At 67.5% G+C, this 54,600-nt stretch carries 58 protein-coding genes, 1 tRNA gene and 1 riboswitch (2 of these 60 running past the window's edge); of the genes, 22 read left to right on the top strand and 37 right to left on the bottom strand.

Annotation, left to right across the window (positions count from 1 at the left end; all coding sequences use genetic code 11):
* Both ROA7023_RS04630 and ROA7023_RS04635 read left to right on the top strand, forming a co-directional pair.
* Positions 1-9, top strand: partial view of an alpha/beta hydrolase family protein gene (locus ROA7023_RS04630; protein ID WP_085877849.1) — the final stretch only. 864 nt of this gene lie to the left of the window's left edge; only the last 9 of its 873 coding nucleotides appear in the window; its start codon lies beyond the left edge, outside the window; the stop codon is at positions 7-9.
* Positions 10-72: 63 nt separating this feature from the next.
* Entirely contained in the window at positions 73-558 is a 486-nt protein-coding gene (locus ROA7023_RS04635) for a DUF2127 domain-containing protein (RefSeq protein ID WP_085877850.1), read from the top strand.
* Between the two features lie 88 nt (positions 559-646).
* On the opposite strand, the gene ROA7023_RS04640 is transcribed toward ROA7023_RS04635, so the two are convergent.
* The 4 genes from ROA7023_RS04640 to ROA7023_RS04655 form a co-directional block, all read right to left on the bottom strand.
* Positions 647-1,207, bottom strand: coding sequence for a fasciclin domain-containing protein (locus tag ROA7023_RS04640; protein WP_370739194.1), 561 nt, complete (start codon positions 1,205-1,207; stop codon positions 647-649).
* Between the two features lie 179 nt (positions 1,208-1,386).
* Positions 1,387-2,964 carry a trimethylamine methyltransferase family protein gene (locus tag ROA7023_RS04645; protein WP_085877852.1) on the bottom strand — a complete coding sequence of 526 codons (1,578 nt, stop codon included), beginning with the start codon at positions 2,962-2,964 and terminating at the stop codon, positions 1,387-1,389.
* A 113-nt stretch (positions 2,965-3,077) separates the two neighbouring features.
* Positions 3,078-3,830, bottom strand: coding sequence for an HAD family hydrolase (locus ROA7023_RS04650; RefSeq protein ID WP_085877853.1), 753 nt, complete (start codon positions 3,828-3,830; stop codon positions 3,078-3,080).
* On the bottom strand, positions 3,814-4,092 hold the full coding sequence (locus ROA7023_RS04655) for a DUF3572 domain-containing protein (RefSeq protein WP_085877854.1): 279 nt from the start codon (positions 4,090-4,092) through the stop codon (positions 3,814-3,816). The genes ROA7023_RS04650 and ROA7023_RS04655 overlap by 17 nt, the downstream gene beginning before the upstream one ends.
* Before the next feature lie 90 nt (positions 4,093-4,182).
* Here ROA7023_RS04655 and ROA7023_RS04660 point away from each other — a divergent pair, with 90 nt between their 5' ends.
* Positions 4,183-5,574 carry a diguanylate cyclase gene (locus ROA7023_RS04660; protein ID WP_085877855.1) on the top strand — a complete coding sequence of 464 codons (1,392 nt, stop codon included), beginning with the start codon at positions 4,183-4,185 and terminating at the stop codon, positions 5,572-5,574.
* 124 nt (positions 5,575-5,698) lie between these two features.
* On the opposite strand, the gene ROA7023_RS04665 is transcribed toward ROA7023_RS04660, so the two are convergent.
* From ROA7023_RS04665 to ROA7023_RS04680, 4 genes are all read right to left on the bottom strand, one after another.
* A complete protein-coding gene (locus tag ROA7023_RS04665) occupies positions 5,699-6,184 on the bottom strand; it encodes a periplasmic heavy metal sensor (protein WP_085877856.1) in 486 nt (161 codons plus the stop codon).
* A gap of 3 nt (positions 6,185-6,187) precedes the next feature.
* Positions 6,188-6,550, bottom strand: coding sequence for a hypothetical protein (locus tag ROA7023_RS04670; RefSeq protein ID WP_085877857.1), 363 nt, complete (start codon positions 6,548-6,550; stop codon positions 6,188-6,190).
* Positions 6,543-7,133: an RNA polymerase sigma factor gene (locus ROA7023_RS04675; protein WP_143535439.1), complete on the bottom strand. Its 591-nt coding sequence runs from the start codon at positions 7,131-7,133 to the stop codon at positions 6,543-6,545. The genes ROA7023_RS04670 and ROA7023_RS04675 overlap by 8 nt, the downstream gene beginning before the upstream one ends.
* A 76-nt stretch (positions 7,134-7,209) precedes the next feature.
* A complete protein-coding gene (locus ROA7023_RS04680; RefSeq protein WP_200812457.1) occupies positions 7,210-7,743 on the bottom strand; it encodes an EF-hand domain-containing protein in 534 nt (177 codons plus the stop codon).
* Between the two features lie 289 nt (positions 7,744-8,032).
* Between ROA7023_RS04680 and ROA7023_RS04685 the strand changes: the two genes are divergently transcribed.
* Positions 8,033-8,371, top strand: coding sequence for a DUF983 domain-containing protein (locus tag ROA7023_RS04685; RefSeq protein WP_085877859.1), 339 nt, complete (start codon positions 8,033-8,035; stop codon positions 8,369-8,371).
* A 64-nt stretch (positions 8,372-8,435) separates the two neighbouring features.
* Entirely contained in the window at positions 8,436-9,077 is a 642-nt protein-coding gene (locus tag ROA7023_RS04690; protein ID WP_370739195.1) for an NUDIX hydrolase, read from the top strand.
* Between the two features lie 54 nt (positions 9,078-9,131).
* Here ROA7023_RS04690 and ROA7023_RS04695 read toward each other — a convergent pair whose 3' ends face one another.
* Genes ROA7023_RS04695 through ROA7023_RS04705 form a run of 3 tightly spaced genes read right to left on the bottom strand, consistent with a single transcriptional unit; the run spans position 9,132 to position 11,165 of the window.
* Positions 9,132-10,031 carry an EamA family transporter gene (locus ROA7023_RS04695; RefSeq protein ID WP_085877860.1) on the bottom strand — a complete coding sequence of 300 codons (900 nt, stop codon included), beginning with the start codon at positions 10,029-10,031 and terminating at the stop codon, positions 9,132-9,134.
* 23 nt (positions 10,032-10,054) lie between these two features.
* On the bottom strand, positions 10,055-10,939 hold the full coding sequence (locus ROA7023_RS04700; RefSeq protein ID WP_085877861.1) for a fatty acid desaturase: 885 nt from the start codon (positions 10,937-10,939) through the stop codon (positions 10,055-10,057).
* Positions 10,932-11,165, bottom strand: a complete 234-nt coding sequence (locus ROA7023_RS04705; protein WP_085877862.1) for a DUF2061 domain-containing protein — start codon at positions 11,163-11,165, stop codon at positions 10,932-10,934. Before ROA7023_RS04705 ends, ROA7023_RS04700 begins: the two co-directional genes overlap by 8 nt.
* Before the next feature lie 110 nt (positions 11,166-11,275).
* Here ROA7023_RS04705 and ROA7023_RS04710 point away from each other — a divergent pair, with 110 nt between their 5' ends.
* A complete protein-coding gene (locus ROA7023_RS04710) occupies positions 11,276-12,136 on the top strand; it encodes a helix-turn-helix domain-containing protein (protein WP_085877863.1) in 861 nt (286 codons plus the stop codon).
* Between the two features lie 4 nt (positions 12,137-12,140).
* Here the strand turns inward: ROA7023_RS04710 and ROA7023_RS04715 are convergent, their stop codons facing one another.
* The 3 genes from ROA7023_RS04715 to ROA7023_RS04725 all read right to left on the bottom strand — a co-directional run bounded on the left by ROA7023_RS04715 (position 12,141) and on the right by ROA7023_RS04725 (position 14,067).
* Complete coding sequence (locus ROA7023_RS04715) at positions 12,141-12,458, bottom strand: hypothetical protein (RefSeq protein WP_085877864.1); 318 nt, start codon at positions 12,456-12,458, stop codon at positions 12,141-12,143.
* Positions 12,459-12,534: 76 nt separating this feature from the next.
* Positions 12,535-13,578, bottom strand: coding sequence for an aldo/keto reductase (locus tag ROA7023_RS04720; protein WP_085877865.1), 1,044 nt, complete (start codon positions 13,576-13,578; stop codon positions 12,535-12,537).
* A gap of 63 nt (positions 13,579-13,641) precedes the next feature.
* Positions 13,642-14,067 carry a hypothetical protein gene (locus ROA7023_RS04725; protein WP_085877866.1) on the bottom strand — a complete coding sequence of 142 codons (426 nt, stop codon included), beginning with the start codon at positions 14,065-14,067 and terminating at the stop codon, positions 13,642-13,644.
* A gap of 139 nt (positions 14,068-14,206) precedes the next feature.
* On the opposite strand from ROA7023_RS04725, the gene ROA7023_RS04730 reads away from it, so the two are divergent.
* The 3 genes from ROA7023_RS04730 to metG all read left to right on the top strand — a co-directional run bounded on the left by ROA7023_RS04730 (position 14,207) and on the right by metG (position 17,968).
* The gene (locus ROA7023_RS04730) at positions 14,207-14,860 is read left to right on the top strand and encodes a hypothetical protein (protein ID WP_085877867.1); all 654 of its coding nucleotides are present in this window, start codon (positions 14,207-14,209) and stop codon (positions 14,858-14,860) included.
* Between the two features lie 90 nt (positions 14,861-14,950).
* The gene (locus tag ROA7023_RS04735; RefSeq protein WP_085877868.1) at positions 14,951-16,198 is read left to right on the top strand and encodes an MFS transporter; all 1,248 of its coding nucleotides are present in this window, start codon (positions 14,951-14,953) and stop codon (positions 16,196-16,198) included.
* Positions 16,199-16,255: 57 nt separating this feature from the next.
* Complete coding sequence (gene metG, locus ROA7023_RS04740) at positions 16,256-17,968, top strand: methionine--tRNA ligase (RefSeq protein WP_085877869.1); 1,713 nt, start codon at positions 16,256-16,258, stop codon at positions 17,966-17,968.
* Here the strand turns inward: metG and ROA7023_RS04745 are convergent.
* Positions 17,923-18,159 (bottom strand): hypothetical protein, encoded by a 237-nt coding sequence (locus tag ROA7023_RS04745; RefSeq protein WP_085877870.1) that lies wholly within the window; start codon positions 18,157-18,159, stop codon positions 17,923-17,925. The two genes, metG and ROA7023_RS04745, sit on opposite strands and share 46 nt — an antisense overlap.
* Before the next feature lie 93 nt (positions 18,160-18,252).
* Between ROA7023_RS04745 and ROA7023_RS04750 the strand changes: the two genes are divergently transcribed.
* The gene (locus ROA7023_RS04750) at positions 18,253-19,080 is read left to right on the top strand and encodes a LysR family transcriptional regulator (protein ID WP_085877871.1); all 828 of its coding nucleotides are present in this window, start codon (positions 18,253-18,255) and stop codon (positions 19,078-19,080) included.
* A gap of 133 nt (positions 19,081-19,213) precedes the next feature.
* Positions 19,214-20,008 carry a lytic murein transglycosylase gene (locus ROA7023_RS04755; protein WP_085877872.1) on the top strand — a complete coding sequence of 265 codons (795 nt, stop codon included), beginning with the start codon at positions 19,214-19,216 and terminating at the stop codon, positions 20,006-20,008.
* A 48-nt stretch (positions 20,009-20,056) separates the two neighbouring features.
* On the opposite strand, the gene ROA7023_RS24350 is transcribed toward ROA7023_RS04755, so the two are convergent.
* The 6 genes from ROA7023_RS24350 to ROA7023_RS04780 form a co-directional block, all read right to left on the bottom strand.
* A complete protein-coding gene (locus tag ROA7023_RS24350) occupies positions 20,057-20,200 on the bottom strand; it encodes a hypothetical protein (protein WP_159458440.1) in 144 nt (47 codons plus the stop codon).
* Positions 20,197-20,340, bottom strand: a complete 144-nt coding sequence (locus ROA7023_RS24355) for a hypothetical protein (RefSeq protein WP_159458441.1) — start codon at positions 20,338-20,340, stop codon at positions 20,197-20,199. The genes ROA7023_RS24350 and ROA7023_RS24355 overlap by 4 nt, the downstream gene beginning before the upstream one ends.
* Positions 20,337-20,579, bottom strand: coding sequence for a hypothetical protein (locus tag ROA7023_RS04765; RefSeq protein ID WP_159458442.1), 243 nt, complete (start codon positions 20,577-20,579; stop codon positions 20,337-20,339). The genes ROA7023_RS24355 and ROA7023_RS04765 overlap by 4 nt, the downstream gene beginning before the upstream one ends.
* A 262-nt stretch (positions 20,580-20,841) precedes the next feature.
* Positions 20,842-20,927: transfer RNA gene (locus ROA7023_RS04770), tRNA-Leu, on the bottom strand.
* 143 nt (positions 20,928-21,070) lie between these two features.
* The gene (locus ROA7023_RS04775) at positions 21,071-21,622 is read right to left on the bottom strand and encodes a tetratricopeptide repeat protein (protein WP_085877875.1); all 552 of its coding nucleotides are present in this window, start codon (positions 21,620-21,622) and stop codon (positions 21,071-21,073) included.
* Between the two features lie 35 nt (positions 21,623-21,657).
* Positions 21,658-22,128 (bottom strand): Lrp/AsnC family transcriptional regulator, encoded by a 471-nt coding sequence (locus ROA7023_RS04780; protein WP_085877876.1) that lies wholly within the window; start codon positions 22,126-22,128, stop codon positions 21,658-21,660.
* Between the two features lie 108 nt (positions 22,129-22,236).
* Between ROA7023_RS04780 and putA the strand changes: the two genes are divergently transcribed.
* The 3 genes from putA to ROA7023_RS04795 all read left to right on the top strand — a co-directional run bounded on the left by putA (position 22,237) and on the right by ROA7023_RS04795 (position 26,966).
* Positions 22,237-25,683 (top strand): bifunctional proline dehydrogenase/L-glutamate gamma-semialdehyde dehydrogenase PutA, encoded by a 3,447-nt coding sequence (putA, locus tag ROA7023_RS04785; protein ID WP_085877877.1) that lies wholly within the window; start codon positions 22,237-22,239, stop codon positions 25,681-25,683.
* A 153-nt stretch (positions 25,684-25,836) separates the two neighbouring features.
* Complete coding sequence (locus tag ROA7023_RS04790; RefSeq protein ID WP_085877878.1) at positions 25,837-26,583, top strand: rhomboid family intramembrane serine protease; 747 nt, start codon at positions 25,837-25,839, stop codon at positions 26,581-26,583.
* Positions 26,580-26,966 carry a VOC family protein gene (locus ROA7023_RS04795; protein WP_085877879.1) on the top strand — a complete coding sequence of 129 codons (387 nt, stop codon included), beginning with the start codon at positions 26,580-26,582 and terminating at the stop codon, positions 26,964-26,966. Before ROA7023_RS04790 ends, ROA7023_RS04795 begins: the two co-directional genes overlap by 4 nt.
* A 14-nt stretch (positions 26,967-26,980) precedes the next feature.
* Here the strand turns inward: ROA7023_RS04795 and ROA7023_RS04800 are convergent, their stop codons facing one another.
* The gene (locus tag ROA7023_RS04800; RefSeq protein ID WP_085877880.1) at positions 26,981-27,769 is read right to left on the bottom strand and encodes an inositol monophosphatase family protein; all 789 of its coding nucleotides are present in this window, start codon (positions 27,767-27,769) and stop codon (positions 26,981-26,983) included.
* A 349-nt stretch (positions 27,770-28,118) separates the two neighbouring features.
* Here ROA7023_RS04800 and ROA7023_RS04805 point away from each other — a divergent pair, with 349 nt between their 5' ends.
* Positions 28,119-30,074: a putative bifunctional diguanylate cyclase/phosphodiesterase gene (locus ROA7023_RS04805; RefSeq protein WP_159458443.1), complete on the top strand. Its 1,956-nt coding sequence runs from the start codon at positions 28,119-28,121 to the stop codon at positions 30,072-30,074.
* Here the strand turns inward: ROA7023_RS04805 and ROA7023_RS04810 are convergent.
* On the bottom strand, positions 30,056-30,967 hold the full coding sequence (locus ROA7023_RS04810; RefSeq protein WP_085877882.1) for a LysR family transcriptional regulator: 912 nt from the start codon (positions 30,965-30,967) through the stop codon (positions 30,056-30,058). The two genes, ROA7023_RS04805 and ROA7023_RS04810, sit on opposite strands and share 19 nt — an antisense overlap.
* A 97-nt stretch (positions 30,968-31,064) precedes the next feature.
* Between ROA7023_RS04810 and metF the strand changes: the two genes are divergently transcribed.
* Positions 31,065-31,931, top strand: a complete 867-nt coding sequence (gene metF, locus ROA7023_RS04815; RefSeq protein ID WP_085877883.1) for a methylenetetrahydrofolate reductase [NAD(P)H] — start codon at positions 31,065-31,067, stop codon at positions 31,929-31,931.
* 24 nt (positions 31,932-31,955) lie between these two features.
* Here the strand turns inward: metF and ROA7023_RS04820 are convergent, their stop codons facing one another.
* The 12 genes from ROA7023_RS04820 to ROA7023_RS04875 form a co-directional block, all read right to left on the bottom strand.
* Positions 31,956-33,041: a T6SS phospholipase effector Tle1-like catalytic domain-containing protein gene (locus tag ROA7023_RS04820; protein ID WP_234992026.1), complete on the bottom strand. Its 1,086-nt coding sequence runs from the start codon at positions 33,039-33,041 to the stop codon at positions 31,956-31,958.
* Complete coding sequence (locus ROA7023_RS04825; RefSeq protein WP_085877885.1) at positions 33,028-35,328, bottom strand: xanthine dehydrogenase family protein molybdopterin-binding subunit; 2,301 nt, start codon at positions 35,326-35,328, stop codon at positions 33,028-33,030. Before ROA7023_RS04825 ends, ROA7023_RS04820 begins: the two co-directional genes overlap by 14 nt.
* Before the next feature lie 149 nt (positions 35,329-35,477).
* Positions 35,478-36,569 (bottom strand): ABC transporter ATP-binding protein, encoded by a 1,092-nt coding sequence (locus ROA7023_RS04830; RefSeq protein WP_085877886.1) that lies wholly within the window; start codon positions 36,567-36,569, stop codon positions 35,478-35,480.
* 5 nt (positions 36,570-36,574) lie between these two features.
* Positions 36,575-37,570, bottom strand: a complete 996-nt coding sequence (locus ROA7023_RS04835; protein ID WP_085877887.1) for a glycoside hydrolase family protein — start codon at positions 37,568-37,570, stop codon at positions 36,575-36,577.
* Positions 37,571-37,581: 11 nt separating this feature from the next.
* Positions 37,582-38,460: a carbohydrate ABC transporter permease gene (locus ROA7023_RS04840; protein WP_085877888.1), complete on the bottom strand. Its 879-nt coding sequence runs from the start codon at positions 38,458-38,460 to the stop codon at positions 37,582-37,584.
* 3 nt (positions 38,461-38,463) lie between these two features.
* Positions 38,464-39,531: a carbohydrate ABC transporter permease gene (locus ROA7023_RS04845; RefSeq protein WP_085877925.1), complete on the bottom strand. Its 1,068-nt coding sequence runs from the start codon at positions 39,529-39,531 to the stop codon at positions 38,464-38,466.
* A gap of 103 nt (positions 39,532-39,634) precedes the next feature.
* Positions 39,635-40,894, bottom strand: a complete 1,260-nt coding sequence (locus ROA7023_RS04850; RefSeq protein ID WP_085877889.1) for an ABC transporter substrate-binding protein — start codon at positions 40,892-40,894, stop codon at positions 39,635-39,637.
* Positions 40,891-41,979 carry a LacI family DNA-binding transcriptional regulator gene (locus ROA7023_RS04855; protein ID WP_085877890.1) on the bottom strand — a complete coding sequence of 363 codons (1,089 nt, stop codon included), beginning with the start codon at positions 41,977-41,979 and terminating at the stop codon, positions 40,891-40,893. The genes ROA7023_RS04850 and ROA7023_RS04855 overlap by 4 nt, the downstream gene beginning before the upstream one ends.
* 589 nt (positions 41,980-42,568) lie before the next feature.
* Complete coding sequence (locus tag ROA7023_RS04860) at positions 42,569-43,405, bottom strand: metal ABC transporter permease (RefSeq protein WP_085877891.1); 837 nt, start codon at positions 43,403-43,405, stop codon at positions 42,569-42,571.
* The gene (locus ROA7023_RS04865; RefSeq protein ID WP_085877892.1) at positions 43,402-44,256 is read right to left on the bottom strand and encodes a metal ABC transporter permease; all 855 of its coding nucleotides are present in this window, start codon (positions 44,254-44,256) and stop codon (positions 43,402-43,404) included. The genes ROA7023_RS04860 and ROA7023_RS04865 overlap by 4 nt, the downstream gene beginning before the upstream one ends.
* Positions 44,257-44,392: 136 nt before the next feature.
* Positions 44,393-45,265, bottom strand: a complete 873-nt coding sequence (locus ROA7023_RS04870; protein WP_085877893.1) for a manganese/iron ABC transporter ATP-binding protein — start codon at positions 45,263-45,265, stop codon at positions 44,393-44,395.
* A gap of 5 nt (positions 45,266-45,270) precedes the next feature.
* Entirely contained in the window at positions 45,271-46,158 is an 888-nt protein-coding gene (locus ROA7023_RS04875; protein ID WP_306372476.1) for a metal ABC transporter substrate-binding protein, read from the bottom strand.
* 258 nt (positions 46,159-46,416) lie between these two features.
* A riboswitch (guanidine-I (ykkC/yxkD leader) is annotated at positions 46,417-46,529 on the top strand.
* 92 nt (positions 46,530-46,621) lie between these two features.
* On the opposite strand from ROA7023_RS04875, the gene ROA7023_RS04880 reads away from it, so the two are divergent.
* From ROA7023_RS04880 to ROA7023_RS04900, 5 genes are all read left to right on the top strand, one after another.
* Positions 46,622-47,692 (top strand): putative urea ABC transporter substrate-binding protein, encoded by a 1,071-nt coding sequence (locus ROA7023_RS04880; RefSeq protein ID WP_085877894.1) that lies wholly within the window; start codon positions 46,622-46,624, stop codon positions 47,690-47,692.
* 84 nt (positions 47,693-47,776) lie between these two features.
* Positions 47,777-48,595: an ABC transporter permease gene (locus ROA7023_RS04885; RefSeq protein WP_268807971.1), complete on the top strand. Its 819-nt coding sequence runs from the start codon at positions 47,777-47,779 to the stop codon at positions 48,593-48,595.
* A complete protein-coding gene (locus tag ROA7023_RS04890; protein WP_085877895.1) occupies positions 48,595-49,362 on the top strand; it encodes an ABC transporter ATP-binding protein in 768 nt (255 codons plus the stop codon). The genes ROA7023_RS04885 and ROA7023_RS04890 overlap by 1 nt, the downstream gene beginning before the upstream one ends.
* Positions 49,343-50,611: an agmatinase family protein gene (locus ROA7023_RS04895; protein ID WP_085877896.1), complete on the top strand. Its 1,269-nt coding sequence runs from the start codon at positions 49,343-49,345 to the stop codon at positions 50,609-50,611. The genes ROA7023_RS04890 and ROA7023_RS04895 overlap by 20 nt, the downstream gene beginning before the upstream one ends.
* Before the next feature lie 5 nt (positions 50,612-50,616).
* The gene (locus ROA7023_RS04900; RefSeq protein ID WP_085877897.1) at positions 50,617-51,060 is read left to right on the top strand and encodes a hypothetical protein; all 444 of its coding nucleotides are present in this window, start codon (positions 50,617-50,619) and stop codon (positions 51,058-51,060) included.
* 34 nt (positions 51,061-51,094) lie between these two features.
* On the opposite strand, the gene ROA7023_RS04905 is transcribed toward ROA7023_RS04900, so the two are convergent.
* Together ROA7023_RS04905 and ROA7023_RS04910 are read right to left on the bottom strand one after the other, a co-directional pair.
* Positions 51,095-52,090, bottom strand: coding sequence for a zinc-binding dehydrogenase (locus ROA7023_RS04905; RefSeq protein WP_085877898.1), 996 nt, complete (start codon positions 52,088-52,090; stop codon positions 51,095-51,097).
* A gap of 70 nt (positions 52,091-52,160) precedes the next feature.
* Positions 52,161-52,832, bottom strand: coding sequence for a TetR/AcrR family transcriptional regulator (locus tag ROA7023_RS04910; RefSeq protein WP_085877928.1), 672 nt, complete (start codon positions 52,830-52,832; stop codon positions 52,161-52,163).
* A 132-nt stretch (positions 52,833-52,964) separates the two neighbouring features.
* On the opposite strand from ROA7023_RS04910, the gene ROA7023_RS04915 reads away from it, so the two are divergent.
* On the top strand, positions 52,965-54,600 hold the 5' portion of the coding sequence (locus ROA7023_RS04915; protein ID WP_085877929.1) for an NADH:flavin oxidoreductase. It continues 401 nt past the right edge of the window; 1,636 of the gene's 2,037 nt are visible here — the first part of the coding sequence; it begins with the start codon at positions 52,965-52,967; its stop codon lies beyond the right edge, outside the window.

The following is a 54,600-nucleotide window of genomic DNA, read 5'->3' on the forward strand; positions in this document are numbered from 1 at the left end:
GATGACTAGGGCGGCACCCTGACGCGAACTGTCCGGGGTGCGGTCGTTGCGCCGCCTGGCCCCGGAGGCACAATGTCCGACACACCCGGCACCCACCGCACCGAACACCGTCTGTTCGTGCTGACCCTGCTGGCCAAGGGGATGCTGGGAGTGGTGCAGCTGATGACAGCCGCGGCCATCGCCCTGGGCGCGGCGAACCAGCTGCCGGCCATGGCCGACTGGCTGGTCAGCGCCGAACTGGCGGAGGATCCCGGCGATCTCTTCGCCTCGCGTATCATCGCGCTGGCCGGCAATGTCCCGAATGGCGATGTGACGTTCTACGGCGTCTACTTCGCGGCGCACGGGCTGCTGCACCTGGGTGTCGTGGTCGCCCTGCTCAGCGGGGCCATCTGGGCCTATCCGGCCGGCATCGCGGTTCTCGCGGGGTTCGTCATCTATCAGCTGGCGGACTGGCTGAACACCGGCGGGGTGATGCTGCCGATCCTCAGCGCGATCGATCTCGCGGTGATCTGGATGACCCTGATCGAATGGCGGAACCGGCGGCGGGGCCGGGCCTGAGCCCGCGCCGCTGGTCCTTGGAGGTGGAAGGTCCTTGGAGGTGGAAAGAGGCGCCCGTTCGGACGCCACTTTCCTCGGTATGCGAGTTTCAGCCCGCCGCGCCGGCGGGCAGCAGCACCCGGTCGATGACGTGGACGACGCCGTTCGACTGGTCCACGTCGGCAATGGTCACGGTTGCAATCCGTCCATTCTCGTCGCGCAGCTTGATCTCGCCGCCGTCCATGTAGGCCTGCAGCGTGCAGCCGCCGACGGTCGGCACCGCGTGCATGCCGCCGTCATCGGCGATCATTCCGGCGATGGCCGAGGAAAACGCCTCTGCCGCGACCACGTGGCAGGTCAGGACTTCGGTCAGAAAGCCCTTGTTGGCCGGGTCGAGCAGCGCGTTGATCGACGCGTCCGAGATCTGGCTGAAGGCCGTGTTGGTGGGGGCGAAGACGGTGAACGGCCCCTCGGAGGCCAGCGTGTCCACGAGGCCCGCCGCCTGGACCGCGCTCACGAGCGTCGTCAGGGTCGGCGCGTTCGAGGCATTCTGGGCGATGGTCATGTCGGCCATCATCGGGGCGCCGCCCACGGTGGGGTTGGTTTGCGCGGTCGCCGCGGATGCGGTCAGGGCGCCGGCGGTCAGGGCTGCGAAAATCATGGGTTTCATCATATGTCTCCTCTGGTTTCATCGTCACGGGCAGGCTGACCTGCCGCGCATGCCCGGAGTCACGAACCGCGCGGAACAGAAGTTTCAGGGGAGCAGAATATTCGCGAATATTCTGGCGCCCGGTCGATCGGACTGTGCCCCGTCCGTGACGTCGCGCCGGGCCGAGACCGCCGGATCGGTCAGAAATCCGTCGGGGCGCCGCCCTCGCGTTTGCGCCGTTCGACGAAGCTTGCCAGCTCCTCCCGGATCGCCGGGTCCAGTGGCGGCGGCGCGTATTCCTCCAGCAGGCGCAGCACCAGCAGGTGCGCCCGTTCCGAGGTCCAGTGCCCGCCCGCGACCGCCCAGGCCTCGTGGTTGCGCCAGTCGCTGACGATCGGCTGATGGAAGGCGGTCTCGTACCGCGCTTGGGTATGCTCGATCCCGAAGTAATGCCCCGAAGAGCCCACCTCGCGGATAGCCGAGAGGGCGATCTCGGCCTCCCCCGTGGCGACGACCTCAGGCTCCATGTAGCGCTGGATCATGCCCAGCACTTCGCAATCCATCACGAATTTCTCCGGGCTGGCGATCAGCCCGCCCTCTAGCCAGCCGGCCGCGTGATAGACCATATGCGTGCCGGACTGCACCGCGGCCCACAGCGAATTGCAGGTTTCCCACATCGCCTGGCCGTCGGGCACATTCGCCGTGCAGACGCCCGAGGAGCGCAGGGGCAGCCCGTAGAACCGCGCCATCTGGCCGGTCATCTGCGTCGCGCGCATGTATTCCGGCGTCCCGAACGCAGGGGCGCCGGATTTCATGTCCACGTTGGAGGTGAAGGTGCCGATCACGCAGGGGCAGCCGGGCACCACGTATTGAAACAGGGCGATGGCCGACAGCGCCTCGGCGATGGAGAGGGTCACGGCCCCCGCCATGGTCACCGGCGCCATCGCCCCCGCCAGGGTGAAGGGCGTGACCATCGCCGCCTGCCCGCGCCGGATCAGCCGCAGGCAGCCGTCGATCATCGGCTGGTCATGTTTCAGCGGCGACGTCGAGTTGATGTTGGTGAACATCCGCGGCGTTTGCCTGAATGCCGCCTCGGACAGGCCGCCGGCGATCCGCACCATCTCGGCCACGTCCTCCACCCGTTCGGCCCCCAGCGCATAGGCATGGACCACCTTGTCGGTCAGCGTCAGCATGTCGAACAGGACATCCAGATGCCGCACCGAGGGATGAATATCCACCGGCTCGACCGGATAGCCGCCGATGAAATGGATACAGTTGAACATCTGCGACAGCTTGAGCAGCCTGGCGCAGCGCTCGCGCGTGCCGGGCACCTTTCCGCCGGTGGTCATGTCCCAGTAATTGGGCGGTGAGCTCACGTTGCCGAACAACAGGGTCCTGCCGCCCACCTCGATCCGGCGCGCCGGATTACGCGGGGTGATGGTGAAGCTTTGCGGCGCCTGCGCCACCATCTCTGTCACCCAGTCGCGGCCCATCCGCACGTTGGTGCCGTCTACGTGGCAGCCCGCCTGGCGAAAGAGCGCCAGCGCCTCGTCGTTGAGGAACTCGACGCCCACCTCCTCGAGCACCTGCATCGCGCCTGCGTGGATCGCCTCGATCCCGGCCTCGTCCAGCGGTGCGGTCGGCGCGTCGCGATTCTCGATCATGCGCCAGTCGGGTTGCTGGAAACTGCCGCCGCCGCGGCGCCGCGCGTTGCCCGCCCGACCGCCCGTGCGCCGGCGACCGCCGGTCCCGGGATCGGATGTGGACGCGTTGTCCATAGTGGCTCCTTGACTGGTGCCCAACATGGCCACCTGCCGGGCGCCCGTCACGGCAAAAAGCGACGCCGCCTGTCGCGGACGGGTCTTTCGCGGCACGGCGGCCGCGCGGTGCCTCAGGGCTGTGCGTCCAGCCAGGCCGGCAGACCCGCGATCGAAGGCAGCACCACGTCCGCGAGCGGCGCCAGGTCCGCCCGCGTCGCGAGCCCCGTGAGAACGCCGACGCAGACCATCCCCGCCGCCCGCCCGGCCAGGAGGTCATGCGCACTGTCCCCAACCATGACGACGGCACCTGGCGCGAGGCCCACCGCCTGGCAGAAGGCGACAAGCTGCCCCGGGCCCGGCTTGTGGCCAAAGCCGGAATCGGCCCCGGCGATGAAGCGGAACCGCGCTTCGATTCCCGAAGTGGCGAGATGGGCGCGGGCCGGCGCCTCGGCATCGTTCGTGGCCACGCCAAGCGCGAGCCCCCGCGCCGCGAGCCCGTCGAGGAAGGGGCCGAGATCCACCGCCTCGACCTGCGGCGCGGTGGCCGCGCGGGCATTCATGCGTGCGACCAGCGCGGATTTCGGCTGTGGCGGCAGAAGCGGCAGGATCACCTCCGCGACCTCGTCGGCGGTGTGGGCAACCACGATGCTGTCGCGCCGAAATCGCCGCGCCCCGGTGTCGTAGCCCAGCATCTCGGCCAGCGCCGCGACCGTGTCCGGGTCGCCGCCCGCCTCTTCGGTCAACAGGCCCATGGTCCAGCTGCCCCAGGTTGCGTTGAAATCGTAGAGCGTTCCGTCCTTGTCGAACACCACGCCGGCCAGTGTCACGGGCCCGCCGGGGCCGTCGTTCGGACGGGGCGCACGCCCCTCAGGTCCAGTGGACATGTTCGGCCCCCGGCAGAGCGTAGTGCGCCTGAAGCGGCGCCTCGTAGGGCAGGTCGGACGCGTCGCAGAACCCCATCACCCAAGCGTCGTCCATGGTCAGGAATTCCAGGACCGAGGCGAGGAAGGCAGGGTCCGACGCGCGGGCCCGCAGATCCTCGGCCGCGGCGCCGGTGGAGCCCAGGAAGACCGGCGACAATTCCTCGTTGGAGACAAGCCAGCCCAGCGCGAGCAAGGCGATGGTTTCGGCGCGTTCCGGCGACATTTACAATCCTTATGACTACGACAACCTTTTTTTAACCATTCATTCGCAAATTGACAGCAGGGACGGATCAGACCACGGAAGGACTGATGAATGTCGGCGAGCATCCTCGTTGTAGATGAAACGGTCACCAATCGGATCGTGCTCAAGGTCAAGCTGCTCGCGGCGCGATATGAAGTCTGCGTGGCAAGCTCGCTGAGCGAAGCGCGACGCAGTGTGGACGATGTGGCCCCCGATCTCGTTCTCGTCGATGCCGGCCAGGACGCGACCAATGCGCTGGCATTCTTCCAGGACATGCGCAACCAACAGCGGACACGGCACGTGCCGATCATCGCCATCGGCGGCTTTTGCGGCCCGGACGCGCGGCTGGCGGCCCTTGCCGCCGGGGCCAACGACGTGCTCAGCAAGCCGGTCCACGAGGTCATGCTGCTGGCCCGCATCCGGTCGCTTCTGCGGGCGCGCGATGCCGAGTCGGAGATCGCGCTGAGGGATGACACCAGCCGGGCGCTGGGTTTTGCCGAGCAGCCGGAGACATTCCAGGGGCCGAGCCGCACCGCCCTGATCGTGCCCGACAGCCCCGCGGGCATGTTGCGGGCCCGAGGCATCGTCGCGGCGATGCCGGGCGGGGCGCGGGTCTGTTCGCTTGGCGACGCACTGGGGCCGGGAAATGGCACGCGCGACATCGACCTGTTCGTGATCGACGCGACCTGCATGGATCAGGAGGCCTTCGCGGCCGAGATCTATCGGCTCGTGCCGGAGTTGCGGTCGCGTTCGGAATCGCGCCACGCGGCGGTGATCGTGATCCTGCCCAAGGGGACAGAGGGGATGGCGGGCATGGTGCTCGACCTCGGGGCGAACGATCTCGTCGGCTATGATGTGTCCATGCAGGAGCTGGTCTACCGGGCCAAGGGGCTGCTGCGCCGCAAACGCCACCAGGACCGCCAGCGCGCAACGTTGCGCAACGGGATCAAGGCGGCGATCACCGATCCGCTGACCGGGCTGCACAACCGGCGCTATGCCGAACCGCATCTGGAACGCTTGGCCGAGGCCGGGCGCCGTACCGGGCGCCCGTTCGCGGTCATGGTGCTGGATATCGACCATTTCAAATCGATCAACGATCGCTGGGGCCATGCCGCCGGCGATTGCGTACTGCGCGAAGTGGCCCAGCGGTTGCAGGCCAATGTCCGCGTGGTCGACCTGCTGGCCCGGATCGGTGGCGAAGAGTTCCTGCTGGCGATGCCGGACACCACACCGCGGCTGGCGCAGATGGCGGCGGAGCGGCTGTGCAACCTGATCGAGGAAGAGCCGTTTTCCCTGCCCGGCAGTCGGACCCCGCTGTCGGTGACCCTGTCGATCGGCGTTGCCCTCGCCGGCAAGGTCGGCTCGACGGTGGAGGATCTCCAGGGCCTGTTCGGCCGGGCCGACGCGGCGCTTTACGCGGCCAAGACGGCGGGCCGCAACACCGTCAGCCTCTCGGCCGCGTGACCCGCCCGCAGGCTCGCGGCCCTAGTTTTGCGGAGCGCCTGCGGCGCACAGGTTTCGCCCGGCGCCCGCCACAGGGCGGGAGCCGGGCCGCCGCGTCTGGCCGGCCGGGCTCTGCCGTGCAGGTCTAGTCCCGTCTGGGGGGCGGGGCGGGGTCCCCATGGCCCCGTATCGCTTCGTTTTCAAGCCGGTCCGCCAGGGCGCGGCGCGCTTCGGGCGTCATTTCGGCGATCTGCGCGACCAGTGCCTCGTGGCCGATGGCGAGCGCCGCAATGCCTCGGCTGCGTTGCGCCTCGAACACGGCGGAGAGTTGATCCGGATCAAACGGGTCCGCCGTGAGCACCGCGACGATCTGTTCCAGCTGGGCACGCCGGGCCTGGCGGCCTTCTCCGCGAAAACCCTCCCGTTCCCGCACGGACCGGGACAGCGTCCGCCTGGTTTCGTCATCCAGCGCGCGCCCGATCGGGCCGAAGCTGAAATCGACCCTGGGCGGCGGCGCGAGGCCACGGCCGCTTAACGCCGATCCGACCAGGGTGCCCACGACCAGAAGGTTGAGCGCCAGCGAGACCAGAAGGACGATGCGCAGGATGCGGGAGGGGGGGCGCTGGGTCATCCTCTATCCATCCACGCCGAGCAGGTCGTCGTCGGGCACGAGCGCGACCGTGATGGTCTCGCCCAGAACGCCCGCGGCAAGGTCCGTCAGCCCGGCCGGCGGCGCGACCCCGATCCACAGGCCCGCAACGGTCGCCGCGGCGAGGCCGCCGGCGCCGGCCCAGCCGCCCAGCAGCGCCCAGATCGTGCTCGCGATCCCGGTCCGGCCAGCCGCGGAAGGGTCCCCGGCGACACCCGCGCGGCGGGGCAGTTCGGCCGCGGCATCCGCCATGATCCGCGCCATCAGCGCATCGGACGGCGTCTGGTTCTCGCGCCGTGCCTCGGCGAAAACCGAGCCCAGCATGTCATCCTCGGCAGGATCAGTCATCGGTGAACCCCAATTCATCCTTGCGCCCGGCAAGCAGCGCCGCCAGAGCCCGTTTCCCGCGGGCGGTCAGACTTTCGACCGCCTCGACGCCAATGTCCATCACGGCCGCGATCTCGGGATTTCCCAGACCCTCGATATGCCGCAACGCGACCGCCTGGGCCTGGCGCGCGGGCAGTTGCGCGAGGGCGTCGGACAAGGCCCGCATCCGCGCGGAATGCTGCATCGCCGACGCGGCGGAGGGGCGGCCGTCCTCGGGCTCGGCGACCTCGTCCAGAGCGACGCCCCGGCGCCGGATCCGCAGCCGGTCGGTGCAGAGGTTGGCGACGACGCGGTAGAGCCAGGTCGAGAGCTTCGCCTCTCCGGGGCGCCAGTCCGGCGCCTGCTTCCAGAGCCGCAGCATGGCCTCCTGCACGACATCCTCGGCCTCGGCCGTATCGGCCAGCATCCGGCGCGCCTGGGACAGCGCCCGCGGTGCGTGGCGGGCCGTCAGGCGGCGCGCGGCGGACAGATCTCCCGCCGCGTAGGCCGCCAGGAGCGACTCGTCCAGGGACATGTCGTCCCCGGCCTGGATCGGACCGTCCATCATCCCTCAGGCACATATCCGCAACGTCAACCTGCGTCCATTGCGGTGCGCGGACCGGCCGCGCACCGCGCATCCCTCAGTTCCGGCGCATCTGGCCGTCACCGTGGCGCCCACCATGCCCGTGCCCGCGGCCTTCGCCACCGCCGTGGCGCCCGGCCATGTCGTGGGAGCCGCGGCGGCCGTGTCCGGCCATCTCGGCGAATTCCTCTTCCGAGATGGCGCCGTCCTCATCCCGGTCCATCCGCGCGAATCCGCGGCCCTCGCCGGGCATCGCCAGCTCATCCGTCTGCAATAGGCCGTCACCGTCGGCATCCATATGCTCGATCATCCGTGCGGCCCGGTCGCCCATGTGCGCGGCCCGCTCGGCCTCCATGCCCGCGATCAACTCTTCGGCGGTCAGGGCGCCGTCGCCGTCGCTGTCCATGCCGGCGAATCTCTGCAGCATGGGCGCTCGGAGCTCCTGCTGGCTGAGGGTCCCGTTCCCGTCGGCATCGAGATCGGCAAAGACCGGCGGGCTACCTGTGCCAAAGCCTCGCCCCTGCGCCTGCGAGATCGAGACCGACGCGCCGACCACGATGGCGGCCAGAAGCAGAGTGGTTTTCAGTGTCATGTCAGATGTCCTTCCCAAGAGATCTTGCCCCGGCCATTGCGCCGAAGTCCTCCTCTCAACGGGCGGGCCCAATAATTCCGCCGCCAATCCCGAAAAAAGTTTGCAAGGGCCGGATCGACGCGGCGGCGCTTTGCGACATGCCGCCGCAAGGACGGATTGCCGCCTTCCTTTTTGGACCCATCCGTCCCAAATGGTGGGTATTGGATAGAAAGGGCGCGACGTGCCAGACAGTGATTCCAGCGTGGTCCAGGAGGCCCCCGCCTCGCAAGAACGTGAAACGAAGCCGGCCATGTTGCGCGGGTTCCGCAGGCGTTGTCCGAATTGCGGGCAGGGCTTCATGTTCGATGGCTACCTGAAGGTCGCGGAAAGCTGCCCGGTCTGCGCCGAGGAACTGTCGCATCACCGCGCCGACGATGGGCCGGCCTACCTGACGATCCTGATCGTTGGCCACCTCATGGCGCCGTTCATCCATATCGTGTTCACCCGGTTCCGGCCGGAACCCATGGTGATGGCCACGATCTTCACGGTGACCTGCGTGGCGCTGTCGCTCTACCTGTTGCCACGGCTGAAGGGACTGGTCGTCGGGATCCAGTGGGCCCGGCGCATGCACGGTTTCGGTGCCGCCTGACGCGCCAGCGGGGCCGGGCGGCGGCCCGGGCCCTCTGATACGCGACGCAGCGACCCTTGTTCTGGTGCGGGACGTTGACGGCGAGCCGAAGGTGCTGATGGGCCAGCGCGGCGCGGCGGCCGCCTTCATGCCCTCGAAATACGTCTTTCCCGGCGGCGCGGTCGATCCGGGCGACGCGTCGGTCCCCCTCGCAGCCCCCCTCACCGACAGATGTTCCGAGACCCTCGCCCGGGAAAGCGCGGTGCCGCCGGGCGCCCTCGCCGCCGCCGCCATCCGCGAACTCTGGGAAGAGACGGGGCAGATCCTCGGCCGGCCCACCATGTGGCCTGACGCCCCGCTGCCCTGGACAGGATTCGCGGCCACCGGCCACGGGCCCGATGCCGCGCCGCTCCGGTTCATCTTTCGGGCGATCACGCCGCCGGGGCCGCCGCGCCGATTCGATGCGCGCTTCTTTCTGGCCGATGCCGGGACGCTCGCCTCGGATCCAGACGATTTCAGCCGGGCACAGGAAGAGCTGTCGAACCTCCATTGGGTGCCGCTGGCCGAAGCGCACCGCCTCGACCTGCCCTTCATTACCACGATCGCCCTCGACGCCGTGCGGGACGCGCTCGCAACGCCCGACCAGCCGGCAAGAATCCCCTTCTACCGAAACGGTGCCGAAGAATCGGCCTTCGCGCGACTGACCCGCCCGGACCCCGAGCGCTAGGCCCCAAGGGACGGTGGGCGGGGCGATGCCGAAGGCGAGCGTCGTCCACCGGCTTCAGACCAGCAGGATCAGCATCACGATCGACACCACCAGGATCACCATCCCGATCCCCTCCCGGCGCGAGATCCGCTCGCCGAAGACCAGCACCGTGGCCAGCGCGGACAGGATCAGCTCCACCTGGCCAACCGCGTTGACAAGCGCCACGGTCTGCAAGGCAAAGGCCGTGAACCAGCAGACAGAGCCGATCATCGACATGACCCCCACGAGGCCCGCAACCCGCCAGGCCGCGAACACCCGGCCGACCTCGCCGCGTTGGCGCCACAGCAACCAGCCGCCCAGGGCCAGCGTCTGCAGCGCCGTCACGACCATCAACGTCACCAGGGCGCGCATCAACGCATCCCCCTCGGGTAGGCTCAGCGCCGCGCCGCGATACCCCACGCCCGAGATCCCGAAGAACAGCCCCGACGCAAGCCCCAGCCCCGCCGCGCGGTTCCAGATGCGGCGGTGCCAGCGGGCGGCGCTCGGCGTGTCCGACAACAACAGCACCCCGACCAGACCGATCAGGATCGCGCCCAGCGCCCGCCAGGAGATACCCTCGCCCAGCACCACCACGCCGACGAGGGCCGACAGCAGAACCTCGGTCTTCTTGAAGGTGATGCCCACGGCGAAATTGCGCTGCCCGAACAGCACCACAACGCAGACCGTCGCCAGGATCTGCGCCAACCCGCCGGCCATCGCATAGGGCCAGAAAGCGGCCGGCACCGAGGGCAGCCCCTGGCCGCTCGTCGCCGCATAGCCGAAGGCCAGCCCCGCCACCAAGGGGGCAGAATAGACAAAACGCGCAAAGGTCGTGCCCGCCGCCGACAGCCGTCCCGCGCTCAGCCGTTTCTGCAGCATGAACCGCACTGTCTGCGCGGCTGCCGCACCGAATGTGATATAGACCCAGGGCTCCATTGGCCCGTCTTGGCCCGGTTTCGTCAGATGCGCCAGAGAGGATGCGGCACCGGGTCCTTGGCCTTCCAGAAATACCGCCGAAACACTTCGGCGTAAGAGGCATAGCGATATCCCTCGTTCACCGTCAGGTAGCGTCCCGGATTGCGGGCATAGACCTTCGGCAGGCGAAACCACGGCACCCGGGGGTGCATGTGATGCACCACGTGCAGGTTGTTGTTCAGAAAGAGCAGCGCCAGTGGCCCCCTGTCCTCGATGATGACGGTGCGAGCCCGTGTCGCCTCATGTGCCCGATGTTCGAGAAACGACCGGATCTTCTGCAGCGAGACCGCGAGATACGCCGCCAGAAGATAGGCCCAGACCGGCATCGGCGACAGCCAAACCGCGGCCAGCACGACAGCCGCAGCCGGCACGTGCCAGAGCCAGCCCGCAATGACCGCCCGGTCCCGGCGGTTGCGCCAGTCCCCAGCCATGAACGCGATCTGCCCTAGCAGGGGCCCGAGCGTCATGCGCCCCGCCAGAGTGTTGTTGACCCTGCGCAGCCACCGCAGCCAGCCCGGCATGCGCGTCCAGCGCGCGGGGTCGAGGTAATTGCTTTCCGGGTCGTCGTAGGGATCGGTCAGCATGGCGTCGTGATGATGGGCCAGGTGGGTATCGCGGAACCGCAGATACGGCACCGCCAGCATCAGCGCGGGCCAGACCAGTGCCGCGTTGAGCCGCGGGTTGCGGAACGGGTGGCCATGCATGGCCTCGTGGCTCAGCGACGTGTGCAGGGACACGGTCACCGCGACCGCCGGCACGCTCAGCCACGGCGACACCGACGACAGCCATAACACCGCCAGCGCCCAGAGCGCATAGCAGACAACCAACAGGCCGATGGTCGGCCATTCGTCGAACCGCGCGTCAGACATGCGGCTGCCCGGCCCAATGGTCCGGCGCCCGGCGCCCCCATGAGATCCGCGCCCAGATCCGCTCGTAGATCAGATAGGTCAGCAGGCCGAGGGCAGAGTTGATGACAGCCATCGTGCCGCCCAGTGCCAGCGAGCCGGTCATGAAGAATCCGACCAGCAGCATCACCAGCATTCCGATGACGGTCCACAGGACCGCCTTGACCACCGACCGCGTCCGCGTCTCCATAAGTCCCCGCTTTTCTTGCAACTTTCCGGGGCGATCTGACGCGATCCCCGGCATCTCGGCCAGTCTGTTTCTGCTGCACAAAACTCCCCGAATGCGATATATTCCCAAATATGCAGAGAATAATCGACAAACGTGACCGTTCTGACCTCTTCCGCACCCGGCTTGCGGCGGCGATGTCGGAATCCGGTGTCAACCAGTCCCAACTGGCTCGCGAGGCAGGGGTCGACCGCTCGACCGTGTCGCAATTGCTGAAGGATGGCGCCCGCCTGCCCAATGCCCATGTGGCCGCGCAATGCGCCACCGTGCTAGGGGTCTCGACCGACTGGCTGCTGGGGCTGTCGAACCACCCCGAACAGGCCGTGGACTTTGCTGCGCTGGCCATGACGATGACCGAAGCGCCAAGGGCGCTGGTCGACGAACAGATCTTTGCCTGGCACCGGGAGGCCGAGGGCTACAAGATCCGGCATGTTCCTGCCAACCTGCCCGACATGCTCAAGACGACGGAATTCCTCCGCTGGGAATACGGCGCCGCCCTCGGCCGGACGGCCGAACAGGCCATCGGCGCATCGCTCGACCGGCTCAACTGGATGCGCTCGGCCCAGTCGGACTACGAGATCGCCCTGCCCCTGCACGAGATCCGGGCCTTCGCCGCCGGAGAGGGCTATTATGCAGGAGTGCCCAGGCAGATCCGGGCGGGCCAGCTGGAGCATATGGCCCGGCTCTACGATCAGCTTTATCCGTCTCTGCGTGTTTTCCTGTTCGATTCCAGGCGGTTGTATTCCGCGCCCATCACCGTCTTCGGGCCGCTGCTTGCGGTGATCTACATCGGCTCGAACTACCTTGTGTTCCGCGACACCGAGCGCGTCCGCACCCTCACGCGGCATTTCGACAAGCTGGTGCGCGAGGCCGATATCGCCGACCGCGCCCTGCCCGGCCACCTCTCGGATCTCAAGTGGCTTGCCGGCGGCTAGCGGTTCAGTCCACGCAGATCGTGACGGCCTCCCCGTCGTCCCACAGCACGTCGGTGCAGCCCAGATAGGGCCGGACCGGGGCGCAGGTCCGCGTCTCTGCCAGGCAGAAGCCGGCGCAATCGGACCCGCGTGTGCAGGATTGGCCCCCGTCCGGCAGCGGCACCTCGCAAATCCAGGGCTCCAGCCCGCCGGCCACGACATCGCCCCCTGCGGCGGAGCATTCGGCCCGCTCCTGCAGGGTCGGCGCGGGCGTCCCGCGCCCGCCGGTTTCAGGAAGGCAGCCCGATAGCGCGAGCATGGCCAGCAGCGCGAATGATCTCATTGATACGGCCTCCGGATCGGACGAACGGCGACTCGCCCGAAGCCACCCCGGCCCAGTCTAGCACAGGCCGGCGCCGTCAGAACGGCAGAGGGTGCGCCTTGTGGGTCTCGTCGATATCGGCCAGCACCGCGTCGGGCAGGTCCAGGTCGAGGTTGCCGATGTCATGGGCAAGCTGCGGCTCCGTGGTGGCGCCGAGGATGACCGAAACCGGGAACGGCCGCGTCAATTGCCAGGACAGCGACATTTGCGCGAGGTCAAGCCCGTGCTTGTCGGCCACGGCCTTGTAGGCCTCGACGGCGGCATGGGCGCGGTCGGTCGCGCGCCCGGCCAGCGGGCCGCCAATCGCCATCCGGCTGCCTTCGGGCACCGCGCCGTTGCGGTACTTGCCCGTCAGCAGACCGGCCGCGAGAGGTGAATAGGACAGCAGCGTCACGTCCTCGTTGACGCCCAGTTCCGCAAGGTCGGTGTCGTAATAGCGGCAAAGCAGCGAGTATTCGTTCTGAATCGAGGCCACGCGCGGCAGGCCGTTGGCCGCCGCAAGCCGAAGCCATTGGCTGGTGCCCCAGCAGGTTTCGTTGGACAGGCCGAAGGCGCGGACCTTGCCGGCCTTGATGACCTCGTCCATCGCGCCCAGCACGTCCAGCATATGCGCCTCGGTCTTGACCGGGTCCTGCGCGGACGGATCAAAGCCCCACATCTGGCGGAAGTGATAGGAACCGCGCACCGGCCAGTGCAATTGGTAGAGGTCGATGTAGTCGGTCTGCAGCCGCTTGAGCGAGGCGTCCACCGCCTCGAGGATCGTCGGCCCGTCATAGCCGCGGCCCTCGCGGACAAAACCCGGGTTCGGCCCCGAGACCTTGGTCGCCAGCACCCATTTGTCGCGCTTGCCGGTCTTGGCGAACCAGGTGCCCAGAAACTCCTCCGAGCGGCCCGCGGTCTCCTTGGCGACCGGGTTGACCGGATACATCTCGGCGCAGTCCATGAAGTTGATGCCCGCGTCCAGCGCCCGGTCGATCTGCGCGTGTGCGTCGTCCTCGGGTGTCTGGTTGCCGAATGTCATGGTGCCAAGGCACCAGTCCGTCACCTCGATGCCGGTGCGGCCGAGTTCGATCGTCTTCATGCTATCCCTCGAAAATCTCGCGTTTCGGCGACCCTAGCCCGACGATCCGGAAGGGCAAGCCGCTCAGCGCTGACAGGGCTCCGGCAGCGCCGGGCCGGGGCCGATCCGGCGGCCCTGGATGTGCAGCTCCTGGGCTGCCACCATGTCGTCGTAGGCGCCCATCGCCGCACCGGCCTGTTCGCGCCCGATCGCCGCCGTCAGGATGTCTCTCAACGCGTAGTTCACCTCGGGCAGGAACGGGTCGAAGACGAAGTAATAGGGCGTGCTCTGCCCCTCGGGTGCGCCCGCGATCACCGAAAATCCGGCAAAAGCGCAGCGTTCGGCGTCCGACATCGCTTCGGCCGGCATCTGCTCGACCGCCTTGCGGAAGGCGGCGACCCAGGCTTCGAAATCCTCGGTGCGGTTGCTGTCGACGAGGTTGGAGAGCGACAGGACGAGCCGCTCCTGCCCGCCTACCTGCGCGGCAACGGGTCCCGCTGCGACAGCCATCAATGCCACCAGGGCTCCCGAAGCCAGCCGGGCGCATCGCGCGGCGCCGCGACGGACACCGACAGCGATTGACGGAAGTTGATCTGCGCTAGGAACCTGTCGCATCATGGCCTCATGTTCAGTTCGGAGAGATGGCCGGATGACCAAGGACCAGATCAGCCAATACGCACAGGCCAGTCAAGGCCTGCCGACGATCGGTCCGGGCGGAATCGAGACGATGGCAAGCGCGGCCGGGTCCCATGAGTACCACCAGAAACGCCAGCGGGACGCACGGACCGCGGCGGCGGCGGCGGCGTCAGCGCCAACCGCCGCGGCCCCGCCGCCTGCTGCGACAGCCGTGCCGGTATATCGCGATTTTCGGCAGGAAGTCCTGTCACATTGGAGGGGCATGGAAACGTTCACTTCCCGGAATTTCGCGGCTCAGGCCGCAGGAATCGTCGGGCTTTCGAACAAGCCGCCTACATCCGCAGAAACCGACCGTTTGAAAGTCCTGATTGCCAAAGGTCCAAGCAGTGGCTTGCTCCCCCAATTCCAGATCACCGAGTCGACGGCGGCCATGGACAAGGCGCTTGCCGGAACGCTGCTCGGGCCCGGGCAGAAGGCGGAACTGCGCGGTATCCAGAAGGCGATTGCGCCGATGGAAGCCTTCATGCACGAAAATCGCCACGCCATTCAGCGATGGAAACTTGCGTGGCTCGAGGACCAGCACCGTCAGCGCCTGCGGCGAAAGCTGCGCCTTTGGGGCGGAATCGGCGCGGTGGTGGCCCTGATCGGCTTTCTTCTTCTCGGTTGACGCCGCCGCGGATGCGTCGGACTGATTGATCCTGCAAAACGGTTGGTCTCGCCATGGACGCGCGGGGCGGTCCGTTGCAAGGACCTGCTCATGCGCACGCTCGTCTCCTTCGCGGCCCTGTTCCTGTCGGTGGCCCTGCTTCAGCTCTCGTCCGGGGGACTGGGACCGCTTGACGCGCTGACCGGGCTGGCGGGCGGGTTCTCCAGATCCGAGGTCGGCTTGCTGGGCTCGGCGCATTTCGTGGGCTTCTTCCTGGGGTGCTGGATGGCCCCGCGCCTCATGGGCGCTGTCGGCCACGCGCGCAGTTTCGCGACCTTCACCGCGCTCGGCGTCATCGGGCTGATCGCCCATACGCTGCTGTTTTCGCCCTACGCCTGGGCGGTGCTGCGCATCGCCTCGGGATTGTGCGTGGCGGGCGCCTACACGGTGATCGAGGCCTGGCTGCAGGCGCGCGTGACGAACGAGACGCGCGGGCGGACCATGGGCCTTTACCGCGTCGTCGACATGGGCGCGGCCATGACCGCCCAGTTGATGATCGGGGCGCTCGCGGATGTCGAAACCTACGTGGCCTACAACATTCTGGCCCTGCTGGGCTGTTGCGCCCTGTTTCCGCTGATGGTCACCCGCTCGAACCAGCCCGAAATGCCCCGGGCCCCCCGCCTGCGGCCGGCGCTGGCCTATGCCCGCTCGCCCCTGGCGGTCACCGGCGTGCTCGCTGCGGCCGTGACATCCGCCTCGTTCCGGATGGTCGGGCCGGTCTACGGGCAGGAGGTGGGCCTCAGCGCCGACCAGATCGGGATCTTCCTGGCCGCCTGGGTCGGTGGCGGGGCGCTGGCGCAATTCCCGGCCGGGTGGCTCGCCGACCGCTATGACCGGCGCTGGGTCCTGATCTGGCTGTCGATAGCCTCGGTCGGGGCCTGCGCGATCACGGTTGCCGCCACCGGGTCCGGCACGGGGGCGATCCTGCTGACCTCGGCGCTGTTCGGGGCGACGAGCTTTCCGATCTACTCGGTCGCCGCCTCCCATGCCCATGACTTCGCCACCTCCGACGAACGGGTGGAGCTTTCGGCCGCGCTGATGTTCTGGTTCGCCGTCGGCGCGATCGCCGCTCCGCTGCTGACCTCGGCGCTGATCTCGGCCTTCGGGCCGTCGGCGCTGTTCGGGTTCATCTCGCTCGCCCATATCCTGCTGGTGATCTTCGGCCTGGCCCGGATACGCAGCCGCGCGGCCCCCGAACGGCGCACCGCCTATGTCTGGGCCCCGCGCACGACCTTCACCGTGGGCCGGCTGTTCAGCCGCGACCGAGACCGGCAGCCCCCCGGCAGTGACAGCGACTGACTGGCCCTTTCGGCCGCCGGGCGCTAGAGGAGGGGCGATTCAGACGACAGGAACACCATGGCCCGCCATCTCATCACCTCCGCCATTCCCTACATCAATGGGATCAAGCACCTCGGCAACCTCGTCGGCAGCCAGCTTCCCGCCGACCTCTATGCGCGGTATCTGCGGGGCCGGGGGCACGAGGTTCTGTTTCTCTGCGCCACCGACGAACACGGCACCCCCGCCGAGATCGCGGCCCAGAAGGCGGGCAAGCCCGTGGCCGAATACTGCGCCGAGATGTGGGAGGTGCAGGCGAAGCTGGCCGATGGCTTCGGGCTGTCGTTCGATCATTTCGGGCGTTCGTCCTCGTCTCAGAACCGGCACATGACCCAGCATTTCGCCGGCGTTCTGGCCGACCAGGGGCTGATCCGCGAAGTGTCTGAAACGCAGATGTATTCCCCTGCCGACGGGCGTTTCCTGCCCGACCGCTACATCGAGGGCACCTGCCCCAATTGCGGCTTCGAGGGTGCGCGCGGCGACCAGTGCGACAATTGCACAAAGCAGCTCGACCCCGTCGACCTGATCGACGCCTACTCGACCATTTCGGGCAGCACGGACCTGGAGATGCGCGAGACCAAGCATCTCTATCTGCGTCAGTCCGCGATGAAGGACGAGCTCGAGGCCTGGATCGACAGCAAGACCGACTGGCCGGTGCTGACCACCTCGATCGCGAAGAAATGGCTGAACGACGGCGACGGGCTGCAGGATCGCGGCATCACCCGCGACCTCGACTGGGGCGTGCCGGTCAAGCGCGGCGACGCGGACTGGCCGGGGATGGAGGGCAAGGTCTTCTACGTCTGGTTCGACGCGCCGATCGAATACATCGCCTGCGCCCAGGAATGGGTCGATGCGGGCAAGGGCGACGATTGGGAGCGGTGGTGGCGCACCGACAAGGGCGCGGACGACGTGACCTACACCCAGTTCATGGGCAAGGACAACGTTCCGTTCCACACCCTGTCCTTCCCCGCGACGATCCTGGGCAGCCGCGAGCCCTGGAAGCTGGTCGACTACATCAAGTCGTTCAACTACCTCAATTACGACGGCGGCCAGTTCAGCACCTCGCGCGGGCGCGGCGTCTTCATGGACCAGGCGCTGGAGATCCTGCCGGCGGATTACTGGCGCTGGTGGCTGCTGTCCCGCGCCCCCGAGACCAGCGATTCCGAGTTCACCTGGGAGGCGTTCCAGACTGACGTGAACAAGGACCTGTCCGATGTGCTGGGCAATTTCGTCAGCCGGGTGACCAAGTTCTGCCGCTCCAAGTTCGGCGAAGAGGTCCCGTCGGGCGGTCCGCCCCTGCCGGTGGACGACGACGCGCTGGCCGAGCTGGCCGAAAAGCTGCGCTCCTACGAGCGCCAGATGGACGCGATGGAGGTGCGCCGCGCGGCCGCCACCCTGCGCGGGCTCTGGGCCTGGGGCAACGAATACCTGCAGGAGGCCGCCCCCTGGTCGACCTTCAAGACCGACTCCGACCTCGCGGCGAGCCAGATCCGCTTCGCGCTGAACCTGATCCGGCTCTATGCCGTGCTCTCGGCGCCGTTCATCCCCACGACCGCCGCGCGGATGCTGTCGGCGATGAACACGCTCGACACCGACTGGCCGGGCGACGTGGCGGCGGCGGTGACCGCGCTGCCCGCCGGGCATGCCTTCTCGGTGCCCGACAACCTGTTCGACAAGATCACCGACGATCAGCGCGACGACTGGGCGGCGAGGTTCGCGGGCACCCGGGCATAGCCCCGGCCCCGGACCCGCGCGGCAAGCGGCCACCGGGCGCGGCCCGTGCGGCCCCGGACCGCCGCCCGCAGCCGCAAAAGCCGCCGACGGCGGGCCCATTTGCGCTGGCTCTCCAGGCGGGCGGCAAAGATCCTCTCTTCCTCTGTGCGCGTTGCGGTCGCGAAATGGACGGGAATGATGTTGTGGGTCATCTCTCTCTCCTGAAAGCAATCTTTGGATGCCCCCAACGTGGACCTGGCCGCGGCGCTTGAATATCTGCCGCAATCCGAACTAGACTTTCAAAAATGAAAGATGCGCCAAGCCTCGACGACCTCGCGCTGTTTCTCGCCGTCGCGGACGCGGGCAGCCTGACCGCCGCGGCGAGCCAGACCGGGACGCCGCTGCCGACCCTGTCGCGCCGGATGACTGCGCTGGAGCGGACGCTGGGCCGGCGGCTGTTTCTGCGGGGCGCCTCGGGCTACAAGTTGACCGCCGAGGGGCGACGGCTGGCCGAGGAGGCCGGCGATCTGCGCGGCATCTCCCGCCGGGTGTCCCGCTGGCTCTCGGACCCCGACCGCGCCCGGGTCCGGATCACCGCCGGGGTCTGGACGACGCACCTGCTGGCCCGCCGGATCCGCGACTACTGGGCGCCCGGCGCACCCTGGGTGCCGGAGTTCCTGCCGACCAGCACGATGATCGACATCGCCCGGCGCGAGGCCGACATCGGCATTCGCAACACCGAGCCGGACCAGCCCTGGCTCGCCCGGCGCCGCGCGGGGCGGGTCACGGTCTCTATCTATGCCATTTCGCCGGAGGTCACCGGCTATCTGGCGACGTCGCGCGACGGCGACGCGACCCCGTCGCAGCGCTGGATCCGGGACAACCGTCGGGACGAGATCGTGACGACCGCCTCCGACCCCCGGGCCTGCCTCGACCTGGCGCTTTCAGGGCTGGGGCGCATCGCCCTGCCCGACGAGATCGCCGTGCACGAACCCGCCCTGGTCGCGGTAGAGCCGCCGATCCCCGAGCTGGCCCATGACCGCTGGCTGGTCAGCCACCATGACGCCCGGCACGACCCGCCGATCCGCGCCGCCCTGACCGCCTTGGCGGAAGTTTTCGACCCGGCCGGCTAGCGGGGCGCCCGCGGCCGCATGCAGCCGGGCCCGCGCGGGCGGCAAGTCTCTGCGCGAAAGGGGATATCCGGCCGCTGGATCGGCCCTGCAACCCATGCTAGCGTTTGCCGGATGATCATTTGAGGAGCTTGCCATGCGCCGCCTTGCCTTCGTATTCGCCCTTTTTGCCACCTCGGCCGCCCAGGCTGCGACCTGCGGCAACGACTCCGGCGGATTCAGCCGATGGAAGCAGGAATTCGCCCAGGAAGCGGCGGCGGCGGGTGTCGGCCAGAGGGGGCTACAGGCGCTGGCCGCGGCGAACTACTCGACCTCGACCATCAGCGCGGACCGCAACCAGCGCGGCGTGCGCTACGCGCTGAACGACTTCATCCGCATCCGGCTTGGCTCTCTCGACAGTTTCGCGAGCCAGGCCCGGCAGCGCAAGAACGCCAATGCCGCCTTCTTCGCCTCGCTCGAGCAGGCCTATGGCGTGCCCTCAGGCATTCTGCTGGCGATCTGGGGCATGGAGACCGGCTTTGGCCGGACCATGGGAAACACGCCGGTCGTCGATTCCATCACGACCGTGGCCTATGATTGCCGGCGTGCCTCGTTTTTCACCCCGCACGCGCTTGCGGCGCTTGTCATGGTCGACCGCGGCATGCTGACCAACGGCCAGCGCGGCGCCGCCCATGGCGAGCTGGGCCATACCCAGTTCCTGCCCGGCAACGCCCTGCAATATGGCGTGGACGCCAATGGCGATGGCCGCGTCGACCTTTACAGCACCGCCGATGCGCTGGCCTCCACTGCCAATTTCCTGCGCCAGAAGGGCTGGCAACCGGGGCAGCCCTATCAGGAGGGCACCAGAAATTTCCGAGTGCTGAACGAGTGGAACGCGGCGACGGTCTATCAGCAGGCCATCGCGCTCTCGGCCGTGCGGATCGACGGCTGATACTCTGCCCCGCGCGTCCCGTGCCCGTCGTGGCGCGGGGCGCACGGTCTAGGACAGCAGGACGAGCAGGACGAAGAACCCCCAGTACATGAAACTGAAGTGGTTCGACTGGGACCATTGGTGGCAATACCAGTACAGGAAGTAATTCCCGCCGATCACGAAGCCCGCCCAGATCGAGGTGAAGAACGTCACGGCCACGATCCCGGCGCCGGACGCGACCGCGCCGGGAACGGCCCCAGCGCCGCGAGAACCAGCAGCAGGGCGGAGACGGACAGGGCCACCGACGCCACGGTCTCGGCCAGCCGGATGGCGCGGAACATCCGCCGGATCACGGCCGGATCGTCGATGCGGCGATGGGCGATGGGCGATGGGCGATCATCTTGTAGTCTTCGGGATAGTCCCGCGCCAAATCGTCGAGCCGGACGACCATGGCGACCCCGTCCTCGTTCATGCGCGGGTGGCGCCAGTTGTCGGCGACCGCCACGATCATCCAGCAGGCCAGGCCGGCCACGAGGGCGGCGTCCACGAGAAACAGCAGAGCCTCCACGGCAACGTCCACTTCGGCTGTCAAGGGCCCCGCCAAATGCCCGACCGGGGGTGCCCGGATCGGGGTCCGGCGGGTCACGCCCCTTTCCTGAGTAGAGACTGGCGCCGTTTGAAACACAGCGCGAAGGCCTACGGGCGGGTTTGCGCCTGGCGGCGGCTTAATGCGCAATCAAGTCGCAACGCGGCCCGAAAACCGGTCAGATTCTGAAAACCATTCAGGCGGACCGGTGCGGCGGCCCCTGTTCGGGTTCGCCCGTCAGGGCGGGGCGCTGCGCACCGGTGCGATATGGTGCCCGCGGCGAGAGTCGAACTCGCACGGCCTTTCGGCCTAGGGATTTTAAGTCCCCTGTGTCTACCATTCCACCACGCGGGCCCGGCCTTGTCTTTTAAGCGGCTGGCGGCAAACGGCAAGGGAGGGCCGGGGGCGTCTTGAGCGGGCGGGGCCAGATCGGCGGCCGCGGGACCGGTTTCGGGGGGTGGGAGCCTCCGGCGGGAGTTTTTCGGCCAAGATGAAGATCAGATGTCCTGTCCCGGAGGCTCTTTCAGCAGGCTGCGTTCGGACAGCCAGGGGTTCAGCTCCAGGGCGGCACGCAGAGTGGCCTGGGCCTCTTCGTCGCGGCCGAGGCCCATGAGAGTGAGGGCGCGGCCCGAAAGGGCGGCGACGTGGCGCGGGTTGATCTCCAGCGCGCGGTCGAGATCCCAGAGGGCGCTGTCGAAATCCCGGCGCAGGAAGCTGGAAAAGGCGCGTTGGTTGTAGCCCTCGGCGTAGTCCGGGCAATATTCGATCAGGTCGGTGAGAACCTCGCGCGATTCCAGGAAGGCGTATTGCTCGCGCAGGGCCATGCCACGGCCGAGCAGGTCCTGGGCCTGCGCATCGGGGGCGTCGGTCCAGAGCTCCCACAGGCCATTGGAGAGCCGGCGGGCGGTCATCTCGTCCGGGGCGGATTGGATTTCGGCGATGATCCCGTCGAGTTCCACGCTGTGATCGGTGGCGGCCGGGCAGTCCGACGCCAGCGCGGGGAGCGTCGTGCCGAGGAGAAGCGGGAGGGAGGCAAGAAAGGATCGCATGGCCTAAAGGTGGCGGCCGATGACGCATGGTCAAGTCACGAGACCGTCAATCCGTCGTCCTTGACCGCCTGCATCGCCACGTAGGTCGAGGTATGGGCCACGTGCGGCAGGGTCGAGATCGTTTCGGCAAGGACCGACCGGTATGCCCCCATGGAGCTTGTCCGGACCTTGAGCAGATAGTCGAAATCCCCAGCGATCAGGTGGCATTGCTCGATTTCCGGCACCTTCAGGGCCCGGGCGTTGAAGGCAGAGAGGGCGGCCTCGCGGGTGTCGCGGAGCTTGACCTCGACGAAAGCCACATGGTCCCGGCCCAGCCGGATCGGATCGACGATGGCGCGGTAGCCGCGGATCACGCCGCTTTCCTCCATGCGCTTCAGGCGGGCCTGCGTCGGCGATTTGGTCAGTCCGATCCGGCGGGCCAGGTCGGTGAGGCTGATGCGGCCATCCACCTCGAGCACAGCGAGGATCGACCGATCGAAACGGTCGAGAGCCAAGTGATCATTCATCCCGCAACTCCCGCGATGTTCGGTCGGTTTGGCCGAATTTATCCAGTAATCGGTCGAATGTCCTGCCCATTCCCGGATATGAAGTGGGAAACCTGAGAGGAGTCAGCCATGACGAGCGACGACACCGCCGACCTGCGGGCCCGGATCAACGCCGCGACCTATGCCGATCCCGCCGCGACTCTGGAGCGCCTGACGAGGCTTGCGGATCTGGACACCGCCGACCGGGCCGCGATCTGTTCGCGGGGCGCGGCGCTTGTGCGTGACATCCGCGCCACCGGCCGGCCCGGCCTGATGGAGGTGTTTCTTGCCGAATACGGTCTGTCCACCGACGAAGGCATCGCGCTGATGTGTCTGGCCGAGGCCCTGTTGCGAGTGCCCGATGCCGAGACGATCGACGCGCTGATCGAGGACAAGATCGCCCCCTCGGACTGGGGCAGGCATCTGGGCCATTCGTCCTCCTCGCTGGTCAACGCCTCGACCTGGGCGCTGATGCTAACGGGCCGGGTGCTGGACGAGGATCGCCCCGCGCCGTTCCGGGCCCTGCGCGGCGCCGTCAAACGGCTGGGAGAGCCGGTGATCCGCAAGGCCGTGGGCCGCGCCATGCGCGAGATGGGCCGGCAGTTCGTTCTGGGCGAGGGCATCAAGCGCGCGATGGAGCGCGCCGCGAAGATGGAGGCCAAGGGCTATACCTACAGCTATGACATGCTGGGCGAGGCCGCCCGCACCCAGGCCGACGCCGACCGCTATCAGCAGAGCTATTCGCAGGCCATCGCCGCGATCGGCAAGGCGGCCAAGAACGCCGATCCGACCCAGAACCCCGGGATCTCGGTCAAGCTGTCGGCGCTGCACCCGCGCTATGAGGAGGCCCGAGCCGAGCGCGTGGTGAGCGATCTGGCGCCGCGGTTGGCCGATCTCTGCGCCCAGGCCGCAAAATCGAACATGGGGCTGAACATCGACGCCGAGGAGGCGGACCGCCTGGCGCTGTCGCTGGACGTGATCGAGGCAGCCCTGACCGACAGGCGGCTCTCGGGCTGGGAGGGGTTCGGGATCGTGGTGCAGGCCTACGGGCAGCGCACCAGCCACGTGATCGACTGGGCCCATGACCTCGCGACCCGCACGAATCGGCGCATCATGCTGCGGCTGGTGAAGGGCGCCTACTGGGATGCCGAGGTGAAGCGCACCCAGGTCGAGGGCCTGCCGGCCTTTCCGGTCTTCACCTCCAAGCCCGCGACGGATGTCAGCTACATCGCCAACGCGCGCAAGCTGCTCGGCCTGACGGACCGGATCTACCCGCAGTTCGCGACCCACAACGCCCATACCATGGCCGCGATCCTGCACATGGCGAAGGGCCTGCCCAAGAGCGCCTGGGAATTTCAGCGCCTGCACGGAATGGGCGAGACCCTGCACGGCCTGCTGCTGAACTCGAACAAGACGAGCCACCGGATCTATGCGCCCGTCGGCGCCCACGAGGACCTGCTGGCCTACCTGGTGCGCCGGTTGCTCGAGAACGGCGCCAACTCCTCCTTCGTCAACCAGATCGTGGACAAGACCGTGCCGCCCGAAGTCGTGGCATCGGACCCCTTCGCCGAGCTGGGCAAGGGCACCACGCTCGCCACCGGCCCAGAGCTTTTCGCGCCCGAACGGGTCAATTCGCGCGGCTGGGACCTGACCCACCGGCCGACCTTCGCCGAGCTGGACGCGGCCCGCAGCACCTTTGCCGACCACCGCTGGGCCGCCGCGCCGCAGGGCGTCGACGACCGGCCGCAAAGCGAGCTCGCGAACCCGGCCGATCCCTCGGATATCGTCGGCACGATCGCCTGGGCCACGCCCGCCGATGTGCAGGACGCGCTTGGCGCGGCAAAGCCCTGGGACGCCCCGGTGGCGGACCGCGCCGCGGCCCTCAACGCGGTCGCCGACGCCTACGAGGCCAACGCGCCCGAGCTGTTCGCGATCCTGCACCGCGAGGCCGGCAAGACCCTGCCCGATGCGATCGGAGAGGTCCGCGAGGCCGTCGACTTCCTGCGCTACTACGCTGTGCATGGCAGCGATGCCGGCGGCGATGCGGGGATCTGGACCTGCATTTCGCCCTGGAACTTTCCGCTGGCCATTTTCACCGGCCAGATCGCGGCGGCCCTGGCCAAGGGCAATGCGGTCATCGCCAAACCCGCCGAGCAGACCCCCCTCATCGCCGCCCGCGCCGTGGCGCTGATGCACGGCGCCGGCGTGCCGGCCTCTGCGATCCAGCTTCTGCCCGGCGATGGCGGGACCGGGGCGCAGCTGGTCTCGTCCGGTGCGCTGGCGGGCGTGGCCTTTACCGGCTCCACCGAGGTGGCCCGCAAGATCCGCGCAAGCCTCGCCAAGACCGGGCGGCCCGGCACTCCGCTCGTGGCCGAGACCGGCGGGCTGAACGCGATGATCGTCGACAGCACCGCCCTGCCCGAACACGCGGTGCGCGACATCCTGGCCGCCTCGTTCCAGTCGGCGGGTCAGCGCTGTTCCGCCCTGCGCTGCCTCTATGTCCAGGAGGATATCGCGCCGAAGCTGATCACGATGCTCAAGGGCGCGATGGACACGCTGCTGATGGGCAACCCCTGGCGGCGCGAAACGGACGTGGGCCCGGTGATCGACAGCGACGCGCAGTCCGAGATCACGACCTACATCGAGAAAGCCCGCGCCGAAGGTCGCCTTCTGCATCAGCTCGATGCGCCGTCGGAAGGGACATTCGTGCCGCCGACCCTGCTCAGGGTCAAAGGCATCTCGGAGATGGAGCGCGAGATCTTCGGCCCGGTCCTGCATGTCGCAACCTTCAAGGCCGAAGAGACCGACAAGGTAGTCGCCGCTGTGAACGCGACCGGCTACGGGCTGACCTTCGGGCTGCACACCCGGATCGACGACCGCGTGCAAGAGATCGTGGACGCCGTCGCCGTCGGCAATGTCTACGTCAACCGCAACCAGATCGGCGCCATCGTCGGCAGCCAGCCGTTCGGCGGCGAGGGGCTGTCGGGCACCGGGCCCAAGGCCGGCGGACCCAATTACCTGCCGCGGTTCCGCCCCGCACCCGCCCCCCTTGCCGGCGTCGAATGGGCCAATGCGGACGATGCCTCACGGCTCTCACGGGCCCTGACCGATGCCCCCGAAGGCGCCTCGGTGAGCACCAGTGATCTGCCCGGCCCCACGGGCGAGTCCAACCGCCTGACCCTGCGTCCGCGCGGTCCGGTCCTGTGCCTTGGCCCCGGGTCGGATGCCGTCGAGGCCCAGGCCCGCGCCATCGAGGCCATGGGCGGCGTCGCGATCCGCGCCAGGGGCCACGTGGCGCCCGAGGCCCTCAGCAGGCTGCCCCGGATCGCGGCAGTCCTGTGGTGGGGCAACGAGGACGAGGCCCGCGCCCACGACCTTGCCCTGGCCGAGCGGGACGGCCCGCTCGTGGCGCTGGTGACCAATGCCCCCGACGTGGGCCACGCCTGCCACGAACGCCACGTCTGCGTCGACACCACGGCCGCGGGCGGCAACGCGCAGCTTCTGGCCGAGGTCGCAGGCCCGGCCCGCGCCGCCTGACGCCGGGTCGCGCCGCCTGGACAGGTCGCCCCCGCCGGGGGCGGCCGCCACCTGCCTGCCGCAGCCCCTGCCCCTGGGGCCGTTGTCGCTATCCGGATGCAATACTGGACATTTTGCGCTTGACCCGCTGCCCGTTCCAACCAATTTAGCGCCATGTTCCCGATCCGCGATCACAACCCTTCGCGAAAGGCGCCCTATGTCGTCTTCGCCCTGATCGCGCTGAACGTCGCGGTCTATCTCTACGGCCTCGCGGCCCTGCAATCGCCCTTCGCGCTCAGCCTGTTCTACGAGCGCTATGCCATGATCCCGGCCTATCTGAACCAGGGCGGCGGCTACACCGGCCTCGTCACCCACATGTTCCTGCACGGCGGCTTCATGCACCTGGCGGGCAACATGCTGTTCCTGTGGATCTTCGGCGACAACATGGAAGAAGAGATGGGCCACCTGGGCTTTCTCGCCTTCTACCTCGCGTCGGGGCTGGGGGCGGCCCTGGGACAGTACTTTGCCGCGCCGTTCTCGCCCGTCCCCATGGTCGGCGCGTCGGGTGCCATCGCGGGCGTGATGGGCGGCTACCTGTTGCTGTTTCCCCGGGCCCGGGTCGATGTGTTCATCTTCTTCATCGTCTTCTTCCGCATCCTCGTGATCCCCGCCTGGATCATCCTGGGCCTCTGGTTCGGGCTGCAGCTCGTCTACGGCGTGGGCTCTGACCTGAGCGGCGGCGGCGTCGCCTACTGGGCGCATATCGGCGGCTTCGTCATCGGGCTGGTCCTGACGATCCCGCTCTGGCTGGTCCGGGGCGGGCCGGCCTACTGGTCGCGGGTCGACGGCCACCCGCCGCACCCGAAGACGCAATACACCCTGCGGCAAAGCTCGGTCCCGACCGTCCGGAGGCGCAGATGAAGATCGATGCCGTCGCCGTCACCTCCAGCGACATGGAGCGCAGCATCGCATTCTATTCCGCGGTGGGTTTCGACTTCACCGGCGCGGACCCCGCCGCCAACCACCTGGAGCCTGCGACCCCGGATGGCGCCTGCCGCCTGATGATCGACCGCGCCGATTTCATGGAACGCCTGTCAGGGATGGCCCCGCGCCCCGCCAGTCATGCGGGTTTCGCCCTGCTCTGCGACACGCCGGCCGAGGTCGATGCCCGGGTCGAGGCCGTGCGCACGGCGGGTTTTGTCGTCGTGACCGAGCCGTGGGATGCCTTCTGGGGCCAGCGCTACGCCAGCGTCGCGGACCCGGACGGCTATCTTGTGGATCTCTTCGCGCCGCTTGCCGGCTGAGCGGGCCGCGCGGGTCAGTCTCGCCGGATCAACGCCGCAAACTCGGAAAACACCGGCTCGTTCGCGCAGAGGATCCCGCCGTCGGCGAGGATGTCGCCCGCCGGGTCAAGCGGCTCCACGAAGCCTCCGGCCTCGCGCACCAGGACCATGCCGGCGGCAAGCTGCCAGGGCTTCGCGCCTCGGTCCCAGAACCCGTCGCAGCGGCCCGCGGCAAGATAGGCGAGATCGAGAGAGGGCGCCCCGAGGCTGCGGACACCGGCACTGGTCGGCAGGACGCGGCCGAGATCCCTGAGCCTTTGCGGCAGGTCCCCCCGGCCGGCGGACGGCAGCCCGGTGGCAAAGACACATTCGGTGATCCTGGTCCGGCCCGAGACGCGCATCCGGCTCTGGTTCATCCAGGCGCCCTCGCCCTTCTCCGCATGGAACAGCTCGTCCTTCGAGGGGTCATAGATCACCCCGGCCACGATCTGGCCCTTGTGCTCCAGCGCGACCGAGATCGCCCAATGCGGCATACCGTGGAGAAAATTCGTGGTGCCGTCGAGCGGATCGACGATCCAGCGACGGGTCGGATCCTCGCCCGGAACCTCACCGCTTTCCTCGCCCAGGAAGCCATAGGTCGGCCGGGCCTCGGTCAGGGCCTCGCGGATCATGCGCTCGGCCTCGCGGTCGGCCCGGCTGACGAAATCGCCGGGGCCCTTGGCCGAAACCTGCAGGTTCTCGACCTCGCCGAAATCCTTCACAAGCCCCCGGGCCGCGCGGCGCACCGTCTTGATCATCACGTTGAGATTGGCGGAAAAGGCCATGCAGCGGCTCCTCGGGCAGACAAGTGGCCCCTATAGGCAAGCCCATCCTCCGGGGCAAGTCCGCATCGTCCCACCGGTCGGGCGACCAAGGCCGGGAACCGCCCCAAGACCCTGTTCCGCAGGATCTTTTTATCCGCGCGGCAAGGCGACCGCAGGTCCGCCCTGAACGACATGGGCCACCGGGCGCCCGGGGGTCCGGGGGGCACTTGCCCCCCGGGGCCTGCGTGGCCTGAACGCAATCCGGAGTGCGCGGCCGCAGGACGCCCCGGTGGATCAGGACCGCGCGCCCGGGATTAACCGCATGTTTCCTGCTCGGAGACTATCCAGCACTATCATCAGGAGCCGACTCGTGACCCACAAGGGCCCGATCCAGGAACAGATTCGCCACGAAGCGCATATCGTGGCCCATATCATGCGCCGGGATACGCTCAAGCGGATCTCCACGATCTCGTTCATCCTGTTCATCTGCATCTACGCGGATCGCGCCAGCGCGGCCCTCGGCGTCGGCGCGGCCTTCATCTTTTCGGAAACCGGTCTCTTCGCCTTCCACTGGCTGCGCAGAAGGACGACGTCCTGCCGAAACTGGTCGCCGCGCGCGATCGGGGTCTTTCTGGGCCTGTGCACCGTGTCCATGGTCACCTTCTGCGCACCGGTGATTGCCCTCGCCAGCCAGGGCTCCGTCGCGATCCTCGTCGCCGGGATGCTTTGGCTCTTCGGGGTGATCGTGCATGTCACCAACAGCTTCTTCGCCGCGCCGCTCTATGTCCGCTGGCAGATGATCCCATGCTACGGCACCGTGGTGCTGATGATCTGGAACACCGCCAAAAGCGGGCTGGTCAACGGCAGCACCACGGAATGGGCCATCGTCGGCGTGGCCCTGCTGACCTACGCCGCCAACACGCGCCAGACGATTCTGATGCAAAAGGATACCAAGGACGAGCTCGACGATGTCCGCCTGCAGCTTCAGGCCCGCATCGCAGACCTTGAGGCGGCCGCCCAGCGCGACCAGTTGACCGGCCTGCTCAACCGCGGCGCGTTCGAGGCGATGGTCGCGAAAAAGGCCGAGGACCCTACGCGAAAGGGCCGGATCGCCCTCATGGTCATCGACCTCGACGGGTTCAAGCCGATCAACGACGGCTTCGGCCACGAGACCGGCGACAGGGTCCTGTGCGTCGTGGCCGACCGCCTGCGCAATGTGGTGCCCGACGGGGGCCTTGTCGCCCGCTTCGGCGGCGACGAATTCGCGCTCGCCGTCTTCGGCGTCACCACCCGGCAGGAGGCGCTGGATCTCGGCCGCCGCCTGGCCGATGCCCTGTCGCGGCCGATCCCCCGGGACGAGCGTGAGATCGAGCTTGGCGCCTCCATAGGCATCGGCCTGCACGGCGGCGGCCATTGCTCGATGACGCGGCTCGTGTCCCAGGCCGACCGCGCGATGTACCGGGCCAAGGCGCTATCGGGCTCGCAGGCGGTGCTGTTCGACGCGAACCTGATGGGCCCCCACATCAGCCAGGCGGAACGCGACGTGCTGCAGGCCGCCCTGCTCGAGGGGCATATCATGCCCTATTACCAACCCAAGGTGTCGCTCAAGACCCAGCGGATCTGCGGGTTCGAGGCGCTGGCCCGCTGGGTCGATCCCTCCGGCCACGTACGCGAGCCCGCCGCCTTCCTGCCGCAGATCGACGAGCTCAAGCTCTCCGGCCGCCTGCTCGACCGCATCCTGGGCAACGTGTTGCAGGACGTGGCATCGCTGCGCGACTACGGGCTGGACCCCGGTCAGGTCTCGGTCAACCTGCCCGAGGTCGCGCTCGCCTCGCAGCCGGGGCGGGAGCGGATCGACGCGCTGCTCGACACCTTCCCCGATGCTGTCCCGCACCTGACCTTCGAGATCACCGAGGATGTCTTCATCGCCCGGTCCGGCGATACCATCCAGACCGCCATCACGCGCCTGCGGGACCGCGGGCTGCGGATCTCGCTCGATGATTTCGGAACCGGCTACGCGTCGTTCCAGCATCTGCGACAGCTCGATTTCGACGAGCTCAAGATCGACACCAGCTTTACCGCCAGTCTGGGCAAGGACCGCACGACCGAGGTGATCGTCAAGGGCTTCCTGGCCATCGCCCGGGGGCTGGAGGTCGACGTGGTCGCCGAAGGCGTCGAGACACAGGAGCAGGAGGATGAGCTGATCAGCCTCAATTGCACCATGGCCCAGGGCTATCGATATGGCCGGGCCATGCCCTTCGAGGAGGTGCGCAGCCTGCTGGTCGGCGCCGACGCGCCCGCGCAAGTCTACGACTGGCCGCGCTGAAGCTTGACCGCCTCCTGCTTGGCCAGCCGGATCAGGTGGGCCATGTAGGGTTTCGCGATATCCTCCGACCGGGTCGCCGCGTAAAGCCGCTTGGTCACCCCCGTTTCGGTCAGCGGGCGCGTCACGTAGTCGGAATTGTAGCGCACCTGCCGCACCACCCAGTCGGGCAGCACCGCCACCCCGCGGTTGGAGGCCACCAGCAACAGGATCACCGCCGTCAGCTCTGCCTGCCGCACGGCCGCGGGCTCCACCCGCGCCGGGGTCAGCAACTCGGTGAAGACATCCAGCCGGGTCCGCTCCACCGGATAGGTGATCAGCGTCTGGTCGCGGAAATCGTCGGCGACGACAAAAGGCTTCAGCGACAGGGCATTGGCGGAAGAGGCCACGAACACCGGCTCGTAGTCGAAAAGCGGCGTAAAGGTCAGCTCCGCCAGGTCCTCGGGGTCGGAGGAGACGACAAGGTCAACCTTTTCCTTCTGCAGCGCGGGCAGCGCGTCGAAGGCAAGCCCGGGGCGGATGTCCACGTCGACCTCGGGCCAGGCCTTGCGGAACGCCTCGAGCACGGGGAACAGCCATTCGAAACAGGCGTGACATTCGATCGCAATGTGCAGCCGCCCGGCAGAGCCTTGCTGGATTCCGGCGAACTCGGCCTCCAGCGCGGCCACCCGCGGCAGGATATCCTCGGCCGCGGCCAGGAGCTTGTGCCCCGCCGCCGACAGCTTCAACGGTTTGGAACGGCGCACGAAAAGCTCGACGCCCGCCTGGTCCTCGATCCCCTTGATCTGGTGGCTCAGCGCGGACTGGGTGATGTTCAGAATATCGGCCGCCCGGGCCAGACCGCCGCTGTCATGGATCGCCTTGATCGTGCGCAGATGACGGAATTCGATGTGCATGCTGCAATCTGGCTCATTAACGTGGTGAAGGTTATGAGTTTGTCTCATGCGTCGCGACGTGAGACAAGGGCGCAACTCATCCCGAAGGATCACCTCCATGCCCGCGCCCAATGTCTCGTTCGAATTCTTCCCGCCCAAGAGCCTCGAGGCGTCGTTCCGGCTGTGGCATTGTGTGCAGACATTGGCCCCGCTGGACCCGTCCTTCGTGTCGGTGACCTATGGGGCCGGCGGCACCACCCGCAAGCTGACCCATGAGGCGGTCGGCACGATCCACAAGACCTCGGGCCTGAATGTCGCGGCGCACCTGACCTGCGTGGATGCAAGCCGGGAAGAGACCATGGCTATCGCCGACGGCTATGCCGAGGTGGGCGTAACCAGCATCGTCGCCCTGCGGGGCGATCCGCCGAAAGGCGCGGGCCGGTTCACGCCGCACCCCGACGGGTTTGCAAGCTCGGTCGAGCTGATCGAGGCGCTGCGCGAGACCGGCAAGTTCGACATCCACGTCGGCGCCTATCCCGAGAAACACCCCGACGCGGCCGACACCAGGGCGGATGTGGAATTCCTCAAGCGCAAGATCGACGCCGGGGCGACCGGCGCGATCACCCAGTTCTTCTTCGAGGCCGACACGTTCTTTCGGTTCCGTGACGCCTGTGCGGCGGCCGGGATCGATGCGCCGATCCGCCCCGGCATCCTGCCGATCGAGAACTGGAACGGCACGCGCAAGTTCGCCCAAGCCTGCGGCACCTCGATTCCTCAGATCATCCACGATGCCTTCGACAACGCGGTGCGGGACGGCACCACCGACTTGCTGGCCACGGCGCTTGCAACCGAATTGTGCGACACGCTGTTGCAGGGCGGGGTGGATCACCTGCATTTCTACACCCTGAACAAGCCGGAGCTGACCCGCGACGTCTGCCACGCGCTCGGCGTCACGCCCAAGGCGAGCCTGCAGAACGTCGCCTGAACCGCGCTTGGCGGAGCAGATTGGTCAGGGGCTCTCGGCCCGCCGGGGCCCGACCCTTAGACGGTCCAGGTCCCCGACAGCGATGGCTGGCCCCAGATCCGTCACCGTCTCGTGCAGGCGTTCGGACGGACAGCGGCCCACGATCCGGCGGTGGCGCGAGATCATGATCTTGCTCCACCCTCGCCAGGTGCCCACGGAGGGTGCGTCGACATCACAGGGAAAGCGGTCCTTCCAGCCGTCCGGCAGCGGAACGCCGCAGGCCTCGAGGCGCTCCAGCATCCACACCAGCGGAATGTTCGCCAGCGGGCGGGCAAAGAGGTCATCACCCAGCTGCCCCCCGACGTCGCCATGGGCGCCGCGGAACCAGACCTGCTCCATCACGCCGCTCCAGCCGGCGGGGCGCTGCCACATCACCGGCTTGTAGGCGTCCCGCGTCTCGTCCAGCGCCAGCGCGTGGAAGCCTTGGCGCACGGACGGGCCCAGCGCGTGGTTGTGAAAGCTGTGCTTGACCTCGGCCCGGCGGACCAGCCCGGGCAGCCGCAGGCCGAGCGATTTCACCGTGTCCCAGATCGCCACCGCCTCGATCTCGACCCCGTCGAGGCAATAGCGGCGGCGAAACGCCTCGGACACCGGGCCCCGCGCCCCGCTGCGGTAGTGGCGATAGGCCTGCCGGATGACCCGCACCGTGGCGTCGTTCGCCCGCACCAGCCCCACCAGGTCGATCACCCCGGCCAGCGAGCGCACCGCGTAGGCGCCGCGCGAAAAGCCGACCAGCACGATCCTGTCCCCCGGCCGGTAGCGCGAGGCGAGCACGCCGTAGGCCCGCTTGATCTGCCGGTTGATCCCGCGGCCCGCGACCACGTCGACGGTCTGCGACCAGTCGCGCCATTGCAGGCCGGCCTCGTAATAGACCGTCAGGTTGGCCGAGATCCCGACCTCGCGAAGAAGCTGGAAGGTGATCCCGGCATTGGTCTCGTGCCCTGGCTGCAGGCTGGACATGGTGCCGTCCAGAACGATGACATGGGTCGCGGCGCCCCGGTGTCGCCCCCGGCCTTCCGCCTGGACAGGCGATCGGCCGAAAAGGGCTAGAAGGCGTTCACGCAGCCGCACTCTGATCCTGCCCGTCCAGCAGCGCCCAGACGCGCTGTGGCGTGAACGGCGGCTGCACCTCGCGCACGCCCCGCGCCCAGAGCGCATCCTGCACCGCGTTGGTCACCGCGGCGAGCGCCCCGACCGTCCCGGCCTCGCCGCACCCCTTCATCCCCATGGGATTGTTCAGCGAGGGCGTGGGCTCGGAATGGAACGGCATGAACGGCACGTCTTCGGCGCGCGGCATGGCATAATCCATGAAAGTCGCGGTCAGAAGCTGGCCCTCGCTGTCATAGACCACACGCTCCGTCAGGATCTGGCCGATGCCCTGGGCCACCCCGCCATGGACCTGGCCCTCGGCCAGCATCGGGTTTATCAGATTGCCGAAATCGTCGACCACGGTGTATTTCACGCAGCGGGTCTCGCCGGTCTCGGGGTCGATCTCGACCTCGGCGACATGGCAGCCGTTGGGAAAGGACATCTGCTGCAGACGGCCGGTCTCGGCGACGGTCAGCAGGTCCTCGCGGCCCTTGTCGCGGGCCATCTCGGCGACCTCCATCATCGTCGGCGTCAGGTTCGAGCCGCCGATGCGAAAGCGCTCGTCGTCGAAGGAGACGTCGGCGGGCGCGACGCCCTCCTCCTCGGCCAAGAATGCGGTGAAGCTGTCGAGCATCGTCCGGACGGCCACAAGGGTGGCATTGGTCTGGGTCGTGACCGAGCGCGACCCGCCCGTGCCCCCGCCCCGGCGGATCCGGTCGCTGTCGCCCTGGACAACGTTGATCCGCTCTGCCGGCAGGCCGGTCTGATCGGCCAGGAACTGGGCATAGACGGTTTCATGCCCCTGTCCGGCCGACTGGGTCCCGACATAGAGGGAAACGGTCCCGTCCTGCTCGAACGCGACTTTCACATCCTCGTGCTTCTGGCCCAGGATGCTCTCGATGTAATAGCAGATGCCCAAGCCACGCAGCTGCCCGCGCTTTTCCGACTCCGCGCGGCGGGCGGCGAACCCGGCCAGGTCGGCCTCGGCCTCGGCCCGCGTCAGGACGTTGTCGAACGCGCCGATGTCATAGGTCATGCCGGTCGCGGTCTTGTAGGGAAACTTGTCCGGCGCGATGAAATTCCGCCGCCGCAGGTCCAGCGCGTCGACCCCCAGCACCCGGGCCGCGTTGTCCATCGCCCGCTCGAGCACGAAGATCGCCTCGGGGCGGCCCGCACCGCGGTAGGCGTCGGTCTGGGTGGTGTTGGTGAAGATCCCCTCGCAATGCAGCCAGGCGCAGGGAATGTCGTAGGTCCCCGGCATCACCTTGGTGAAAAGCTCGGTCTGGATGAACTGCGCGTAGCCCGAGTTGTAGGCCCCCAGATTGCAGAGCGATTCCACCTGGTAGCCGGTGATCCGGTAATCCGCGTCGAAGGCCAGCGTGGCCACCGAAACGAGGTCCCGGCCGGCGTTGTCCGACAGCATCGCCTCGGTGCGGTCACTCATCCAGCGGACGGGCTTGCCCAGGGTGCGGGCGGCATGGGCCACCAGGAAGGTCTCGGGGTAATCCGCGCCCTTCATCCCGAATCCGCCGCCGACATCGGGCGTCGTCACCCGCACGTCGTCCTTGTCGAGGCCGAGCACCCGCGCCAGGCGTTTCTTGGTCTCCCAGACGCCCTGGCCGTTGACCGCGACATGCAGGCGGTTGCCCTGCGTCTCGGCGAAACAGCCGCGCGGCTCCATGGAATTGACGATGACGCGGTTGTCCTCGACCTTGAGCCGGACCACGTGCGCCGCGGCCTCGATCGCGGCGTCCACCGCGTCCCGGTCACCAAAGCCATACTCAAAGGCCTTGTTGTCGGGCGCCTCGGCATGGATCTGCTCGCCGCCTGCGGCCAGCCGGACGTGGGCGGGAAGATCGGCGATGTCGGCCTCGATCAATTCGGCGGCGTCCTTGGCCTGAAGCAGCGTCTCGGCCACGACCAGCGCGGTCGGCTCGCCGACGAACCGCACCTTGTCGCGGGCCAGCAACGGGCGCTCGGGATCGGCGCCCTCGGTGCTGTCGATATTGGTGACGAGGTCGGTGTCGAGGTGAACGTCCAGCCCCGCCGCCTCGAGATCGGCCAGCGTCAGAACCAGATGCACGCCGGGCGCCGCGCGGGCCTCGGTCGCGTCGATGCCTTCGAGCCGGCCATGGGCCACGGTCGAGCGCATGACGAAGGCGTGCAACGCGCCCTCGGGGGCGACGTCGTCGACGTAGTTTCCGTGGCCGGTCAGGAAACGGACGTCCTCGACCCGCGTCACGGGCTGGCTCTTGCCGAACTTCTCCATCGGGTGCGTCCTCGCGTCTGGCATCCTGACGCGAGCCTAGCCTTCCGCCGGGGGCTGTCCAATGGCGGGAAGGGTGAAAAATGCGTGTTCGGCAAAAAAGTCGGCATGCCCGGACCGCGGCCGCGCCCGGGCAGGCCATCGGATGGCGATCAGTGCGGCACCGGCGCCATTTCCTCTTCGCGCGCAAACAGATGCGCGGCGGCGGGATCGAAGTTGAAATCGATGGCGTCCCCGGCGGCAAAGACCCTGTCCTCGCCGATCGCGGCAATCATCTTGGTCCCGTCGCGAAGGGCGACATCCACCACCGTCTCGGCCCCCAGCCGTTCGGTCAGCTCGACCTTGCCGTGCAACATGCCCGACCCGTCCGTCGTCGGCACCAGGTATTGCGGGCGCACGCCCAGGATCCCCTTGCCGCCGGCCCGCAGGTCGCGGCCCTTCGTCTCGACCTCGATGGTCTCGAGCGCGGGGGCCGAGACGCGGGCGCGGGTGCCGGTCACCTCCGCCACGTCGACCTCGATGAAGTTCATCGAAGGGGCCCCGAGGAAGCCGGCGACGAAAAGGTTCGCCGGCTCGTGATAGAGCTCCATCGGCGAGCCGATCTGCATGACCTCTCCGCCGCGCAAGACGACAATCTTGTCGGCCAAGGTCATTGCCTCGACCTGGTCGTGGGTCACGTAGATCATCGAGGTGCCGAGGGTCTGGTGCAGCTTGCCGATCTCCATGCGCATGTCCATGCGCAGCGCCGCGTCGAGATTCGACAGCGGCTCGTCGAACAGGAAGACCTGCGGGTCGCGCACGATGGCACGGCCGATAGCCACGCGCTGGCGCTGACCGCCCGACAGCTGCGACGGGCGCCGGTCCAGCAGATGCTCCATCTGCAGCACGCGGGCGGCCTCGGCCACCTTGGCGCCCTTGTCCGCCTTCGAGGCCCCGTTGATCGTCAGTCCGAAGGCCACGTTCTCGCGCACGGTCATGTGCGGGAAGATTGCGTAGGACTGGAACACCATCGCGATCCCGCGCTCCTTGGGCTGCACGTCGTTGACCCGCTTGCCGCCGATCTCGAGCGTGCCCGAGGTGATGTCCTCCAGCCCCGCGATCATCCGCAGAAGCGTGGACTTGCCGCAGCCCGATGGGCCGACGAAGACGACGAACTCGCCGTCCTCGATGTCGATATCCACGCCCTTGATGACCTGCACGCTGCCAAAGCTCTTGGTCAGGTTCCTCAGTCTCACGTCCGCCATTTGCGCTACTCCGCTGCTTTGTCGGCGGGGATGACCCGCAAGAGGCCGTCGTCACCGATGACGACCGGTTCAGGGTCCATGACATGGCCTACGAAATGTCCGCCGTCGGGATGGTCGGCGAATCCCATGATGACGAGACCCTCGCCGGTATCGAGAATGCGCGAGGCATAGCGGCGACAGGGCAGCTTGCCGTCAAGGAATCGCCCCGGCGCGATCCGCCACGGGCCCCGCGGGCCCTCACCGATCAGGTAATGGGTCCCGGTGACCGGCCCGCCCGGCGTGGCCTCTGCCAGCGCCTTGGAAAAGTGTTCTGCCGCGGTGCAGAACAGGCAATACCAGCGCCCGCCGGCGGCAAAGACCTGCGGCACCTCAAGCTGGCCGAACCCGCCGGTGAAGACCGGGGGCTGGAGTGTCCAGCTGTGCAGATCCGGCGAGGTGGCCAGGCCGATGGCCCCGCCGGCATTGGGCTCGGCGACGCCGCGCGCACGGCCGGTGAAGAACATCAGCCAGCCGTCGCCGTCAGGGTCGCGCATGACCCACGGGTCTCGCATCGCCCGGTCGTGCCAGAAGCCCCGCGCATGGTCGGCCTCGTACTGCTCGGCCACGGAGCCGGTGAGATCGAGGCACAGCCCGTCGCCCACCCGCTCCCAGGAATGCATGTCGGCCGAGGTGGCGTGGCCGATCCGTTGATAGAGCCCCTCTTCGGCGCGGGTCGAGCCGGTATAGAACAGATGCCAGAGCCCGGCGTCGTCCTGCACCACCGAGCCGGTCCAGGTGGTGTAGTCGTCCCATGCGGGGGCCTCGCTTGGCGCGAGGCAGGTGCCCAGATGTTCCCAGGTGACGAGGTCGTCGCTGACGGCGTGACCCTGGCTGACGTTGAAGTGACGCTGCTCGGGGTCGCCGATCGCCTTTGGGGCCTTGAGGAAGTAGCCGTGCCAGCGGGCGCCGTCATGGGCATACCAGCTGTCCCAGATCCAGTCTTTTTCGAGTGCGATAACCATGGGTGACTCCGTTATCCCTTGACGCCGGTCGAGGCGATCGAGGCGATGAAGGCGCGCTGAAGGACTAGGTAGAAGGCCAGCACCGGTATGGTGATAAGCGACAGGTAGGCCATGATCTCGCCCCAGGCGGTGTTGAGTTGGAAGAAGTATTGCAGGCCGACCATGACCGGACGGTAGGCCTCTTGCTGGACCACGATCAGCGGCCAGAGATACTGGTTGTACATCACCAGGAACTTGAGGATCGCCGCCGTGGCGATCACCGGCCCCGAGAGCGGCATCACCACCCTTGTGTAGACCTGGAACCAGCTTGCCCCCTCGACCCGCGACGCCTCGATCAGCTCGGTGGGCAGATCGCGGAAATACTGCACGAAGAGAAAGATCGTCAGCCCGTCGGCGATCCAGGGGATGATCTGCACACGGTAGGAATTGAGCCATGTGTACTCGATCCCCTCAAGCCCGATCCACGGCAGTTTCGACACGATCAGCAGAAGCGGGATGGCGATGGTCTCGAACGGCACGATCAGGGTCGCCAGGACGACCGACAGGATCAGGCTCCGGCCACGCCAGCTGAGGAAGGCGAAAGAGAAGGCCGCGAGCGAGCAGATCGCGAGGCTGAGAAGGACCGTGACACCGGTCACGAAGACCGAATTGAAGACGAAGAGCGCGACGGGAGCGCGATCGAAGGCCTCGCGGTAATTCTCGAGGTTCAATTCGCCCACCGGCAGGAAGGCCCGCAGGCTGCCGGTATCGGCCAGCAGGGCGCGGTCGGGCTTGAAGCTGGACATCACCATGAAGACCAGCGGCAGGATGAAGATCAGCGCGATGAGGACCAGCACGACATAGCGCACGAAAAGCCTCAGGCCCCGGTTGTCGGGATTGATGGTGGCCATGTATCAGCGCTCCCTTGTGAGCCAGCGTTGGATGATCGAGATCGTCAGCACGATCACGAAGAGCAAGACCGAAATGGTCGACCCGCCCGAGATGTCCTGTCGCCCGTAGCCCCGTTCGACCGCCTGGAAGACGACCGTCTGCGTGCTGTCGAGGGGGCCGCCATTGGTCATCACGTCGATCTGCGCGAAGAGGGCGAAGGCCTGCATGGTGATGACGATCAACACCAGGACGGCGGTGTTCCGCAGCCCCGGCCAGGTGACATAACGGAACGCCTGCCACTTGGAGGCGCCTTCGATGTTGGCGGCCTCGTAGAGCGTGGGGCTGATGGTCTGCAGGCCGGACAGCCAGATCACCATGTGGAATCCCACCGCCTGCCAGATCGACATCGCCATGATCGCCCCGAGCGCGGTGTCGGGCGAGCCCAGCCAATCGCGCCCCTCGAAAGCGCCGAAGGTGATCATCCCCAGCACGTTGTTCAGCAGGCCGTCCTGACCGTCGTAGATGAAGCGCCAGAGCAGCGAGACCACGACGATGGAAACCACCACCGGCATGAAGTAGATCGCCCGGAACACGTTGATGCCCCGTATCCGCTGATTGATCAGAAGCGCGAGACCCAGCGCCAGAGCCCCTTGCGTCGGCGCGACGATCAGAACGAAAAGGAACGTGTTGGTCAGGGCCTTCCAGAACACGACGTCCGAGGCGATGACGACGCGGGCGTTCTCGCCGGATTGCCAGCGAAACCATTCCTGCATGCCGCGATACTGGGGGTATTCGTCCGACCGTGTGATGGACTGGACCCGCGGATATTCGATCGCGCCGTCTTCATCGCGCAGGATCTCGCCCGCCTCGTCACGTTCGGGCTCTATCGTGATCACCGACATGCTCGGAAGGTTGCGGTAATTTTCGAGGCCGACGAATTGGGTCGGGTTCGGCGAAATCAGCCGCTGATCGGTCAGCGAAAGCCCGAAGGCAAAGAAGAAGGGCAGAATGATGAAGGCCGCGATCAGGCCCACTCCCGGGATCGCGAAGGCCCACCCGGCCCGGTTCGATGTTGTCAGTTTGGAGGCCATGTTCGTCCCTTCCGCCTGGGCGGGCTCAGAAAATTCGCGAATTTTCTGTCCGATTTTTCGCGAAAAATCGGGGCCCCGGATCAAATCGGGGGCCCCGAGGCGATCATTGGTGACCGTAGCCCTGGTTGCGCTCGATGTCGGCATTGATCTCGTCGACAGCGGCATCCAGCGTATCGGCAACGTCCGCACCGTTGGCGATGTCGGCGAGGGCCTTCTCGAACACCTTCGCCTCCACCACGTAGCCGGGCGTCACCGGCCGGACGAGCGCCTGCGCCTCGGAGAGGCCGTAGAACGCTTCCATCGGGCCGCCATCGGTGTAGTTGACGCTGGCCGCGGCCGAGGACTCGGTCGGCGGGATGAGGCCGATGCCGTCGGAGAAGGCGGTCAGGTACTTGTCTTGCAACGCGAACTCAATGAAGGCCGAGGCGCCGTCAGGATGCTCGGACGCCGCGGAGATGCCGAACTGCCAGGACGCCGCTCCGATCTTGGGCCCGTGTCCGAAATCGACATTGGGCAGGAAGATCGTGTCGTCGAACACCTGCAACGCCCCGAGCGCGGCCCAGTTGCCGTTGAACGAGATCGCGTATTTACCCTCGGTGAACCCGTTGTCGCGGTCCGCCGGGTCTTGGCTGGTGCCGGGCGCGTAGTCTTCGGCGAACAGGCTCTGCCACCACTCGCCGAAGGCGATCGTCTCGTCCCCGTTCAGAAAACCCTCGGCGGTCTGATAGGTGGAGCGATCCACGAGATCGCCACCGAAGGATTGCAGGAACGGCGAGAAGGCGTAGGGATACCATTCCCCGGTCCAGGCCATGCCCGGATCGAACGGGTATTTGAAGTCGCCGGTCGCCTTGAGCTTATCGAGCGCGGCCATGAATTCATCACCGGTCCAAGGCTCTTCGAGGGTCGGGATACGGATGTCGTTGTCCTCGAGGTAGGAGCGCCGCGTGACCATTGCCGTGGCCGCGTCCCACAGGCCGATGGAGTAGAGTTCACCGTCCCAATAGCCCTTGGGACCGGGGAGAAAGTCCTCGATGATCGATTCGTCGATCTGGAGCGGCTGCATGTCGCCCGACCACGCCCAGTTCGGCATGACGAGACCGTCGACGTCGATGATGTCGGGCAGGTTGCCGGCAAGGGCCGCCGCGATGACGGAATCGTTGTAGCTCTCCTGCGGGAAGCTCTCGAGCGTGACCTCCCAGTCGCTCTGGCTCGCGTTGAAATCCTCGATGATCGTGTTGAGGATATCGCTTTCGACCTGGTTGCCGCCGCCGTGGTACCAGAGACTCAGCTCGGTCTGCGCCGTGGCCGCCCCTGCGAGCCCGCCAAGCACCGTGGCGCCGGCCAGTATTGCACGAAGTTTCATGTGGTCTTCCTCCCTATTGAAGTGATCGTCGTGACGGATGCGGGCAGCGTGGCGACGCTGTCCCGCCATGACACCGGGCCGCCGACCAGAACGGGCGCGGCCGGGGGTGTGGATGTGCCGCGGACCATGCCCAGCAGCTGCTCCGCCGCGCGGATCCCCATCGCGGCATAGGGCAGTTCGACCGTAGTCAGCCCGGGCGAGAGCGTTTCGGCGATGGGCCGGTAATTGTCGAAGCCGGCAACCGAGACATCGCCCGGAATGGTCAGCCCCCTGTCCCGCAGCATCGTGTAGGCCCGGATCGCCATGCGGTCGTTGCCGCAGCACAGGACCGTCGGGGACACGTCCATCGACATGACCCTGTCGATCGCGTCCCAGAGCAGCTGCATCTCGGACTTGTTGTCGTCGCGCGGCACATCCGCCGTCACGACCAGCGCGGGGTCATAGGCGATCCCGGCGCTTTCTAGCGCGGCGCGATAGCCCGAAATCCGAAGCGGTGTCGCGTCGAGCTCGGGGCTGAGCGTAAGATAGGCGATCCTGCGATGCCCCGCCCCGATCAGGCGTTTCACGAGCGCCTTCTGGCACTGGAGGTCATGGGGCAGCACCGAGGGCGTGTCGCGGTCGTCGTAGCAGTTGGCCAGCACCACCGGCATGCCGATCCCCCGCGGCAGGGAGACCTTGCGGTGGTAGTCGGCGACATAGAGCACTCCCTCGACACGGTGTTCGGCAAAGGTGCGCAGCAGCTTGGGCACTGCCTCGCTGCGCCCGCCAGTATCCGAGATCAGCAGCGTCATCGCGCTGTTCTCAAGCGCCCGCTGAATGCCCTGAACGATGTAGAGATCCGGCAGGCCCGTCCGCCCGTCGTCAGGTGGCGCGTGGCTGATCGCGCCGGTGATCAGGCCGATCAGCCCGGACTTGTTGGAGCGCATGGCGCGGGCCGCCGACGACGGAACGTAGCCAAGCTCCGCTATGGCCATTTGAACCGACTCGCGGGTCGGCTCGCGGACCGCGGGATCCCCGTTGATGACCCGGCTTACGGTCTTGGGCGAGACACCGGCCGCCCTTGCGACGTCGTAGATATTTGTCATACGCCCCCTGCTTGTCACCGTTCTGAAAGCCCGGCCGCAGCCTCCTCGACCACGCCATGTCAACGATGTCATTTGCCGCTTTGCAGCAATTCGGGAGGTTTTGGATGCGGCCGGGCGGTCGGCCAAACGGGCCAAGCAAGCAGGCTGACAGTGCCGCACGGGTCGATGGCCTGCGGCCCGACCCGACGGTCCGGGTGGCCCGGGCGAGAGGGGCGGCGGACCGGTGAGGACGGCAGCCAGTGCGGGCGGAAATGTGGTTTCCTGCCATGAGCTTGATGCGGGCGCCTTGCGCAGTCTGCGCCCGCGGGCCGGCTGGTCTCGGCGGGTCCGTCGTCGCGGTGCGCGGCCGTTCGAAAGATCGGCGCCCTGTCGTCATCGGGGATGGCGCCACTGCGGATTCCGAAGTCTTCGAAGGCGGGAGACAGCCGGGATATCGCCACGCCGACGGCACAGACAACGAGCCGTTCGCTGCACTGCGGCCCCGTCTCGGGCGGGCAAGAAGAGTGGAACGGAGCGTTTCACGTCGTCAGGCCGAGGCAGCAGAACGCGATCCTGCCCCGGAAACGGTGACATGATTCGCGAGGTCAGGTCACGCCAGAGCGCGGGAGGCGGCTCGGACCACGATCTGTTTGCGCAGGAAGGCCAGCAGGAAGAGGGCGCTGAGGATCAGGATGATGGTCGGCGCGGGGGCACTGTCGAGGAAGAACGCCGCGTAGGTGCCCGCGAGCATCGCGCTCAGGCAGACGGCCGTCGCGACCGCGAGCATCGCCAGAAAGCTGCGCACCAGAAGAAAGGCGATCGCCCCCGGCGCGATTAGCAGGCCGATGGCAAGGATCAGCCCCGCAGCCGAAAGCGTGGCGACGATCGTCAGCGACAATGCCGCCAGCAGGCCATAGTGCAGCCAGCCCACCGCCAGCCCCGCCGCCTGCGCGTGCGCCGGGTCGAAAGCCTGGACCAACAGATCGCGCCACTTGAGCAGCAACCCGCCGGAGACGATCACCGAGATGATTCCGGCGGTCCAGATTTCGCCCGCCGAGACGCCGAGCATGTTACCGAAGAGGATGTGATCGAGGTGGGCGTTGGTCTCTATCGAGACGTAGAGAACGATGCCGACGCCGAACATGCCTGAGAACACCACGCCCATCACGGTGTCCTGTTTCACCCGGCTGTTCTGCGACAGGTATCCCGTCGCGACAGAGCATGTCATCCCGGCGGCAAAGGCACCGACGATCAGCGGCAGGCCGAAGATATAGGCCAGCACGATGCCCGGCAGGACCGCATGGCTGACCGCGTCGCCCATGAGCGCCCAGCCCTTGAGCACCAGGAAGCACGACAGCAGCGCCGTCGGCACCGAAACCAGGGCGCAGATGAAGAAGGCGTTCTGCATGAAGCCGAATTGGAACGGCAGCAGGAGCGTGTCGATCATGGCACGGGCTCCAGCGCCTGGGCGGCCTTGCGGCGGGCCGCGCGGATGCCGTGTTTGGGGGCGAAGACGAAGGCGGTCAGAAACACCAGCGTCTGCAGGGTGACGATGATGCCGCCCGTGGCGCCGTCGAGGAAATAGCTCGCGTAGGCGCCGAGGAACGAGGTGGTCGCCCCGATGGCTACCGATGTGAGGATGAGTCGGGGGAAGCGATCGCAGAGCAGGTAGGCGGTCGCCCCCGGTGTCACCACCATTGCGATCACGAGGAAGGCGCCCACGGTCTGCATCGCCGCGACGACCGAGGCCGAGAGCAGGACGAAGAAGACCCCCTTGAGCAGCCCGGTGCGCAGACCGATGGAGCGGGCGTGGACCTCGTCGAAGAAGGTGACGAGGAGGTCCTTCCACTTGGCCAGCAGCACGACCAGCGAGACGAAACCGATGAGCGCCAGTTGAAGGGTGTCGGCGGGGGTGATCGCGAGGATGTTGCCCATGGTGATGGTCTGGATCGAGACCGACATCGGGTTGACCGACACCATGAATAGGCCGAGGCCGAAGAAGGAAGTGAAGATCAGCCCGATGATCACGTCGGATTTCAGACCGGACCGTTCCGACAGGAACAACATGGCCCCCGCCGCCAGCCCGCCGGCGATGAAAGCGCCCAGCGCGAAGGGCAGGCCGAGCATGTAGGCCCCCGCCACCCCCGGCACGACCGAATGCGACAGCGCATCCCCGATCAGCGACCAGCCCTTGAGCATCAGGTAGCAGGACAGGAACGCGCACACGCCGCCCACAAGGGCCGAGACCCACATGGCGTTGGTCATGTAGCCGTAGGTGAAGGGCTCCAGCAGGATCATCGTGGATCACCGGGTGGAGCGCCTGCGGCGCCCCGGCCGGGATTGCGTTCATGCCACGCAGGCACTGGGGGCTTTGCCCCCAGACCCCCAGGATATTTGGAACCAGAAGAAGCTGCGACGCGGCAGGTATGAGTTGTCATTCGCGGCCCTCGCCGGTGCGGGTCTTGTCGCCATATTGCACGAAGGGACGCTCGTCGTCGGTCAGGATCGTGATGCTGCGGGCGTCCGCGTCGTCGTGCAGCTCGGCGCCGCCGAGGGTGAAATGCCGCAGGACGCCGCCGAAGGCCGCCTGCAGGTTGTCGCGGGTGAAGGTCGTTTCGGTCGGACCCGAAGCGAGGATCGTGCCCTTGACCAGGATGGTGCGGTCGCAGAATTCGGGGACCGAGCCGAGATTGTGCGTCGAGACGAGCATCACCCGCCCCTCGTCGCGCAGGTCCCGGAGCAGGGCGACGATCTGTTCCTCCGTCTTGACGTCGACGCCGGTGAAGGGCTCGTCGAGCAGGATCACCTGGCCGTCCTGGGCGAGGGCCCGGGCCAGGAAAACCCGCTTTCGCTGGCCGCCGGACAATTCGCCGATCTGGCGGTGGCGGAACTCTCGCATGTTGACCCGCGACAGGGCCGCGTCGACGGCATCGCGGTCCGCGGGCCGGGTGCGGCGCAGGAAACCCATGTGCCCGTAGCGGCCCATCATCACGACGTCCTCGACCAGCACCGGGAAGGACCAGTCGACCTCTTCGGATTGCGGCACATAGGCGACGAGGTTTTCCTTCAGCGCCTGCCGCACGGTGCGGCCGAGCAGGCTGATCTCGCCCCGCGCCGCGGGCACCAGCCCCATGATCGCCTTGAAGATCGTCGATTTGCCCGCGCCGTTGACCCCCACAAGGGCGGTAACGGTGCCTTGGGGCACTTCGAACGTAGCATCGCGCAGCGCGGTGTGGCCGTTGCGGTAGGTGACGGTCAGGTTGCTGGCCGAAATGCCGGGGGTCGTTGTCTTGCCGCTGTCGAACATGCCTGTCACTCCGGACCTGCAAGGCCGTTGGCCACGGTCTCGGACGTCACCCGCAGCAAGTCGAGGTAGGTCGGCACGGGGCCGTCCGCCTCGGACAGGCTGTCGACATAAAGCACGCCGCCGAAGGCCGCGCCGGTCTCGCGGGCGACCTGTTCGGCCGGGCGCGACGAGACGGTGCTTTCGCAGAACACCACGGGGATGTCGTTTTCGCGGACGCCGTCTATCACCGCGCGGACCTGCTGAGGCGTGCCGACCTGGTCGGCGTTGATCGGCCAGAGGTAGAGTTCTCGCAACCCGAAATCCCGGGCCAGGTAGCTGAACGCCCCTTCGCACGTCACCAGCCAGCGCTGATCTTCGGGGATTCGGGCTATGCGGTCGCGCAGGGGCTCCAGCGTCGCGCGAAGGTCCGCGCGATAGGCCTCGGCATTGGCCGCGAAGGTCGCGGCATTGGCGGGGTCGGCCGCAGAGAGGGCTGCCTCGATGTTGTCGATATAGACCAGGGCATTGTCCAGCCCCATCCAGGCATGGGGGTTGGACTGGCCCTCGTAGCTGCCCGCGCCGATGGAAATCGGCTCGATCCCGTCTGACACGGTGACAGAGGGCACATCGCCGAGGTTGGCGATGAACTGCTCGAACCAGATCTCGAGGTTCAGGCCGTTCCACAGGATCAGGTCGGCGTCGTAGGCGCCGACGATGTCCTGCGGCGTAGGCTCGTAGCCGTGGATCTCGGCCCCCGGCTTGGTGATGGAGACGACCTCGACCGCGTCGCCGGCCACTGTGCGGGCCATGTCCGCGATCACCGTGAAGGTGGTCACGACCTTGAGCCGGTCCTGGGCCTGGGCGGCACCGGCCAGAAGGAGCGCAGCAAGAATGGCGAGCATACGAAGGGTCATGGTCACTCCTGTCATGATGAGCGTGATATTGCGGCCGCGGGGTCGGATGTCAATGCTTTTGAGAAGCATTCGCAAAAAGAAGCCGCCTGATCGCTGCTACGTGGATTCGCGGGGAGACCCGAAGAATTGCGATGACAACCGCCCCCAGACCACACAACCTGCCAGCTTTCCCGCCCATAAAGTAATCATTTGCGCAAAACAAATCCTGACTCGGCGGTGTGTCTTTGCGTAAGCCACGCCCGAACCGACAGGATGGGAATGCAGGGTGTCTAGGGTTCCGCCTCCTCCTCCTCCCGAGGGTCTGGTCCGAGAGACGCCACCTGCCCGGCAAATTCCGGACAGGTACACGGCGGGGCAAAAACCCGGGAGAGTACTGCAAAAGGTTCGGTCGGTCTCTCCTTGTTCCGCCACGACCGACCCAGGCTTCATCCAGACGGCGGGACGTCCAGAGGGGAGTTATCCCATGACTGCATACCGTCGTTTCGCCGCGGGCCTCGTCCTGTCGGCGACCACCGCACTCGCGCTCGTGGCAACGCCCGCGCCGGCCCAGGAAAAGACCGAGTTCCGGGTCGCCTGGTCGATCTATGTCGGCTGGATGCCGTGGGGGTATCTCGACGAGTCCGGGATCATGGACAAGTGGGCCGAGAAATACGACATCGCGGTCGAGATCGTGCAGATCAACGACTACGTCGAATCGATCAACCAATACACCGCCGGCGCCTTTGACGGCGTGTCGGCGACCAACATGGATACGCTCTCGATCCCGGCCGGGTCCGGCGTGGACACCACCGCGCTGATCGTGGGCGATTATTCCAACGGCAACGACGCGATCATCATCAAGGGCGAGGGCGGGCTGGAGGACCTGGCGGGCATGCCGGTCAACCTGGTGGAACTCTCCGTGTCCCACTACCTGCTGGCGCGGGGCCTGGATTCCGTGGGCCTCGCCGAGCGGGACCTGGACGGGGTGATCAACACCTCCGACGCCGACATGATCGCGGCCTACCAGACCGACGACGTGCAGGCGCTTGTCACCTGGAACCCGCTGGTCTCGGCGATCCTCGATGAGCCGGGCGCGAACAGGATCTACGACAGCGCCGATATCCCCGGCGAGATCATCGACATCATGTTCGTCAACACCGAGACGCTGGCCGCCAACCCCGCCTTCGGCATGGCGCTGACCGGCGCGTGGTACGAGCTCATGGGGCTGATGGCGGCGGGTGACGAGGCCGCGCTGACCGCGATGGCCGAGGCCTCGGGCACCGACCTGGCCGGCTACCAGTCGCAGCTCGCCTCGACCGAGATGTTCTATGACCCCGCCGCCGCCGTGGCCTTTACCGAAAGCGAAGCGCTGAAAGAGACCATGGTCAACGTGGCCGAATTCCTGTTCGACAAGGGAATCCTCGGCGAAGGGGCGCCCTCGGCCGATTTCGTCGGCGTCGAATATCCCGACGGCTCGACCACGGGCGACCCTGGCTATGTAATGATGCGTTACGACACGACCTACATGCAGATGGCCGCCGACGGCGCGCTCTGACATCCGCCCGCCTCCCGCCGATCCGGGGGGCGGCGCTCTCCGGATCGGGAGGAGCCCCGACACGCCGGAGACCAGGCAAGACCCATGCAGATGCGCCTTATCAACCGCAGGCCGGGACGGCCGCTGACCGTCTTCCTGGCGCTGCTTCCCTTCGTTCTGGCCCTGATCGGCTACACCATCGCCTCCGAGATCCGGCTGGCGGCAAACCCGGCCGACAAGCTGCTGCCCGCGCCGGGCACGATCATCGACACGGCGGTGCGGCTTTTCACGGAGGGCGACCGCCGTTCGGGGCGGATCCTGCTGTGGCACGATACCGGCGTGTCGCTGATGCGGCTGGCGATCGGCGTGTCGATCGCCGCGATCATCGGCCTGGTGACCGGCCTTCTGATCGGGCTTCTGCCCCATGTGCGCGCGGCGCTCGGCATCTTCGTGGCGGTGCTGTCGATGATCCCGCCGCTCGCGATCCTGCCGATCCTGTTCATCGTCTTCGGCCTGGGCGAGGTGTCGAAGGTCGTGCTGATCGTCATCGGCATCACGCCCTTCCTGATCCGGGACATGAGCCAGCGGGTGATCGACATCCCCACGGAGCTGATCGTGAAGGGCCAGACGCTGGGCGCCTCGTCCATGGTCATCGCCCTGCGCGTCGCCCTGCCCCAGATCATGCCCAGGCTGATACAAGCCGTGCGCCTGTCGCTGGGTCCCGCCTGGCTGTTCCTGATCGCGGCCGAGGCCATCGCCTCGGACCTCGGGCTCGGCTACCGGATCTTTCTGGTGCGCCGTTACCTCGCCATGGATGTGATCCTGACCTACGTGCTGTGGATCACGGCGCTGGCCTTCCTCATCGACTGGGCGCTGCGGACGCTGTCGCGCAGGCTCTACCCCTGGGCCGGGGAGGGTCTGTGATGGCGTTCGTGGACGTCGAGAACATCTTTCAAAGCTACGGACCCCGGCCCATCATCGAACGGGTCAACCTCGCGGTGGCCGAGGGTGAATTCATCTCCATCGTCGGTGCCTCGGGCTGCGGCAAGTCGACCTTCCTGCGCCTGCTGCTGGCCGAAGAGCGGCCGACCCGGGGCACCATCCGCATCGACGGCGCGGAACCGGCGCTGGAACCCGGGCGCGAGCGCGGCATCGTGTTCCAACGCTACTCTGTGTTCCCGCACATGACCGTGCGCGACAACATCGTCGCGGCCGAGGCGTTCCAGACCCGCTGGGGCTTTCTCGGCGGCGCCGGCCGGCGGGCCGCGCGGGACCGGGCGCAGGAGACGCTCGACCGGATCGGGCTGGGTCACATGGGCGCGGCCTACCCGGCCGCCCTGTCGGGCGGAATGCAGCAGCGGCTGGCGATCGGACAGGCGCTGACGGCGCGGCCGCGGGTGCTGTTGCTCGACGAGCCGTTCGGCGCACTTGACCCCGGCACCCGGATCGCCATGCATGACTTTCTGATGGAATTGCAGCGCGAGACCCGGATGACGGTGTTCATGGTGACCCACGACCTCGAAGAGGGGTTCAAGCTGGGCGACCGGGTCATCGTCTTCGACAAGCCGCGCTGGGACCCCACCGACCCGAACGCCTATGGCGCGACAATCACCTACGACTTCGATGCCCGCAACGGCGGCATTCCCTTCCAGACCATCCAGGAGGACACCCATGTTCTGCAGCCCGTCTGACCGCTCCCGGTCGCACCATCCGGCCGATGCCCGGCGCGACGACCGGCGGTTTCACCATCCCGACCTGTCCAAGCTGCTGGGCTGGAAGGCCGCGCGGGCCGAGGCCGACATCCCCGAGGGCGAATGGGCCAAGGAACGCGCCTGGGCTTTGCGCATGGGCCTGACGGCGGCGGAGTCCATCGAGGACCGCGACATTCCGACCTTCGCCCGGGGCGAGCTGCCGCATTACGCGGGCATCAACACCTTCCTCAAGGCGCCCTATACCGAGGACGTCCAAGTGGTCGGCAACTACGACGCCACCGTCCTTGGCGCCCCTTTCGACGGCGGCACGACCTACCGCCCCGGCACCCGCTTCGGGCCGCAGGGGCTGCGCAAGATCTCGGCGCTCTACACGCCCTACAACTACGAGCTGGGCGTCGACCTGCGCGAGCAGATGAGCCTGTGCGACGCGGGCGACATCTTCACCATTCCCGGCAATATCGAGAAGACCTTCGACCAGATCAGCCGCGCCGTGAGCCACGTGTTCTCCTCGGGCTCGCTGCCGATCATCATCGGCGGCGACCACTCGATCGGCTTTCCCTGTGTGCGCGGCATCGCCGAATGCACGTCGAAAAAGATCGGCATCGTCCATTTCGACCGCCACGCCGACATCCAGGAAAAGGATCTGGACGAGCGGATGCACACCACGCCGTGGTTCCACTCCACCAACCTGCCCAATGTGCCCGCCAAGAACCTCGTGCAGGTCGGCATCGGCGGCTGGCAGGTGCCGCGCGGCGCGGTGAAGGTCGCCCGCGAGCGCGACACCAACATCATCACCATGTCCGACATGGAGAAGATGGGCATCGACAAGACCGCCGAGATGGCCCTCGAGATGGCCTGGGACGGGGTCGACATGGTCTACATGTCCTTCGACATCGACAGCATCGACTGCGGCTTCGTCCCCGGCACCGGCTGGCCCGAGCCCGGCGGGTTCCTGCCGCGCGAGGCGCTGGCGCTGGCCTCCAAGGTCGCCGCCGAAGGCATCTGCGGGATGGAGCTGGTCGAGGTCTCGCCGCCCTACGACACCTCCGACATCACGGCGCTGATGGGCACGCGGGTGATCGTCGATGTGCTGGGGTCCATGGTCTCGGCCGGCACGCTGGGCAAGCATCGCCGCCACATCGACAAGCCGGTGACCCTGCCGATGGGCGATTACGACGAGGCCCGGGACGGCAAGCGCTGGACGACCCGCGCCAGAATGGCGGAGTAGCCGGCATGCCGCACGATCATCATCATCACCCCCACGGGCATGACCACGCCCACGATCACCCCCATGACCACAACCACCCGGACGACCACCTGGCCAGCCACATGCACGACCCGGACATGGCGGCGGAGCTTCAGGTCCTGACCGAGCAGTTCATCGACGGGTTCGTGCAGGCCAAGGACAAGACCGCCTATCTGCGCCTGGCCGGTGTCCCGTTGGAAAAGCCGGGCCAAAGCGGCGGGCCGGGGATGAAGCTGGTCGACGTGCGCCTCTCGACCGAATGGCAGGTGGGCACCGCCTCGCCCTCGTTCGGCAGCCGGGAGCTGAGCTATCTGCCCTTTCCCGGCTCCATGGTGGCCGAACGGACGAACATGGAGCTGGTCTATGTCTCCATGACGGACAAGGAGGTGCAGGACATCCGGCACTTTCTGGCCGCCAAGGGGCCGGTCTGAGCCCGCCCCGCCCCCGCGCCCGCGCCCGGCGGCTTCAGCCCGGCGGGGGCGGGATCAGGACAAGTTTGCCCACGTGGCGCTTTTCCAGGAACAGCCGCTGGGCCTCGGCAATCCGGTCCAGCGGGAAGGTCCCGGCGAGCGCGGGCCTGATGTCGCCGCGCTCGACATGGGCGATCAGGTCGGGAAAGACCGGCGCGTCCCAGCCGGTGCAGCCCAGAAGCGCCAGATCCTTCAGGTAGAGCGTCCGTAGATCGAGATCGACGATCGGACCCGCGATCGCCCCCGATGTGACGAAACTGCCGCGCCGGCGCAGGACCTCAAGCATCGCGCCGAAGCCTGCGCCGCCCACATTGTCGACGACCACGTCGACGCTTTCTGCGGCCTTGGCCTTTCCGGCGATCGCGATCACCTCGGCCCCCCGGCGCCGGGCCAGCTGCACCGCCGCGAGCCCGACCCCGCCCGAGGCGCCGGCCACCAGCACGCGGTCCCCGGCGGCCACGCCCGCGCGGTGCAGCATGTTCTCGGCGGTGCCATAGGCGCAGGGCAGCGTCGCCAGCTCGGCATCGGACCAGTCGCAGGTGACGGCAAAGACCTCGGCCGCGGGCACCTTCACGAACTGCGCGAAGGCGCCGTCGAAATCGGACCCCATCCAGACCGTCTCGGCAGAGCCGAAGCCGTGGGGTCGCATGCAGGCCCGGACCAGCACCCGCGCCCCGATCCCGCCCGCGTCGCCGCCCGGCCCGACCGCGACCACCCGCCCGCAGCAATCTGTGCCCTGGATGAACGGAAACGGGGTCGCCGCGTTCCAGCCGCCGTCGGGGCGGTCAGCCGTGCCGTCACCGTCCGCCGCAGCGGTGGCCGCGGTGACCGATGCGGAATACCAACCGAGACGGGTGTTGATCTCGGTATTGTTGATCCCCGCCGCCAGAACCTGCAACAGCGCCTCGCCCGGTCCGGGAACAGGCACGGGCACCTTGCGCAGCTCCAGCCTGTCATACCCCCCGGTTCCGGTGGTGACGACGGCAATCATCTACGTGGGAACGGCGTTCATCCCGGGCCGGGCTCCTTTCTCGCAAGGCTCCTCGCGGGGCGGGCGCATGTCAACTGGCACCCCGAGACCGGCCACCGGACCCCGACAGCCCCGCTCGGTGCCGGTGGCGCGAGGCGAAGCGCTCGACGTCCTCCGACGTCGGGGCCCGGCCGGTGAAGGTCGCGACATAGGCCGGCATCCGCGCCAGCCGGTCCGGCAGCGGTTCTACAGTAGCCATCGAGATATAGCCGACCTGCGTCAGATAAAGCGTGCGGGCGCGGACGTCCGACTCCTCCGGGTCATGGCCATGGCGGGCGAACATCGCCGTCAGCGCGGCAAGGCGGGCGGCGTCGGTGGCGGCGACCGCCTGCTTGAGCGGCGGCGAGGATTGCGCCCAGTTGCGAATTGCGAAATCGAGCCGGGCGTCGAACAGCTCCGGCGAGATCCAGCAGTCGAAGACGTTGAGCACCGCCTCGGCGATCGTGGCGGCCCAAAGCTCGGACTGGCGCACGAGGTTTCCGGTGTTCTTCTCCTGCCAGCGGCGCACGAGCGCATCGAGCAGCGCCTCGCGGTCCGGGAAATGCCAGTAAAAGCTGGTCCGCGACAGGCCCAGCGCGGCGGCCATGGCGCCGATCTTGATCTGCCCGACCCCGCGCGAGACCAGGATGTCATAGGCCGCGTCCAGCCACACATCGGCAGAGCCGCGCCAGCCCGCCGTCCGCGTCTCCGCACCTGTTGTCATCGCCGTCCCCTCCGCATGAAGCCCGATGTCGCAAAGACGCCGGCCGTTGTCGTGACTGAACACGACACAGGTGTCGAGTTTCGCGACAAGTCTGTCGAAATTGCCGCCATGTGGTCCGAGGAGAGCCGCCCGATGTCGACCGATCCGCTGTTGCAGCCCTACCAGCTCAAGCATCTGACGCTGAGAAACCGGATCATGACGACCAGCCATGAACCCGCCTACCCCGAGGACGGGATGCCCAAGGACCGCTACCGCGCCTATCACGTGGAACGGGCCCGGGCCGGCGTCGCGCTGACGATGACGGCGGGCTCGGCCGCAGTGTCGCGGGATTCGCCGCCGGTCTTCAACAACGTCCTCGCCTATCGGGACGAGGTGGTGCCGTGGATGAAGAAGCTGACCGACGAATGCCACGACCACGGCTGCGCGGTGATGATCCAGCTCACCCACCTGGGCCGCCGCACCCACTGGAACAAGGGCGACTGGCTGCCCGCCGTCTCGACCGGGCACGAGCGCGAACGCGCCCACCGGGCCTTTCCCAAGAAGGTCGAGGACTGGGACATCGCCCGGATCATCACCGATTACGCGGACGCCGCCGAACGGATGCAGGCGGCCGGCCTCGACGGGATCGAGCTTCAGGCCTACGGCCACCTGATGGACCAGTTCTGGTCCGAGCGCGTGAACACGCTCGACGGCGCCTACGGCGGCTCGCTGGACAACCGCCTGCGGTTCACCTTCGACGTGCTGGACGCGATCCGCGGGCGGGTCGGGCCGGACTTCATCGTCGGCATCCGCTATACCGCCGACGAGGCGGCCGAGGGCGGGATCTCGGTGGCCGAGGGGCTGGAGATCTCGCGCCGGCTGGCGGGCAGCGGCCAGGTCGATTTTCTCAACGTCATCCGGGGGCATATCGACACCGACCCCGGCCTGACCGACGTGATCCCCGTGCAGGGGATGAAGAACGCGCCGCACCTGGATTTCGCCGGCACCATCCGGGCCGAGACCGGGATGCCCACGTTCCACGCCGCCAAGATCCCCGATGTCGCGACCGCCCGGCACGCCGTCGCCAGCGGCCTGCTGGACATGGTGGGGATGACCCGGGCGCACATGGCCGACCCGCATATCGTCCGCAAGATCATCGAGAAGCGCGAGGACGACATCCGCCCCTGCGTCGGCGCGACCTACTGCCTCGACCGGATCTACCAGGCGGGCGACGCGCTGTGCATCCACAACGCCGCCACCGGGCGCGAGCTCTCGATGCCCCATGACATCCCCGCCGCCGAGGCGCGGCGGAAGGTCGTCGTCGTCGGCGCGGGCCCCGGCGGGCTGGAGGCCGCGCGGGTCGCCGCAGCCCGCGGCCACGAGGTCGTCGTGCTGGAGGCCGCGCCTGACCCGGGCGGCCAGATCCGGCTGACGGCGCAATCGCCGCGCCGCAGAGAAATGATGTCGATCATCGACTGGAGAATGTCGCAATGCGCCGCTCGCGACGTCGAATTCCGGTTCAATACGTGGGCCGAGGCGGCGGACGTCGAGGCGCTCAGCCCCGACGTCGTGATCGTCGCCACCGGCGGCCTGCCGGACACGGATGTGCTGAAGGAAGGGAACGATCTGGTCGTGTCGACTTGGGACATCATCTCGGGCGATGTGAAGCCGGGCTCGCGCGTGCTTGTCTATGACGACGCGGGCGACCATGCCGGCCTGCAGGCCGCCGAGATCATCGCCAGGTCCGGCGCCCATGTGGAGATCATGACGCCCGACCGGTCCTTCGCCC

It is taken from the genome of Roseisalinus antarcticus (assembly GCF_900172355.1).
GTDB lineage: Bacteria > Pseudomonadota > Alphaproteobacteria > Rhodobacterales > Rhodobacteraceae > Oceanicola > Oceanicola antarcticus_A.

Bases quoted from the DNA above. Each gene is read 5' to 3' on its own strand.
- ROA7023_RS04635 (WP_085877850.1), top strand. From the start codon at position 73: ATGTCCGACACACCCGGCACCCACCGCACCGAACACCGTCTGTTCGTG.
- ROA7023_RS04640 (WP_370739194.1), bottom strand. From the start codon at position 1,207: ATGAAACCCATGATTTTCGCAGCCCTGACCGCCGGCGCCCTGACCGCA.
- ROA7023_RS04645 (WP_085877852.1), bottom strand. From the start codon at position 2,964: ATGGACAACGCGTCCACATCCGATCCCGGGACCGGCGGTCGCCGGCGC.
- ROA7023_RS04650 (WP_085877853.1), bottom strand. From the start codon at position 3,830: ATGTCCACTGGACCTGAGGGGCGTGCGCCCCGTCCGAACGACGGCCCC.
- ROA7023_RS04655 (WP_085877854.1), bottom strand. From the start codon at position 4,092: ATGTCGCCGGAACGCGCCGAAACCATCGCCTTGCTCGCGCTGGGCTGG.
- ROA7023_RS04660 (WP_085877855.1), top strand. From the start codon at position 4,183: ATGTCGGCGAGCATCCTCGTTGTAGATGAAACGGTCACCAATCGGATC.
- ROA7023_RS04665 (WP_085877856.1), bottom strand. From the start codon at position 6,184: ATGACCCAGCGCCCCCCCTCCCGCATCCTGCGCATCGTCCTTCTGGTC.
- ROA7023_RS04670 (WP_085877857.1), bottom strand. From the start codon at position 6,550: ATGACTGATCCTGCCGAGGATGACATGCTGGGCTCGGTTTTCGCCGAG.
- ROA7023_RS04675 (WP_143535439.1), bottom strand. From the start codon at position 7,133: ATGGACGGTCCGATCCAGGCCGGGGACGACATGTCCCTGGACGAGTCG.
- ROA7023_RS04680 (WP_200812457.1), bottom strand. From the start codon at position 7,743: ATGACACTGAAAACCACTCTGCTTCTGGCCGCCATCGTGGTCGGCGCG.
- ROA7023_RS04685 (WP_085877859.1), top strand. From the start codon at position 8,033: ATGTTGCGCGGGTTCCGCAGGCGTTGTCCGAATTGCGGGCAGGGCTTC.
- ROA7023_RS04695 (WP_085877860.1), bottom strand. From the start codon at position 10,031: ATGGAGCCCTGGGTCTATATCACATTCGGTGCGGCAGCCGCGCAGACA.
- ROA7023_RS04700 (WP_085877861.1), bottom strand. From the start codon at position 10,939: ATGTCTGACGCGCGGTTCGACGAATGGCCGACCATCGGCCTGTTGGTT.
- ROA7023_RS04705 (WP_085877862.1), bottom strand. From the start codon at position 11,165: ATGGAGACGCGGACGCGGTCGGTGGTCAAGGCGGTCCTGTGGACCGTC.
- ROA7023_RS04710 (WP_085877863.1), top strand. From the start codon at position 11,276: ATGCAGAGAATAATCGACAAACGTGACCGTTCTGACCTCTTCCGCACC.
- ROA7023_RS04715 (WP_085877864.1), bottom strand. From the start codon at position 12,458: ATGAGATCATTCGCGCTGCTGGCCATGCTCGCGCTATCGGGCTGCCTT.
- ROA7023_RS04720 (WP_085877865.1), bottom strand. From the start codon at position 13,578: ATGAAGACGATCGAACTCGGCCGCACCGGCATCGAGGTGACGGACTGG.
- ROA7023_RS04725 (WP_085877866.1), bottom strand. From the start codon at position 14,067: ATGGCTGTCGCAGCGGGACCCGTTGCCGCGCAGGTAGGCGGGCAGGAG.
- ROA7023_RS04730 (WP_085877867.1), top strand. From the start codon at position 14,207: ATGACCAAGGACCAGATCAGCCAATACGCACAGGCCAGTCAAGGCCTG.
- ROA7023_RS04735 (WP_085877868.1), top strand. From the start codon at position 14,951: ATGCGCACGCTCGTCTCCTTCGCGGCCCTGTTCCTGTCGGTGGCCCTG.
- metG (WP_085877869.1), top strand. From the start codon at position 16,256: ATGGCCCGCCATCTCATCACCTCCGCCATTCCCTACATCAATGGGATC.
- ROA7023_RS04745 (WP_085877870.1), bottom strand. From the start codon at position 18,159: ATGACCCACAACATCATTCCCGTCCATTTCGCGACCGCAACGCGCACA.
- ROA7023_RS04750 (WP_085877871.1), top strand. From the start codon at position 18,253: ATGAAAGATGCGCCAAGCCTCGACGACCTCGCGCTGTTTCTCGCCGTC.
- ROA7023_RS04755 (WP_085877872.1), top strand. From the start codon at position 19,214: ATGCGCCGCCTTGCCTTCGTATTCGCCCTTTTTGCCACCTCGGCCGCC.
- ROA7023_RS04775 (WP_085877875.1), bottom strand. From the start codon at position 21,622: ATGCGATCCTTTCTTGCCTCCCTCCCGCTTCTCCTCGGCACGACGCTC.
- ROA7023_RS04780 (WP_085877876.1), bottom strand. From the start codon at position 22,128: ATGAATGATCACTTGGCTCTCGACCGTTTCGATCGGTCGATCCTCGCT.
- putA (WP_085877877.1), top strand. From the start codon at position 22,237: ATGACGAGCGACGACACCGCCGACCTGCGGGCCCGGATCAACGCCGCG.
- ROA7023_RS04790 (WP_085877878.1), top strand. From the start codon at position 25,837: ATGTTCCCGATCCGCGATCACAACCCTTCGCGAAAGGCGCCCTATGTC.
- ROA7023_RS04795 (WP_085877879.1), top strand. From the start codon at position 26,580: ATGAAGATCGATGCCGTCGCCGTCACCTCCAGCGACATGGAGCGCAGC.
- ROA7023_RS04800 (WP_085877880.1), bottom strand. From the start codon at position 27,769: ATGGCCTTTTCCGCCAATCTCAACGTGATGATCAAGACGGTGCGCCGC.
- ROA7023_RS04810 (WP_085877882.1), bottom strand. From the start codon at position 30,967: ATGCACATCGAATTCCGTCATCTGCGCACGATCAAGGCGATCCATGAC.
- metF (WP_085877883.1), top strand. From the start codon at position 31,065: ATGCCCGCGCCCAATGTCTCGTTCGAATTCTTCCCGCCCAAGAGCCTC.
- ROA7023_RS04825 (WP_085877885.1), bottom strand. From the start codon at position 35,328: ATGGAGAAGTTCGGCAAGAGCCAGCCCGTGACGCGGGTCGAGGACGTC.
- ROA7023_RS04830 (WP_085877886.1), bottom strand. From the start codon at position 36,569: ATGGCGGACGTGAGACTGAGGAACCTGACCAAGAGCTTTGGCAGCGTG.
- ROA7023_RS04835 (WP_085877887.1), bottom strand. From the start codon at position 37,570: ATGGTTATCGCACTCGAAAAAGACTGGATCTGGGACAGCTGGTATGCC.
- ROA7023_RS04840 (WP_085877888.1), bottom strand. From the start codon at position 38,460: ATGGCCACCATCAATCCCGACAACCGGGGCCTGAGGCTTTTCGTGCGC.
- ROA7023_RS04845 (WP_085877925.1), bottom strand. From the start codon at position 39,531: ATGGCCTCCAAACTGACAACATCGAACCGGGCCGGGTGGGCCTTCGCG.
- ROA7023_RS04850 (WP_085877889.1), bottom strand. From the start codon at position 40,894: ATGAAACTTCGTGCAATACTGGCCGGCGCCACGGTGCTTGGCGGGCTC.
- ROA7023_RS04855 (WP_085877890.1), bottom strand. From the start codon at position 41,979: ATGACAAATATCTACGACGTCGCAAGGGCGGCCGGTGTCTCGCCCAAG.
- ROA7023_RS04860 (WP_085877891.1), bottom strand. From the start codon at position 43,405: ATGATCGACACGCTCCTGCTGCCGTTCCAATTCGGCTTCATGCAGAAC.
- ROA7023_RS04865 (WP_085877892.1), bottom strand. From the start codon at position 44,256: ATGATCCTGCTGGAGCCCTTCACCTACGGCTACATGACCAACGCCATG.
- ROA7023_RS04870 (WP_085877893.1), bottom strand. From the start codon at position 45,265: ATGTTCGACAGCGGCAAGACAACGACCCCCGGCATTTCGGCCAGCAAC.
- ROA7023_RS04875 (WP_306372476.1), bottom strand. From the start codon at position 46,158: ATGACCCTTCGTATGCTCGCCATTCTTGCTGCGCTCCTTCTGGCCGGT.
- ROA7023_RS04880 (WP_085877894.1), top strand. From the start codon at position 46,622: ATGACTGCATACCGTCGTTTCGCCGCGGGCCTCGTCCTGTCGGCGACC.
- ROA7023_RS04885 (WP_268807971.1), top strand. From the start codon at position 47,777: ATGCAGATGCGCCTTATCAACCGCAGGCCGGGACGGCCGCTGACCGTC.
- ROA7023_RS04890 (WP_085877895.1), top strand. From the start codon at position 48,595: ATGGCGTTCGTGGACGTCGAGAACATCTTTCAAAGCTACGGACCCCGG.
- ROA7023_RS04895 (WP_085877896.1), top strand. From the start codon at position 49,343: ATGTTCTGCAGCCCGTCTGACCGCTCCCGGTCGCACCATCCGGCCGAT.
- ROA7023_RS04900 (WP_085877897.1), top strand. From the start codon at position 50,617: ATGCCGCACGATCATCATCATCACCCCCACGGGCATGACCACGCCCAC.
- ROA7023_RS04905 (WP_085877898.1), bottom strand. From the start codon at position 52,090: ATGATTGCCGTCGTCACCACCGGAACCGGGGGGTATGACAGGCTGGAG.
- ROA7023_RS04910 (WP_085877928.1), bottom strand. From the start codon at position 52,832: ATGACAACAGGTGCGGAGACGCGGACGGCGGGCTGGCGCGGCTCTGCC.